53 protein-coding genes (1 of these 53 cut by a window edge) are annotated in these 56,018 nt (G+C 67.2%); 26 read left to right on the top strand and 27 right to left on the bottom strand.

Annotation, left to right across the window (positions count from 1 at the left end; all coding sequences use genetic code 11):
* The 11 genes from hisA to HT136_RS21145 form a co-directional block, all read left to right on the top strand.
* Window positions 1-497: the 3' portion of a 1-(5-phosphoribosyl)-5-[(5-phosphoribosylamino)methylideneamino]imidazole-4-carboxamide isomerase gene (hisA, locus tag HT136_RS21195; RefSeq protein WP_214201841.1), read on the top strand. It extends 232 nt beyond the left edge of the window; 497 of the gene's 729 nt are visible here — the last part of the coding sequence; its start codon lies off the left edge, out of view; it ends in the stop codon at window positions 495-497.
* 5 nt (window positions 498-502) lie between these two features.
* Window positions 503-1,294 (top strand): imidazole glycerol phosphate synthase subunit HisF, encoded by a 792-nt coding sequence (hisF, locus tag HT136_RS21190; protein WP_214201840.1) that lies wholly within the window; start codon window positions 503-505, stop codon window positions 1,292-1,294.
* A gap of 52 nt (window positions 1,295-1,346) precedes the next feature.
* The gene (locus HT136_RS21185; protein ID WP_214201839.1) at window positions 1,347-1,673 is read left to right on the top strand and encodes a phosphoribosyl-ATP diphosphatase; all 327 of its coding nucleotides are present in this window, start codon (window positions 1,347-1,349) and stop codon (window positions 1,671-1,673) included.
* A 42-nt stretch (window positions 1,674-1,715) separates the two neighbouring features.
* Window positions 1,716-2,093, top strand: a complete 378-nt coding sequence (locus tag HT136_RS21180) for a histidine triad nucleotide-binding protein (RefSeq protein WP_214201838.1) — start codon at window positions 1,716-1,718, stop codon at window positions 2,091-2,093.
* A 138-nt stretch (window positions 2,094-2,231) separates the two neighbouring features.
* Window positions 2,232-2,759, top strand: coding sequence for a YbgC/FadM family acyl-CoA thioesterase (locus HT136_RS21175; RefSeq protein ID WP_214201837.1), 528 nt, complete (start codon window positions 2,232-2,234; stop codon window positions 2,757-2,759).
* On the top strand, window positions 2,756-3,466 hold the full coding sequence (tolQ, locus tag HT136_RS21170; RefSeq protein ID WP_214201836.1) for a protein TolQ: 711 nt from the start codon (window positions 2,756-2,758) through the stop codon (window positions 3,464-3,466). Before HT136_RS21175 ends, tolQ begins: the two co-directional genes overlap by 4 nt.
* A 1-nt stretch (window position 3,467) precedes the next feature.
* Entirely contained in the window at window positions 3,468-3,923 is a 456-nt protein-coding gene (locus tag HT136_RS21165; protein WP_214201835.1) for an ExbD/TolR family protein, read from the top strand.
* 16 nt (window positions 3,924-3,939) lie between these two features.
* The gene (locus tag HT136_RS26550; protein WP_214201834.1) at window positions 3,940-4,902 is read left to right on the top strand and encodes a TonB C-terminal domain-containing protein; all 963 of its coding nucleotides are present in this window, start codon (window positions 3,940-3,942) and stop codon (window positions 4,900-4,902) included.
* A gap of 2 nt (window positions 4,903-4,904) precedes the next feature.
* A complete protein-coding gene (gene tolB / locus HT136_RS21155; protein ID WP_214201833.1) occupies window positions 4,905-6,281 on the top strand; it encodes a Tol-Pal system beta propeller repeat protein TolB in 1,377 nt (458 codons plus the stop codon).
* A 138-nt stretch (window positions 6,282-6,419) separates the two neighbouring features.
* A complete protein-coding gene (pal, locus tag HT136_RS21150; protein WP_214201832.1) occupies window positions 6,420-6,962 on the top strand; it encodes a peptidoglycan-associated lipoprotein Pal in 543 nt (180 codons plus the stop codon).
* A gap of 145 nt (window positions 6,963-7,107) precedes the next feature.
* A complete protein-coding gene (locus HT136_RS21145; RefSeq protein ID WP_214201831.1) occupies window positions 7,108-7,641 on the top strand; it encodes a J domain-containing protein in 534 nt (177 codons plus the stop codon).
* 25 nt (window positions 7,642-7,666) lie between these two features.
* Here HT136_RS21145 and HT136_RS21140 read toward each other — a convergent pair whose 3' ends face one another.
* The 3 genes from HT136_RS21140 to HT136_RS21130 form a co-directional block, all read right to left on the bottom strand.
* A complete protein-coding gene (locus HT136_RS21140; RefSeq protein WP_343222272.1) occupies window positions 7,667-8,371 on the bottom strand; it encodes an HAD family hydrolase in 705 nt (234 codons plus the stop codon).
* Window positions 8,372-8,459: 88 nt separating this feature from the next.
* Window positions 8,460-9,854 (bottom strand): class II fumarate hydratase, encoded by a 1,395-nt coding sequence (gene fumC / locus HT136_RS21135; RefSeq protein ID WP_214201830.1) that lies wholly within the window; start codon window positions 9,852-9,854, stop codon window positions 8,460-8,462.
* A gap of 398 nt (window positions 9,855-10,252) precedes the next feature.
* Window positions 10,253-11,113 (bottom strand): isocitrate lyase/PEP mutase family protein, encoded by an 861-nt coding sequence (locus tag HT136_RS21130; RefSeq protein WP_214201829.1) that lies wholly within the window; start codon window positions 11,111-11,113, stop codon window positions 10,253-10,255.
* Window positions 11,114-11,382: 269 nt separating this feature from the next.
* Between HT136_RS21130 and leuC the strand changes: the two genes are divergently transcribed.
* The 3 genes from leuC to HT136_RS21115 all read left to right on the top strand — a co-directional run bounded on the left by leuC (window position 11,383) and on the right by HT136_RS21115 (window position 18,605).
* The gene (leuC, locus tag HT136_RS21125) at window positions 11,383-12,834 is read left to right on the top strand and encodes a 3-isopropylmalate dehydratase large subunit (RefSeq protein ID WP_214201828.1); all 1,452 of its coding nucleotides are present in this window, start codon (window positions 11,383-11,385) and stop codon (window positions 12,832-12,834) included.
* Window positions 12,831-13,442, top strand: a complete 612-nt coding sequence (gene leuD / locus HT136_RS21120; RefSeq protein ID WP_214201827.1) for a 3-isopropylmalate dehydratase small subunit — start codon at window positions 12,831-12,833, stop codon at window positions 13,440-13,442. The genes leuC and leuD overlap by 4 nt, the downstream gene beginning before the upstream one ends.
* Before the next feature lie 384 nt (window positions 13,443-13,826).
* A complete protein-coding gene (locus HT136_RS21115) occupies window positions 13,827-18,605 on the top strand; it encodes an NAD-glutamate dehydrogenase domain-containing protein (RefSeq protein ID WP_214201871.1) in 4,779 nt (1,592 codons plus the stop codon).
* 36 nt (window positions 18,606-18,641) lie between these two features.
* Here HT136_RS21115 and HT136_RS21110 read toward each other — a convergent pair whose 3' ends face one another.
* Together HT136_RS21110 and HT136_RS21105 are read right to left on the bottom strand one after the other, a co-directional pair.
* On the bottom strand, window positions 18,642-19,727 hold the full coding sequence (locus tag HT136_RS21110) for an AbrB family transcriptional regulator (RefSeq protein WP_214201826.1): 1,086 nt from the start codon (window positions 19,725-19,727) through the stop codon (window positions 18,642-18,644).
* Between the two features lie 125 nt (window positions 19,728-19,852).
* On the bottom strand, window positions 19,853-20,314 hold the full coding sequence (locus HT136_RS21105) for an Lrp/AsnC family transcriptional regulator (protein ID WP_214201825.1): 462 nt from the start codon (window positions 20,312-20,314) through the stop codon (window positions 19,853-19,855).
* Between the two features lie 106 nt (window positions 20,315-20,420).
* Here HT136_RS21105 and phhA point away from each other — a divergent pair, with 106 nt between their 5' ends.
* The 3 genes from phhA to HT136_RS21090 all read left to right on the top strand — a co-directional run bounded on the left by phhA (window position 20,421) and on the right by HT136_RS21090 (window position 23,110).
* The gene (phhA, locus tag HT136_RS21100; RefSeq protein ID WP_214201824.1) at window positions 20,421-21,284 is read left to right on the top strand and encodes a phenylalanine 4-monooxygenase; all 864 of its coding nucleotides are present in this window, start codon (window positions 20,421-20,423) and stop codon (window positions 21,282-21,284) included.
* A complete protein-coding gene (hppD, locus tag HT136_RS21095) occupies window positions 21,281-22,393 on the top strand; it encodes a 4-hydroxyphenylpyruvate dioxygenase (RefSeq protein WP_214201823.1) in 1,113 nt (370 codons plus the stop codon). Before phhA ends, hppD begins: the two co-directional genes overlap by 4 nt.
* A gap of 165 nt (window positions 22,394-22,558) precedes the next feature.
* Window positions 22,559-23,110: a VOC family protein gene (locus HT136_RS21090; RefSeq protein ID WP_214201822.1), complete on the top strand. Its 552-nt coding sequence runs from the start codon at window positions 22,559-22,561 to the stop codon at window positions 23,108-23,110.
* 99 nt (window positions 23,111-23,209) lie between these two features.
* On the opposite strand, the gene HT136_RS21085 is transcribed toward HT136_RS21090, so the two are convergent.
* From HT136_RS21085 to hflK, 3 genes are all read right to left on the bottom strand, one after another.
* Window positions 23,210-24,745 (bottom strand): Do family serine endopeptidase, encoded by a 1,536-nt coding sequence (locus tag HT136_RS21085; RefSeq protein ID WP_214201870.1) that lies wholly within the window; start codon window positions 24,743-24,745, stop codon window positions 23,210-23,212.
* Window positions 24,746-24,889: 144 nt separating this feature from the next.
* The gene (hflC, locus tag HT136_RS21080) at window positions 24,890-25,735 is read right to left on the bottom strand and encodes a protease modulator HflC (RefSeq protein WP_214201821.1); all 846 of its coding nucleotides are present in this window, start codon (window positions 25,733-25,735) and stop codon (window positions 24,890-24,892) included.
* Complete coding sequence (gene hflK, locus HT136_RS21075) at window positions 25,735-26,877, bottom strand: protease modulator HflK (protein WP_214201820.1); 1,143 nt, start codon at window positions 26,875-26,877, stop codon at window positions 25,735-25,737. The genes hflC and hflK overlap by 1 nt, the downstream gene beginning before the upstream one ends.
* Window positions 26,878-27,054: 177 nt before the next feature.
* On the opposite strand from hflK, the gene HT136_RS21070 reads away from it, so the two are divergent.
* From HT136_RS21070 to HT136_RS21055, 4 genes are all read left to right on the top strand, one after another.
* The gene (locus HT136_RS21070) at window positions 27,055-28,074 is read left to right on the top strand and encodes an Mrp/NBP35 family ATP-binding protein (RefSeq protein ID WP_214201819.1); all 1,020 of its coding nucleotides are present in this window, start codon (window positions 27,055-27,057) and stop codon (window positions 28,072-28,074) included.
* Window positions 28,074-30,344 (top strand): molybdopterin cofactor-binding domain-containing protein, encoded by a 2,271-nt coding sequence (locus HT136_RS21065; protein WP_214201818.1) that lies wholly within the window; start codon window positions 28,074-28,076, stop codon window positions 30,342-30,344. The genes HT136_RS21070 and HT136_RS21065 overlap by 1 nt, the downstream gene beginning before the upstream one ends.
* Window positions 30,344-31,354 carry a ferrochelatase gene (gene hemH / locus HT136_RS21060; RefSeq protein ID WP_214201817.1) on the top strand — a complete coding sequence of 337 codons (1,011 nt, stop codon included), beginning with the start codon at window positions 30,344-30,346 and terminating at the stop codon, window positions 31,352-31,354. The genes HT136_RS21065 and hemH overlap by 1 nt, the downstream gene beginning before the upstream one ends.
* Before the next feature lie 82 nt (window positions 31,355-31,436).
* A complete protein-coding gene (locus HT136_RS21055) occupies window positions 31,437-32,411 on the top strand; it encodes a MarR family transcriptional regulator (RefSeq protein WP_214201816.1) in 975 nt (324 codons plus the stop codon).
* Window positions 32,412-32,462: 51 nt separating this feature from the next.
* Here HT136_RS21055 and HT136_RS21050 read toward each other — a convergent pair whose 3' ends face one another.
* The 8 genes from HT136_RS21050 to cyoA form a co-directional block, all read right to left on the bottom strand.
* On the bottom strand, window positions 32,463-32,912 hold the full coding sequence (locus HT136_RS21050; RefSeq protein ID WP_214201815.1) for a PilZ domain-containing protein: 450 nt from the start codon (window positions 32,910-32,912) through the stop codon (window positions 32,463-32,465).
* 118 nt (window positions 32,913-33,030) lie between these two features.
* Window positions 33,031-33,621 (bottom strand): response regulator transcription factor, encoded by a 591-nt coding sequence (locus HT136_RS21045; protein ID WP_214201869.1) that lies wholly within the window; start codon window positions 33,619-33,621, stop codon window positions 33,031-33,033.
* Between the two features lie 5 nt (window positions 33,622-33,626).
* Window positions 33,627-34,913 (bottom strand): ATP-binding protein, encoded by a 1,287-nt coding sequence (locus HT136_RS21040; protein ID WP_425516908.1) that lies wholly within the window; start codon window positions 34,911-34,913, stop codon window positions 33,627-33,629.
* A gap of 8 nt (window positions 34,914-34,921) precedes the next feature.
* Window positions 34,922-35,746, bottom strand: coding sequence for an SURF1 family protein (locus HT136_RS21035; RefSeq protein ID WP_343222269.1), 825 nt, complete (start codon window positions 35,744-35,746; stop codon window positions 34,922-34,924).
* A complete protein-coding gene (gene cyoD, locus HT136_RS21030; protein ID WP_214201814.1) occupies window positions 35,680-36,066 on the bottom strand; it encodes a cytochrome o ubiquinol oxidase subunit IV in 387 nt (128 codons plus the stop codon). The genes HT136_RS21035 and cyoD overlap by 67 nt, the downstream gene beginning before the upstream one ends.
* Window positions 36,066-36,701 (bottom strand): cytochrome o ubiquinol oxidase subunit III, encoded by a 636-nt coding sequence (cyoC, locus tag HT136_RS21025; RefSeq protein ID WP_246544051.1) that lies wholly within the window; start codon window positions 36,699-36,701, stop codon window positions 36,066-36,068. The genes cyoD and cyoC overlap by 1 nt, the downstream gene beginning before the upstream one ends.
* 27 nt (window positions 36,702-36,728) lie before the next feature.
* Window positions 36,729-38,738, bottom strand: a complete 2,010-nt coding sequence (gene cyoB, locus HT136_RS21020) for a cytochrome o ubiquinol oxidase subunit I (RefSeq protein WP_214201812.1) — start codon at window positions 38,736-38,738, stop codon at window positions 36,729-36,731.
* A 4-nt stretch (window positions 38,739-38,742) separates the two neighbouring features.
* Entirely contained in the window at window positions 38,743-40,008 is a 1,266-nt protein-coding gene (cyoA, locus tag HT136_RS21015) for a ubiquinol oxidase subunit II (RefSeq protein WP_214201811.1), read from the bottom strand.
* Between the two features lie 192 nt (window positions 40,009-40,200).
* Here cyoA and HT136_RS21010 point away from each other — a divergent pair, with 192 nt between their 5' ends.
* A complete protein-coding gene (locus HT136_RS21010; protein ID WP_214201810.1) occupies window positions 40,201-41,514 on the top strand; it encodes an MFS transporter in 1,314 nt (437 codons plus the stop codon).
* A gap of 108 nt (window positions 41,515-41,622) precedes the next feature.
* On the opposite strand, the gene HT136_RS21005 is transcribed toward HT136_RS21010, so the two are convergent.
* The 6 genes from HT136_RS21005 to HT136_RS20980 form a co-directional block, all read right to left on the bottom strand.
* Complete coding sequence (locus tag HT136_RS21005) at window positions 41,623-42,468, bottom strand: class III extradiol dioxygenase subunit beta (RefSeq protein ID WP_214201809.1); 846 nt, start codon at window positions 42,466-42,468, stop codon at window positions 41,623-41,625.
* A gap of 21 nt (window positions 42,469-42,489) precedes the next feature.
* A complete protein-coding gene (gene ligA / locus HT136_RS21000; RefSeq protein ID WP_214201808.1) occupies window positions 42,490-42,900 on the bottom strand; it encodes a protocatechuate 4,5-dioxygenase subunit alpha in 411 nt (136 codons plus the stop codon).
* On the bottom strand, window positions 42,897-43,322 hold the full coding sequence (locus HT136_RS20995; protein ID WP_214201807.1) for a dihydroneopterin aldolase: 426 nt from the start codon (window positions 43,320-43,322) through the stop codon (window positions 42,897-42,899). The genes ligA and HT136_RS20995 overlap by 4 nt, the downstream gene beginning before the upstream one ends.
* Window positions 43,319-44,188 carry a bifunctional 5,10-methylenetetrahydrofolate dehydrogenase/5,10-methenyltetrahydrofolate cyclohydrolase gene (locus HT136_RS20990; protein ID WP_214201806.1) on the bottom strand — a complete coding sequence of 290 codons (870 nt, stop codon included), beginning with the start codon at window positions 44,186-44,188 and terminating at the stop codon, window positions 43,319-43,321. The genes HT136_RS20995 and HT136_RS20990 overlap by 4 nt, the downstream gene beginning before the upstream one ends.
* Window positions 44,189-44,193: 5 nt before the next feature.
* Window positions 44,194-45,051, bottom strand: coding sequence for a formyltetrahydrofolate deformylase (purU, locus tag HT136_RS20985; protein WP_214201805.1), 858 nt, complete (start codon window positions 45,049-45,051; stop codon window positions 44,194-44,196).
* 61 nt (window positions 45,052-45,112) lie between these two features.
* A complete protein-coding gene (locus tag HT136_RS20980) occupies window positions 45,113-45,982 on the bottom strand; it encodes a methylenetetrahydrofolate reductase (RefSeq protein WP_214201804.1) in 870 nt (289 codons plus the stop codon).
* A gap of 72 nt (window positions 45,983-46,054) precedes the next feature.
* On the opposite strand from HT136_RS20980, the gene HT136_RS20975 reads away from it, so the two are divergent.
* Both HT136_RS20975 and desA read left to right on the top strand, forming a co-directional pair.
* Complete coding sequence (locus tag HT136_RS20975) at window positions 46,055-46,813, top strand: alpha/beta fold hydrolase (protein WP_214201803.1); 759 nt, start codon at window positions 46,055-46,057, stop codon at window positions 46,811-46,813.
* A 47-nt stretch (window positions 46,814-46,860) separates the two neighbouring features.
* Window positions 46,861-48,270 carry a syringate O-demethylase gene (gene desA, locus HT136_RS20970; protein ID WP_214201802.1) on the top strand — a complete coding sequence of 470 codons (1,410 nt, stop codon included), beginning with the start codon at window positions 46,861-46,863 and terminating at the stop codon, window positions 48,268-48,270.
* Window positions 48,271-48,335: 65 nt separating this feature from the next.
* Here the strand turns inward: desA and HT136_RS20965 are convergent, their stop codons facing one another.
* The 4 genes from HT136_RS20965 to HT136_RS20950 form a co-directional block, all read right to left on the bottom strand.
* On the bottom strand, window positions 48,336-50,171 hold the full coding sequence (locus tag HT136_RS20965) for an FUSC family protein (RefSeq protein WP_214201801.1): 1,836 nt from the start codon (window positions 50,169-50,171) through the stop codon (window positions 48,336-48,338).
* 102 nt (window positions 50,172-50,273) lie between these two features.
* Window positions 50,274-51,029, bottom strand: coding sequence for an IclR family transcriptional regulator (locus HT136_RS20960; protein WP_246544038.1), 756 nt, complete (start codon window positions 51,027-51,029; stop codon window positions 50,274-50,276).
* A gap of 25 nt (window positions 51,030-51,054) precedes the next feature.
* On the bottom strand, window positions 51,055-51,456 hold the full coding sequence (locus tag HT136_RS20955) for a nuclear transport factor 2 family protein (RefSeq protein WP_214201800.1): 402 nt from the start codon (window positions 51,454-51,456) through the stop codon (window positions 51,055-51,057).
* On the bottom strand, window positions 51,453-52,595 hold the full coding sequence (locus HT136_RS20950; protein WP_214201799.1) for a cobalamin-independent methionine synthase II family protein: 1,143 nt from the start codon (window positions 52,593-52,595) through the stop codon (window positions 51,453-51,455). The genes HT136_RS20955 and HT136_RS20950 overlap by 4 nt, the downstream gene beginning before the upstream one ends.
* Before the next feature lie 138 nt (window positions 52,596-52,733).
* Here HT136_RS20950 and HT136_RS20945 point away from each other — a divergent pair, with 138 nt between their 5' ends.
* Window positions 52,734-53,855, top strand: a complete 1,122-nt coding sequence (locus HT136_RS20945) for an NAD(P)-dependent alcohol dehydrogenase (RefSeq protein ID WP_214201798.1) — start codon at window positions 52,734-52,736, stop codon at window positions 53,853-53,855.
* Between the two features lie 75 nt (window positions 53,856-53,930).
* On the opposite strand, the gene HT136_RS20940 is transcribed toward HT136_RS20945, so the two are convergent.
* Window positions 53,931-55,355: an aldehyde dehydrogenase family protein gene (locus HT136_RS20940; RefSeq protein WP_214201797.1), complete on the bottom strand. Its 1,425-nt coding sequence runs from the start codon at window positions 55,353-55,355 to the stop codon at window positions 53,931-53,933.
* 154 nt (window positions 55,356-55,509) lie between these two features.
* Here HT136_RS20940 and HT136_RS26380 point away from each other — a divergent pair, with 154 nt between their 5' ends.
* Entirely contained in the window at window positions 55,510-55,932 is a 423-nt protein-coding gene (locus HT136_RS26380; protein WP_343222268.1) for a MarR family winged helix-turn-helix transcriptional regulator, read from the top strand.
* Window positions 55,933-56,018: the final 86 nt, after the last annotated feature.

Below are 56,018 nucleotides of genomic sequence, written 5' to 3'. Positions count from 1 at the left end.
AGCTCGGTGGCGGCATTCGCACCCCCGAAGCGGTCGAGGGCTGGTTCAAGCTCGGCGTCAGCCGCGTCGTGATGGGCACCGCCGCGCTCAAGGACCCGCAGTTCGTCAAGGACATGGCGAAGGAATGGGAGAACGGCATCGTCGTCGCGGTCGACGCGCGCGACGGCATGGTCGCGACCGAGGGCTGGGCCGAAGTCTCGAACGTCTCGGTGGTCGACCTTGCGCGCCGTTTCGAGGACGCGGGCGTCGCCTCGCTGCTGTTCACCGACATCGGGCGCGACGGCATGCTCAAGGGGTGCAACGTGCAGGCGACCGTCGACCTTGCGCGCCAGACCGACATGCCGGTCATCGCGAGCGGGGGCGTCAAGGGCCTCGACGACATCCGCATGCTCAAGCTGCACGAAAAGGACGGCATCGAGGGCGTGATCACCGGCCGCGCGCTCTACGACGGGCGCCTCGACCTCGCCACCGCAATCCAGATGGCCGAGAAGGACTGAGCGCCATGACCGTGCGCATCCGTGTCATTCCCTGCCTCGATGTTGCCGATGGCCGCGTGGTCAAGGGCGTCAATTTCGTCGACTTGAAGGACGCGGGCGACCCGGTCGAACAGGCGCGGGCCTACGACGCGGCGGGCGCGGACGAGCTGTGCTTCCTCGACATTTCGGCCAGCCACGAAGGGCGCGGCACCTTGCTCGACATCGTGCGCCGCACCGCCGAGGTCTGCTTCATGCCGCTGACCGTGGGCGGGGGCGTGCGCACCGCCGAGGACGCGCGCGCGCTGCTGCTGGCGGGGGCGGACAAGGTCGCGGTCAATTCAGCCGCCGTCGCGCGCCCCGAAGTGGTCTCCGACATTGCCGCGCGCTTTGGAGCCCAGTGCATCGTCGCTTCGGTCGACGCGCGCCGGGTCGACGATGGCACCGGTCCCAAGCGCTGGGAGATCTTCACTCACGGCGGGCGTCGTCCGACCGGGATCGACGCGCTCGAGCACGCCGCGAAGCTGGCGCAACTGGGCGCGGGCGAGCTGTTGGTGACCTCGATGGACGGCGATGGCACCAAGCAGGGCTACGACCTCGACCTTACCCGCACGATCGCCGATGCGGTTTCGGTGCCGGTGATCGCGAGCGGGGGTGTCGGCAACCTCGAGCATCTCGTCGACGGGGTGACGCGGGGCCATGCGAGTGCGGTCTTGGCCGCTTCGATCTTCCACTTCGGCACCCATTCGATTGCCGAGGCGCATGGCGCCCTGCGCGCGGCGGGACTGCCCGCGCGCGGCCAGTCGACCCACCGGCTGTGACGCGGCTTGCAGGCTTGACCCGCAGCCACGTCCGCCGCATGGCAAACGCGACATGAGCGCACCCGATACCCTTGCCCGCCTCGAGGCCACCATCGCCCAGCGTCGCGGCGCCGACCCCGCGTCGAGCTACGTCGCCAAGCTTCACGCCAAGGGGCTGCGCAAGATCGCCCAGAAAGTGGGCGAGGAGGGCACCGAGACGGTAATCGCCGCGCTGGTCGAGGACGAAGCCGCGCTCGTCGGCGAGGCCGCCGACCTGATCTTCCACCTCATGGTCCTGCTCGGCGCCAAGGGCGTACCCTTTGCCGATGTCCTGGCCGAGCTCGACCGCCGCGAAGGGGTTTCGGGCATCGCCGAGAAGGCCGCCCGCCCCCAGGACTGAGTGCCTCCCTTCGATCTTGCGAATTCAACGCCGGAGACGCCGATGCCCATCGATCCCAAGCTGCCCTACGACGACACCAACGTCTTCGCCAAGATCCTGCGCGGCGAGCTGCCCTGCGACAAGATCTACGAGGACGACGTGGCGCTGGCCTTCAACGACATTCGCCCGCAGGCGCCCGTGCACGTGCTGGTCATTCCCAAGGCGCCTTACGTTTCGTGGGACGATTTCACCGCGAAAGCCGACGATGCGCAGATCGCCGCGTTCATGCGCGCCGTGGGCAATGTCACGCGCCAGCTCGAGCTCGACACGCCGGGCTACCGCCTGATGGTCAACATGGGCCATGCCGGGCACCAGGAAGTGCCGCATTTGCACGTCCACATCTTCGGCGGTCGCCAGTTCTTTCAGATGATTGCGGACTGAGGCGCCACGCGTGGCCGTGCCTCGTGCCCGGCCGACCGCGCGAAGGGGCCCTTTCAACGGGAAAATCGACCGAACCGGCCTTGCAGGCGCCCCAATGCCTTTGCAGGCACGGGCCCGCTCGCTATTGCTCCGCGCATCATGAGCAGCGCACCTCCCTCTTTCGCGATTACGCCGCAGAACGGCACGATCGTTCCCGCCGGGCACGCGGACGAGAGCGCGCGCCATTGCTATCCCTTGCGCGTGTTCTACGAGGACACAGACGCCGGCGGGGTGGTCTACCATGCCAATTACGTGCGCTGGTTCGAACGCGCGCGCTCCGACCTTCTCGAGGTGCTCGGCATCGACCAGCGCGCCGCACTCGACGATGGCTCGGGCCTCTACACCGTGGCCGAGATCAACTTGCGCTACCTTTCTCCTGCGCGGCTGGGGGACAGCGTCGTCGTCGTCACCACGGCCGAGGCCGTGGGCAAGGTGCGCTGCACGCTGCGCCAGGTGGCCTGGCGGGGCGAGACGCGTCTCGCCGAAGGCGTGGTAAAGGTCGGGTTCATCGGCCCTGATGGACGACCGCGCCGACAGCCCGAGGCCTGGCAACGGGCCTTCGCCACCTTTTCGCCCGTTCATCCCACATCGCCTACGCCCCCCGCCCCGCCGGAAGGACACGAATGATACTCGACCTGCTCGCCCCCACCCTCGATTTCGCCGGCGACAGCGACCGGCTCAATCCGGTGACGCTGTTTCTCAACGCCGATATCGTCGTGCAGGCGATCATGGTCGGCCTGCTGCTCGCAAGCGTCTGGGTCTGGACCGTCATCGTCACTTTCACCTTCCGCATCGGCCGGGTGAACCGGGGCTGCGACGACTACGAGGACAGCTTCTGGCAGGCGCCCAACTTCGAGGCGTTCCAGAAGGAGCGCCGCCGCGCCGACGTGCCGATGGGCAAGGTGGCGGGTGCCGGGCTCGCCGAATGGCGCCGCAACGCGCAGCTCAAGACCTTCGATGCCGAGGGCGCGCGCCAGCGCATCTCGCTCGCGCTGACCTCGCAAGTGGGTGAAGAGGCCGAACTGCTCTCCAACCGGCTGAACTTCCTGGCAACGGTCGGCTCGGTCGGACCCTTCGTGGGCCTGTTCGGCACCGTCTGGGGCATCATGAACAGCTTCTTCCAGATCGGCCAGCAGCAGAATTCCTCGCTCGCGGTCGTCGCGCCGGGCATCTCGGAAGCGCTCTTCGCCACCGCGATCGGTCTCTTTGCGGCCATCCCGGCGGTAATCGCCTACAACCGCTTCTCGCACCGCGTGAACATGGTCGAATCGCGCCTCCAGCGCTTCGCCGACAAGCTCCACGCCGCGCTGACCCGCCAGCTGGAGTCGCGCTGACATGGCGATGGGCATGAACGGCGGGGGAGGGCGTCGCGGCCGGGGCGGGCGCAGCCGTGCCCCGATGGCCGAGATCAACGTCACCCCGCTCGTCGACGTCATGCTGGTGCTGCTGATCATCTTCATGGTCGCCGCCCCGCTGCTCAAGGCCGCGGTGCCGATCGAGCTGCCCCAGAGCCACGCCAAGGCGATGGCCGAGGAAGCCGAGCAGATCACCATCACGCTGCGCCGCGACGGCGCGACCTTCTGGGAAGACCAGCAACTTGCCCCCGGAGAACTGAACGAGCGGTTGGCCTCGGTCGAGCCCGACGCGCAGGGCAAGATGCCGCTCGTCTCGCTGCGCGCCGACAAGTCGCTCGACTACGGACGGGTGATGGGCGTGATGGGTGAACTCAACCGCGCCGGGTTCACCTCGATTTCGCTGGTGACCGACGTCAGCGGCGGTTCAGGAAGCTGACGTAGGCTGGCGGGGAATGGCTTTGTTCGGATTGCGAAAGGATGAGAAGCTCGGTCTCGTCGTGGCGCTGGTGCTCCACGCGGGGCTGCTGGCCGTCCTGATCCTGCGCCCGGCCGAGCACGAGATCGTGCCCAAGCCGCAGCGCATCGAGGTTTCCATCAGCGACGAGGTCGCCGACACTTCCATGTCGCCCGATCCCAACAGCCAGGCCGCGCCCGACTTCGCCCCGACGATCGGCGAGGCGGCCCCCGAGGCGCAGGAGCAGCCCGAACCGGCCCCCGCCTCCGAGCCCGCGGCGCGGGAACCTGCTCCGGCGCCCCGGCCCGAACCGCGCCCGGAGCCGAAGCCGGAACCCAAGCCTGCACCAAAGCTGGCTCCCAAGGCGCCGACCAGATCCAAGCCCGCTCCGGCCAAGAGTGAGCCCAAGCCCAAGCCGGCCGCCAAGCCCGCGCCCATGTCTGAAACCAAGTCTTCCAGCAGCCGCCGCTCGAGCGCGATCGATGACATCGTGGCCAAGCCGAGTTCGAAGAGCGCTTCTTCGGCGGCGAGCAGCAAGGCCTCCTCGACGCCCAAGAAGGAAGGTGGCAGCAAGATCGGCGCCAACTTCCTCGACGGTGTCTCGGGTGCGAACGCCGACAAGGGCAGTGGTTCGCCCGCCGCGACGATCGGCCCGCGCGAGGTTTCCGCGCTTGGCGCCGCGATCCGCCGCCAGCTCAAGCCGCACTGGCAGGCCCCGCAGGGCGCCGATGCGGAACTGCTTGTCACCAAGGTGCGTTTCCGGCTCAACCGGGACGGGACACTCAATGGCGAACCGCAGATCCTGGGCACGAGCGGGCAGACCGCCTCCAACGCCGCGCAAGTTTCGCGTCACCAGGAACAGGCCATTCGCGCGGTGAAGCTGGCGGCGCCTTTCAATCTGCCCGACGACCTGTACGAAGGCTGGAAGGTCGTCACGACCACGTTTGACAGAAGGCTATAGCAATGAAGACCCTTTCCGCTCTGGCCCTTGGCCTCCTCCTGTGCGCTTCGGGCCCGGCGCTGGCCCAGACCGTGCCCGATCCCGCAGCGCCCGCGCCGCAGGCCTCGGACGGCCTTGAAGTGACCGTGTCGGACGACAGCGAGTGGCAGGATCTGGGGATCGCGATCACCACGTTCGCCACCGATGCCGACGTGCCGACGCAGACGACCGCGGGTTCGACCGGCCAGCTTGGCCAGGCGATCGCGCAAGTGGTGGCGGGCGATCTCAAGAACAACGGGTTGTTCAAGCCTTCGGGCCCGGCGGGTCTTCCGCGTCCGACTTTCCCCGAAGTGCAGGCGCCCAACTTTCCGCTCTGGTCGACGGGCGGCACCGACATGCTGGTGCAGGGCTACGTCCACGCCAATGGCGACGGCACGCTGACGGTGGGCTGCTACCTCTACGACGTCGCGCTCAAGCAGCAGCTGACCAAGGGCGGCTGGAAGGTGGGCCCGGCCGACTGGCGCCGCGCGGGCCACAAGTGCGCCGACCTCGTCTACGCGCGCCTTTCGGGTGAGAGCCCGTTCTTCGATTCCAAGATCGCCTACATCGCCGAGACCGGTCCCAAGGACCACCGCATGAAGCGCCTGGCGATCATGGATTCGGACGGGGCAAACCACCGCTACCTGACCAGCGGCCAGGCCATGGCGCTGACCCCGCGGTACTCGCCCGACTATTCGAAGATTCTCTACCTGTCCTACCTGAACGGGCAGCCGAGCGTCTATGCTTATGATCTGGCCAGCAATTCGCAGAAGCTGATCTTCCGCACCACCAACCCGACGATGGCCCCGCGCTGGTCGCCCGACGGCAAGTGGGTGCTGTTCTCGATGTCGCAAGGCGGACGTACCGACATCTACCGCGTGTCCTCGGCGGGGGGCGGCACCCCGCAGCGCCTCACCAATGGCCCTGGCATCAACATCGGCGGCAGCTATTCGCCCGATGGCAGCAAGATCGTCTTCGAAAGCGACCGTTCGGGCTCGCAGCAGATCTACGTGATGAACGCCGATGGCTCCAACCAGCAGCGTATCAGCTTCTTCGGCGGCCGCTCGGCGACGCCCGAATGGAGCCCGCGCGGCGACCTCATCGCCTTCACCCACATCGCGGGCAACTTGCGCGTCGCGGTGATGAGCCCCTCGGGCCAGAACATGCGCTACCTCACCAATTCCTGGCAGGACGAAGCGCCGACCTGGTCGCCCAACGGGCGCATCGTGCAGTTCTTCCGCACCGAGAAGGGATCGGGCGTGGCCTCGATCTGGCAGGTCGACCTGACCGGTCGTAACGAGCGCAAGCTGCCCACGCCGGTCGGCGCCTCGGATCCGGCCTGGGGCCCGATCCGGCCCTGATGCGGGGCTGACGCGAAGCTCTTTTAACACACCAGAAATATCCGTTGGCGGCCATTCAGGTTGACACTGTTAACAACTGCACGGAACACCATACCAAGCCGCCCGTTAGTCCGGGCGAGCACCACAGGAGATTGATCAATGCCTTCTGCCCTTTCGATGCCGCGACACACGAAGAGCGGTTCGATGATCCTGCTTGTCGCGGGTGCGCTGGCGATGTCCGCGTGCGCGTCGAAGGCGCCCAAGGAACTGCCGCCCGAACCCGGTCCGGCGCGCACCACGACGACCCCCGATTCGGGTCAGGGCTTGGGCGCGCGTCCGGGCAGCCAGGCCGACTTCGCCGCGCAGATGATGGGCGATGACACCATCTACTTCGACACCGACAAGTACGACGTCGATGCGGTCGACCAGCAGGCCCTCGCCAAGCAGGCGCAGTGGCTGTTGACCTACCCCAACAAGATGGCGACGATCGAGGGCCATGCCGACGAACGCGGCACCCGCGAATACAACCTTGCGCTGGGTGAGCGCCGCGCCAATTCGGCCAAGAACTACCTGATCAGCCTGGGCGTCGCGGCCAACCGCCTGACCACGATCAGCTACGGCAAGGAACGCCCGGTGGCGCTCGGCTCGAACGAGCAGGCCTGGGCGCAGAACCGCCGCGCCGTGACCGTCACAATCGACTGATCCAGAGGCACGCACGCCATGCATAGGAGGCCCGTCCGAACCGCGCTTTGCGCCCGGTTCGGGCGGGCCTTTTCGTGGCCGCGACCCGTCTGGATGGTCGCAAGAGGGTTGCATCGGCCCGCCGCAAGGGCGTAACGGCTGGGACATGAGCCGCGCACCACGATCCGACAACTGGGGATTCCCCCGCTGGGGAGGCTATGGCAGCTCGCGCGAGGCGACGCAGGTGCGCCTCTGCGATCGGCACGGTTGCAACGAGCGCGGCGATTGTCCCGCGCCCAAGAGCCCCAACAGCCCCGATCGCTGGTACTTCTGCCAGAAGCACGCGGCCGAATACAACGCGGGCTGGGACTATTTCGCCGGGCTCGACAAGGAAGAGGCCGAGCGGCGCGAGTCCGAGGAATGGACCGAGAGCGCGGGCTACAAGGAATCGGCACACTATGGCTGGGGCGGCTCGGGCGACGGTACGCGCAGCCGCGACGAATTGCGCGCGCTCGAGGCATTGGGGCTCGATCCCGACGCCGATTTCCAGGCGGTGCGCAAGGCCTGGCGTACCAAGGCCAAGGAAGTGCACCCCGACGTCAAGCCGGGCGATGCCGAAGCGGCCAAGGCCTTCCAGATCTACCAGCTTGCCTATGAGGTCCTGCGCGCCGCCGAAGAGCGGCGCGAGTGGCAGGGGTGAGCTTAGGGGCGCTTCCCGGCCCGGCCTAGTCGGCCAGCGCGTCGACGATCCACTGCGCCACCGCGTGCAGGTCGGGCAGCACCGCATGCGCCAGCGCCCGGGTTTCCGCGGTGGGCTCGACGAGGTCCGGGACCAGCAGTACGCGCATACCCGCTGCGGCGCCCGAACGCAGGCCATTGGGCGAATCCTCCACCACCACGCAGCGCTCGGGCGCGACGCCGAGCTTGCCCGCGCTGATGAGGTAGGGCTGGGGGTGCGGCTTGGGCTCTTCCACGTCGTTGAGTGTCACGATTGACGTGAACAGGTCGATGAAGCCGGCGATGCGCAGCTTTTCCTGCGCCTTGGGACTGCGGGTCGAGGTGCACAGGCCGAGCGGAAGCCCGGTCTTGCCGAGCATCTCGAGCAGCTGCGCCGCACCCGGGCGCAGCGGAATGCCTTTGCGCCACAAGCTGTCGAACAGCGCTTCGGCCTCGCGGTTGAAGCCCTCGATGTCGGCATGCTCGCCCCACAGGCGGCGCAAGTGCAGGTCGTTCACCTCGCGATGGACGCCCACGAACTGGCGGTGCAGGTCTTCGGGCAGATCGTGGCCCATCGCGCGCGCGGTCGCGCTCTGCGCCTGGCGGTAGAGCGCCTCGGTGTCGAGCAGCGTCCCGTCCATGTCGAAGATGATCGCTTCGGGTCGATCGGGCAGCGCGGGCGCGTGGGCGAGGGTCTGGGAGGAGGCGGTCACGTGGCAGTCCTGTCGGATAGGAACGTCGGGGGAGGGCGCGCCGACTTAGGGAAGGCGTGCGCAGCGTGTCAACGCCGTGAGGGGCGCTTCAGACCATCGTCTCGGGGCGCACCAGGCGCGCGAAGGTCGCCTCGTCGACGAAGCCCAGCTCAAGCGCGGACTCGCGCAGCGTCAGGCCCTTCTCGTGGGCGTGCTTGGCGATCTTGGCGGCCTTGTCGTAGCCGATTTCGGGGGCAAGCGCGGTGACCAGCATCAGCGAATTGTCGACCAGTTCGGCAATGCGGGCGCGGTTGGGTTCGATCCCCTCCACGCAGCGGGTGGCAAAGCTCTCCATGCCGACGCTCAGGAGGTGGATCGAGCGCATCACGGCGGCGGCGATCATCGGCTTGAACACGTTGAGCTCGAAGGCGCCTTGCATCCCGCCCACGCTAATCGCCTGGTGGTTGCCGATGACTTGCGCGGCGACCATCGTCAGCATCTCGCACTGGGTGGGATTGACCTTGCCCGGCATGATCGAGCTGCCCGGCTCGTTGGCGGGAAGCTCGATCTCGCCCAGCCCCGAGCGCGGGCCCGAGCCGAGCCAGCGGATGTCGTTGGCGATCTTGGTAAGCGCGACGGCGAGCGTGTTGAGCCGGCCCGAGAAGTCGACCAGCGTGTCGTGCGTGGCGAGCGCTTCGAACTTGTTGGGGGCCGAGATGAACGGCAGGCCGGTGAGCGCGGCGAGTTCGGCCGCCACGTCGTCGCCGAAGCCCTCCGGCGCGTTGAGCCCGGTGCCGACCGCGGTACCGCCGATGGCGAGACGGCACAGGCCATGCTCGATCAGCGGGACGGTGCGTGTACGGGCCAGACGCAGCTGCGCATAGTAGCCCGAGAATTCCTGGCCCAGCGTGACCGGGGTCGCGTCCTGGAGGTGAGTGCGCCCGATCTTGACCAGGTCCATCCAGCATTCCGCCTTCGCGAGCAGCGCGGCCTCGAGCCGTTCGATCGCGGGTACCAGCGTCGCCGTCGCGGCGCGGGCGGCGGCGACGTGCATGGCGGTGGGGAAGCTGTCGTTCGAGGACTGGCCCTTGTTGACGTGGTCGTTGGGGTGGACCGGGCTCTTGCCCCCGCGCACGCCGCTGAGAATCTCGTTGGCGCGCCCGGCGATCACCTCGTTGACGTTCATGTTGGTCTGGGTGCCGCTGCCGGTCTGCCAGATGACGAGCGGGAACTGGTCGTCGAGCGCGCCCTCGGCGACTTCACGTGCAGCCTGCTCGATCGCGTCGGCCAGGGCGCCGTCGAGACCGTGGCGGCGGTTGACCCGTGCGGCGGCCTGCTTGACCAGCGCCATGGCGTGGACGATCGCGATCGGCATGCGCTCGGTCTCGCCGAAGGGGAAGTTGGCGATGCTGCGCTGGGTCTGTGCCCCCCAGTAGGCGTGGGCCGGAACCGCGACTTCGCCGAGGCTGTCGGTTTCGATACGGGTGTTCGGGCGAGTTTCCATGCGCTTGCCTACCTTTCGCGGAGTCCGGGGGATCTATCCGGATAAGTAGGAACGCCAGACAAAATTGCACCGGTGCCATTTTTCCGGTGCGGGTGGGATAGGCCCGAAAAAAATCCCCTACCGCGTGCGAGCGGCAGGGGAACTAGGTCGTCAGAGTCTGAGGGAATTTCAGAAACTGGCGACGGGGTAAGCGGCGATGTGACCGCTAACCAGCTTTTCGAATCAAAAAATCCGCACAGCGAATAAACTGCGTGCAAGATGCAGCCCGTTATCGCGACTTTCGGTCGAGCGTGACGTGGGGGTGGGGCGGAACGGCGGTCAAGCGTCGTAAAAAAAAAGGGGCGCCTCGTGGCACCCCTTCCTTGGTTCGCTTTCCTGGAAGGACGTGGCCGATGGGCTCAGTCCTTGGCCCACTTGCGTTCGAACTCCCAGACCTTGTCGAACCCGATCAGCTCGCAGAATTCCTTGAAGTTGAACAGTTCGGGGCCTTCGAGGCTGGTCCCGGTCTCCTTCAGGCGGGTGAGCGCCACTTCGACCGCGCGCGCAGCGACCAGCGAGGTCATCGCCGGGAAGATCGCCATCTTGAAGCCCAGTTCCTCCAGTTCGCTGACCGGGCGGATCGGGGTCAGGCCGCCATCAGCCATGTTGGCCAGCATCGGCTTGTCGATGGTCTGGCAGATCGTGCGCATGTCGTCGGTGTTGGTGAGCGCCTCGGGGAAGAGGATGTCCGCGCCCGCTTCGGCAAAGGCGCCCATGCGGTCTTCCACGGCGTTGTAGCCGCCGCTCTGCATCACGTCGGTGCGCGCGATGATGAGGAACTTCTCGTCGCTGCGCGCATCGCAGGCGACCTTGATCTTCTCGACCATGTCGGCCACCGGGATCACGCGCTTGAAGGGGGTGTGGCCGCACTTCTTGGGGAATTCCTGGTCCTCGATCTGCATCGCGGCGACACCGGCCTTCTCGTAAGCCTTGACCGTGTGGTGCACGTTGAGCAGGCCGCCAAAGCCCGTATCGGCATCGGCGATGACCGGGGTCTGGGCGCTCTCGACCAGCTTCTCCATGCGATCGACCATCTGCGTCACCGAAGCGATGCCCGCGTCGGGCAGGCCCAGGCCACTCGCGGTGAGCCAGTAGCCGCTGCCGTAGACCGCATCGAAGCCGACCTTGCGGGCGATCACCGCGGTGATCATGTCCTGGATACCGGGGGCGGTGACGAACTTGCCGGCCTTGACCATGTCGTAGAGGCGCGTGTCCTGCATCGTTTCTTCCTTCGTTCTGACGCCCTGGCACGCGCGGGGCGTGCGGCTCAGGGGGATTGCCGGGTATGGTGCGGCGCTGACGGTTGCCGGGGCGGCGGGCAAGCGGACCCGGGCAGTCTATCCGAAATGCGGATGGATTCGTTTGCGTGCCCTGCAAGGGCCCCGCAGCGTATAGGGGAAGCTTCGGCCTGGGTGTACGACCTTGCCGGAAGGATTTCCCGGACTTTTGCACCGGGGGCGACGCATTATCGAAATTCGGAGAGACGAGCGTGACCACCGCAAGTGCCCCGCGCACCTTGTACCGCAAGCTCTGGGACAGCCACGTGATCGAGCTGGTGCCCGGTTCGGAAGGCGAAGGCGAGGAGGTCCGCGCCGCGCTGATCCACGTCGACCGCCATCTGCTGCACGAATGCAGCACCCACCAGTCGTTCGAGGCGCTGCGTGACAATGGCCGCAAGGTCCACCGCCGCGAGACGCACCTGGCCGTGCCCGACCATGCGGTCTCGACCGCGCGCGACCGGCTGAACGTTGCGCAGGAGGACGATTCGGCCGCTGCGCAGGTCGCCCGTCTCGCGGCGAACGTGGCCGAGTTCGACATTCCTTACGTGCCGCTGGACGATGCGCGCCAAGGTATCGTCCACGTCATGGGGCCGGAACTGGGCTTTACGCTGCCGGGTATCACGCTTGCCTGCGGGGACAGCCATACCTCGACGCACGGCGCTTTCGGGGCGCTCGCCTTCGGCATCGGCGCGAGCGACTGCGAGACCGTGCTGGCGACCAACGCCATCGTCCAGAGCCGCGCGAAGACGGTGAAGGTGGAGCTGACCGGGACGCTTCGGCCCCATGTCACCTCCAAGGACGTCGCTCTGGCGCTGATCGGGCGCTACGGGGCGGGCTTCGCGACCGGCTGCGCGGTGGAGTTCACCGGCGAGGCGGTGCGCGCGATGGCGATGGCCGCGCGCATGACCTTGTGCAACATGGCGATCGAGGCGGGGGCGCGCATCGGCCTCGTCGCGCCCGACGAGGTGACGATCGACTATCTGCGCGGCCGTCCGCTGGCGCCGGGCGCGGAACTGTTCGAGCAGGCCGCGGCCTATTGGCGCACGCTGCCGAGCGATGCCGGGGCCGAATACGACCGCGTGGTATCGCTCGACCTGGATGCGCTTGCGCCACAGATCACCTGGGGCACGAACCCGCAGGATGCAGCCCCCGTCGACGGTACCGTGCCCCCCGCTCCGCAGGACGCCGAGGCCGCGCGCCAGCACGCCAAGGCGCTCGCCTACATGGGGTTGGAAGCCGGGCAGCCGGTCACCGACATTGCGGTCGACGTCGTCTTCATCGGCTCGTGCACCAATGGCCGGATCGAGGACTTGCGCGCGGCGGCGGCCGTGGCGAAGGGCCGCAAGGTGGCCTCGGGCGTGCGCGCGCTGGTCGTGCCCGGATCCATGGCCGTGCGCGAGCAGGCCGAGGCCGAAGGGCTCGACGCGATCTTCATGACGGCCGGGTTCGACTGGCGCATGGCCGGCTGCTCGATGTGCGTTGCCATGAACGAGGACCGCCTCAAGGAAGGCGAGCGCTGCGCCTCGACTTCCAACCGCAATTTCGAAGGGCGCCAGGGGCGCGGCGGGCGCACCCACCTGATGAGCCCGGCGATGGCCGCCGCTGCGGCCGTCACGGGCCATATCGCCGACGTCCGCACGCTTGAGGAGCTTGGCGCATGAAGCCGTTCGAACGCCTGACCAGCCCGGTCCTGCACTTGCCCGAAAACCGTATCGACACCGATATCATCTACCCCGCGCGCTTCCTCCTGATCATGCAGCGCGAAGGGCTGGGCGACTACTTTTGCCGCGATCGCCGCGTCGATCCCGAGGGCAATGCGATCCCCAATCCGATCGACGAGGCCAAGGCGCGCGGCGCGGGAATCCTCATCGCGGGGCGCGAATTCGGCTGCGGTTCGAGCCGCGAACAGGCGGTCTGGACGATCGCCGATTTCGGCATCACCTGCGTGATCGCCGAAAGCTTCGGCGAGATCTTCCAGGCGAACTGCCTGCGCAACGGCGTGCTGCCGATCGTGCTCGATCCCGAAACGATCGCGAACCTGCTCGACTTCGCGCAGAGCGGCCAGATCAGTGTCGATCTCGTCGCGCGTACGATCACGGCGGGCAACACCGTGATCGATTTTGCGATTTCCGACAACGCGCGCGAGCGCCTGCTCAACGGCTGGGACGAGACCGGCATGATCCAGAGCCGCTGGGGCAGTTCGATCGCCGACTTCGAAAAGGGCCAGCGGGCGCAACAGCCCTGGCTCTACGAGCCGCTAGCCTTGTGAGGCGCGGGCCCCGACGGGGCCTTGGACATCGTGACGCGGCCGGGGTCGGAGACGGGAGTCTTCCGGCCCCGGCCTTTTTTATGCCTGCAAAGGCCTCACGATTGATTGCTTGAATGGGCATTAAAATTATAAAGAAATCTTCGTAAGTTTCCCTTAGAAGCGAGACTCGTTGGTGCGTAAGTCCTTGGAGCCTTCACGGCCCGGGTCTACCACGAGCGTATACGCAGGCCGATGGAGCCCGAAGGTAAATGCCCGAAGGTCACGGAAGCCGACTGGAAATAAACCCTTTGCGAAAAGGGAACCCGAAACGCGCGCAAGCCTTGCCCTCCTAGAATGGGAAAGCGACTGGCCGGCACGAGACGCGGCAATTGGGCGGAGACGATGATGAGTGCAAGCAAGACCAAATCGCAAGCCGGAGCATCGGGCAAGGAATCGGGAGGCAAGGCCGCGGCGTCCAAGGCCGTTGGGCCGGCCAAGCTGACCCGCGCGCTCGCCGACTCGATCCGGGGCGGGCTGTTGCCGGGCGATGGCGCTCCCGACCAGGCCTGGATCGAGGATGCCGCGCGCTTTCTCCTCGCAGCGGCGCAGACGCGCCCGCCGGGCGAAGCGGTGGTCGAGATTGCCTCGGCCAGTGAGGAACGCCGGTTGGTGCGTGTTGCGCTCATCAACGAGGACATGCCCTTCCTGGTCGATTCGACGGCGGCCACGCTGGCTTCGCTCGGTCTCGTGATCGACCGCCTTGCCCACCCGATCGTCGGTGTGGAGCGCGACGCGGAGGGGCGGATCCTTGCCATCGTTCCCGACGGCCCCGACGTGAAGGGGCGTGAGTCGATGATTTACATCGAGATGCCGCGCATCGATGCGCGCCAGCGCAGCGAACTGCAGCATACGCTCGAGTCCATGCTGGCCGACGTGCGCAGCGCGGTGACCGACTGGCCGCGCATGGTCGAGGCGCTGTCCCAGGATGCCGACCGGGTCGAAGATCGCGAGGGTGCCGCACTCCTCGAATGGTTCGCATCGGGCATGTTGACGATCCTCGGCCATGTCACGCGCGGACGCGACGGTGGGCATTCGCAGCGCCTGGGCATCTGCCGGCGCGGGGTGAAGAGTCTGCTGTCCGAGGCGAGCTACGCGCGCGCCTTCGCCATCTTCGACGAACAACTGGCGCAAGGCACGCTTTCGGTGCCGATGGTGATCAAGGCCAACCGTGTCGCCAGCGTCCACCGCCGCGTGCCGCTCGACCTGTTTCTGGTGCCTTTGATCGAGGACGGCGCCGTCGTTGCGATCTCGGTCCATGCGGGCCTGTGGACGAGCGAGGCGCTGGCCTTCACGCCCGACCGTATCCCGCGCCTGCGCGGCATGCTCGCGCGGCTGGCGACCAAGCTCGGCTGCGATCCGCGCAGCCACACCGGCAAGGCGCTCGCCCATGCGTTGACCAGCCTTCCGCACGATCTCGTGATGGGGCTGGGCGAAGCCGACGTGGAGCGTCTCGCGGGCACGATGACTGCGCTCGTCGATCGTCCGCGCCCACGCCTGCTGCTGGCCACCGCACCGCTCATGCGCCACCTCTTCGCCTTCATCTGGCTGCCGCGCGACATGGTCTCGACCCAGATGCGCCAGCGCATCCAGGCGCTCGTCGAGGAGGCGACCAACGCCCCCGCGCTCGACTGGAGCCTCCAGGTCGAATCGGGCAACCTCGCCATGCTGCGTTACACCTTCGACATTCGCGAAGGTGCGGTCGAGCCCGACGAGGCCGATCTCGACCACCGGTTGCAGGTCCTCCTGCGCGGATGGAGCGAGGCGGTCGAGGCGGCGTTGGCCCAGCAGCTCGAACCGGCACGCGCGGCGGCCGTGGCCGGGCGCTACGCCGATGCCTTCCCGCTCGGTTACCGCAGCGAATACGGGCCTGCCGAAGCCGCCATCGACATCGCGCACATGCGCAAGGTGGTCGTGGGCGAGGCGGGCGAAGGCGGCCGCCACGTCGGCCAGCGCGACGCGCGGCTCTATGCGCTCGATCAGGATGGCGCAGGGAGCCTGCGTCTCAAGGTCTACCAGGCGGCGGGGCAGTTGCCGCTTTCCGACGCGGTCCCCGCGCTCGAGAACTTCGGCTTTCGCGTTCTTGCCGAAGTGCCCACTGCGCTCGAGCAGGGCCGGATCGGCACGATCCACGACTTCACGCTCGAGCTGCCCCTCGGCCTCGATGCCGGCAAGGCGCTCGGCCTTGCACCGATGATCGAGGACGCGCTGTGCGGCGTGCTCAACGGCGAGGGCGAGAACGATCCCTTCAATCGCCTCGTGCCCGGCCTGGGTCTCTCCAAGCGCGAGACCAACTGGCTGCGCGCGTTCTACCGCTACTTGCGCCAGGGCGGCATGCACTTCGGCATCGCCACCGTGGTCGAGGCCTTGCTGGGCGCGCCGCAGGTGACCCTGGGTATCGTCGATCTCTTCCGCGCACTGCACGAGCCCGAGTTCGAGGGCAACCGCGCGGCGGCGCAGCAAGTCGCAGAGACGGCGATCCGCGAGGGCCTCGCCGGGGTCGGGGCGATCAACGACGACCGGCTTCTGCGCGCCTATCGCGATCTCGTGCTGGCGATGTTGCGCACCAACGCCTTTGCCTCGCATGCGCACGTGGCGCTTGCCTTCAAGTTCGATTCCGCGCTGGTGCCGGGTCTTCCCAAGCCGCTGCCCTGGCGCGAGATCTTCGTCTATTCGCGCCGGGTGGAGGGCATTCACTTGCGCGCCGGGCCCGTTGCGCGTGGCGGCCTGCGCTGGTCCGACCGGCGCGACGACTTCCGCACCGAGATCCTGGGCCTCATGAAGGCGCAGCGGGTCAAGAACGCGGTGATCGTGCCGACCGGCGCCAAGGGCGGTTTCTATCCCAAGCAGCTTCCCGACCCTGCGCGCGATCGCGCCGGCTGGGCGGCCGAGGGGCAGGCGAGCTATGAGATCTTCATCGCGACGCTGCTCTCGATTACCGACAACATCGTCGAGGGCGCGGTGGTCCATCCGCCCGAGGTGGTGATCCGCGACGGCGAGGACCCCTATTTCGTGGTTGCCGCCGACAAGGGGACGGCCAAGTTCTCCGACGTCGCCAACGGTATCGCCGAATCGAAGGACTTCTGGCTCGACGACGCCTTCGCCAGCGGTGGCTCGAACGGCTACGACCACAAGGCCATGGGCATTACCGCGCGCGGTGCCTGGCTTTCGGTTCAGCGCCATTTCCTCGAAATGGGCATCGACGTCCAGGCCGACCCGGTGCGCGTGGTGGGTTGCGGCGACATGTCGGGCGACGTGTTCGGCAACGGCATGCTGCTGTCCAAGGCGCTCAAGCTTGTCGCCGCCTTCGACCATCGCCACATCTTCCTTGATCCGGACCCCGATCCGGCCCGCTCGTGGACCGAACGCAAGCGACTTTACGACCTGCCGCATTCGAGCTGGGACGATTACGACAAGGCGCTCATCTCGAAGGGCGGCGGGGTCTTCCCGCGGTCGCTGAAATCGATCCGCCTCAGCCCCGAGATTCGCGCGGCACTGGGCGTCCAGGTCGAGGAGATCGACCCGGATTCGCTGATTTCGGCGATCTTGTGGGCCAAGGTCGACCTGCTCTGGTTCGGCGGCATCGGAACGTACGTGAAGGCGTCGAGCGAGAACAACGCGACCGTGGGCGATCCGGCCAACGATGCCTTGCGTGTCAGCGCCAACGAGGTCGGCGCGCGGGTGATCGGCGAAGGCGCGAACCTGGGCGTCACGCAGGCCGGGCGCATCGAGTTTGCGTTGCGCGGTGACGGCGGGCGCGGCGGGCGCATCAACACCGACTTCATCGACAATTCGGCCGGGGTCGACTGTTCGGACAACGAGGTCAATATCAAGATCGCGCTTGCCGCCGCCAAGCGCGCGGGCAAGCTGTCGGAGAAGAAGCGCGTCGAGCTTCTGCGCGCGATGACCGACGAGGTCGCCGACCTGGTGCTCGAGGACAACCGCCTCCAGGCGCTCGCGCTCTCGATCGCGGGGCGCGGCGGCGCGGACAGCGTTCATTCGCACGTGCGCTTGATCGAGATGCTCGAGGAAGGCGGCAATCTCGACCGGGTGACCGAGGGACTTGCCGAGAACGAGAGCCTCGTGCGCCGTGGGCAGGACGGGCGTGGACTGGTCCGGCCCGAACTGGCGGTGCTGCTCTCGAGCAGCAAGCTGGTGCTCCAGGACGCCATCGAGAAGAGCGCACTCCCCGACGACGTCAGCCTCCAGCCGATGCTGATCGGGGCCTTCCCCGAGCCGATGCAGGCCAAGTTCAAGCGTTTCCTCACCGAGCACCGCCTCGCGCGTGAGATCATCGCGACCAAGCTTGCCAACCGCATCGTCAACCGCCTCGGCCTCGTCCATCCCTTCGAGGTGGCCGAGGAAGAAGGGGCGACCCTGGGTCAGGTGGCCGCCGCCTTCGTGCTGGCGCAGCGCATGTTCGACTTGCCCGAGCTGTGGCAGCGTCTCGAGCGGGCCGAAATGCCCGAAGATGCGCGGCTCGCGCTGTTCGACCGGGCCGCGGCGGCGGTGCGTTCGCACATGGCCGACCTTCTGCGCGCGGGCGCGGGACGTACGGCGCCGCACGAGCTGGAAGCGCAGCTGAAGCCGGGTCTCCAGGTCCTCAAGAGCGAAGTCTACGACATGCTGGGCGATCGGGCGCGAATGCAGTCGGAGCGGATCCTGGCCAGCCTCAGGGAACTGGGGGCGCCCGAGGACGAGGCGCGCATGGTCACGCGCCTCTTCGATCTCGACGGGGCGGTCGGCATTTCGGACCTTGCTGCCGAGACGAAGATCGAGGCGCGAAAGCTGGTCAACGCCTTCGTCGCGCTGGGCGCGGTACTCGGCCTCGACTGGGCCCAGGCGAGCGCCACGATCATGACCCCGAGCGACCCCTGGGAGCGTCTGCTGGTCGCCGGACTTGCCCGCGATTTCCAGCAGATGCGGCTCGATTTCCTGAAATCGCTGGTCCGCACGAAGATCGGTCGCAGCGATCTGGAAAAGGCGACCGACCAGTGGAGCCGCGAGAACGCCACGGCGATCTCGGCGTTTCGCGCGGTGGTGCGCCGGGCCGAGCAGAGCGGGGTACTCAGCCCCGCGATGATGGCACAGATCGCGGTCCAGGCACGCAACCTGCTGACGCGCTGACCGGCTGCGGGGCGCCGCCGCGAAGGCGGCGCACCGTCAGTCCCGGGCGGTTTCGGGCACCTGCACGAAGCGGCGCGCGATGGTGCGCGCGAGCCAGGGCCCCAGCAGCAGGATCGCGGCCATGCGCGTGGTCTGCAAGGTCATCACGAAGCCGACGTCGACGGGGGAGGAGGCGGCGACGATGGCAATGGAATCCATGCCGCCCGGGCTCGTGGCGAGATACGCCGTGGCCACGCTGACATGCGCGATGCGCGAGAGCGCGAGGCCGAGCAGGAAGCAGCTTGTCATCATGGCCGCGATCGCGACGAGCACGGCGGGGAACACCGTGCGTGCGCGCGCGATCGTCTCGGTGGTGAAGCGCGAGCCGATGCCCCAGCCCACGATCATGTAGGCCAGCGCCAGCAGCGCGCGCGGGACCGCGAAAGCCTCGACCACGCCGCTGGCGTGGAGCACCGTGCCCAGCACCAGCGGCCCCAGGATGTTGGGTGCGGGCAAGCGGACAAGGCGGCCGAGGAAGAGCCCGCAGGCAGCCGTGGCGATCGTCGCGAGGAGCGGAAGCGGCGCCACCGGCCAGAACCAGGGCTGCGAGGCCGAGGTCATCGCGTGAGAGGTGCCGTCCTCCCCCAGAACCATCGCCAGCGCCGAGGCGCCGAGCGTGACCATGACCACGCGCACGTAGGTCATGAAGGCGACCATGCGGAAGTCCTCGCCGCTGTCGCGCGCCATCAGCACCATCGCCGTGGCAAGTCCTGGCGCCGAGCCCCAGATCGCGACCGCGCCGGGCAGGATGCGCAAGGCCGCAAGCAGGACCCCGGTGCCGAAGGCCACGCACAGGGTTGCGAGCGCTCCACCCACGAATATCGGCCAGTCGACCGCGAAGCGCGCGACCACTTCGGGCCCCATCGAGGAGGCGATCAGGCAGCCCACGATCGACTGCGCGGCGGCGAAGAGCCCGGGGTGGGCCTTCATCTCGCGGTCACGCAGTGCGAAGAGGATCGCTGCGAACATCGGGCCCAGCATGAGCCCGGCCGGAATGCCGAGCGCATCGCCGCCGGTGCCGAGCGCGACCGAAAGGACGATCAGGGCGAGCCAGCGCTGCGGATGCGAAGGAAATAAGGTCACGGGGGTTCCGGCTCTATGGGGCGGGGAAGGTCAGGGCGTTACTCTGCGCAGGCGCGGCTCGCAACGCAATCCTTCGCATGTGCAGCAATCCGGCAGGCGGAACTCCTTCGCGCGCCGCAACCCGATCAGCCGAGCGGCAGGTGCAGCGGGGGCTTGACCGTCTCGAGCACGATGATCGACTTCACGTCGCGAACGCCCGGGATGCGCAGCAGCGATTTGAGTGTGATCTGCGAGAGGTGCTCGACGTCGCGGGCGATGACGTGGACGAGGTAGTCCATGTCGCCGGTCACCGCGTGGCAGGCGATGACGTAGGCATTTTCGAGGATGGCCGCTTCGAAGCGCGAGATGTTGTCGTCGCTGTGCGCCTCGAGGTTGATGAGCACGTAGGCGTCGAGCTCGAGCCCGAGCTTGCGCGGGTCGAGCACGGGCTGGTAGCCGCGGATGACGCCGTCCTCCTCGAGCTTGCGGATGCGGCGGCTGACCGGGGTCGCCGAGAGCGCGGTGCGCTCGGCCACTTGCGCGACGGGCATGCGCGCATCCTCCTGGAGGGCGCCGAGAATCTTGCGGTCGAATTCGTCGATGGGCACGGATCACCTAAATTGGATGGGTTTTCTGGTGGAATACACCAAGGCTTGACGAAATTGGAGCCTATTGCGCACGGAAGACGCGAGAGCGGTGTGGTATGCTTCCTTCATGAAGACGCCCGAGACCGAAACAACGGCGAGTGGCCTTCGCGGAGAGTATGCCGGGGCCGATGCCCTTTATTGCGTCGAGCAGAACTGGCAGGATTATACACCCGCGATGCACGCGCGCTGGCGCCGCCTTTACGCAGCGCAATCTGCGCTGGCCGAGCGCCATGCCTGCCGTGCCTTTCGCGAGGGGCTGGCCGCGCTCGATTGCGCGCAGGGCATCCCGTGTTTCGCCGAGGCCAATGCGCTGCTTGAGGCGCGCAGCGGCTGGCGGCTGGTCGCGGTCCCCGGCTTCATCCCCGACGCGGCCTTCTTCGACCATCTCGCCCATCGGCGCTTTCCGGTGACGCGCTGGCTGCGCGAGGAGCACGAGCTCGACTACCTTGTCGAGCCCGACGTGTTCCACGACTTCTTCGGTCACGTGCCGATGCTGCTCGATCCGCGCGTGGCCGATTTCCTGCAGGCCTATGGCGAAGCGGGTGCGCGTGCACTGGCGATGGACGCGCTGCCCATGCTGGCGCGGATCTACTGGTACACGATCGAGTTCGGCCTCCTGCGCGAGGAGGGCACGCTCAAGGTCTTCGGCGCGGGGATCGTGTCCTCGGCGGGTGAAACGCGCTTCTCGGTCGAGGATACCGGCGTGCTGCGGCTGCCCTTCGATCCCGAGCGGATCATGCGCACCGCCTATCGCATCGACGCCTTCCAGCAGACGTATTTCGTGCTCGAGAGCCTCGATGACCTCATCGACGGGCTGGTCGGCCTCGACTTCGGCCCGATCTACGAACGCTGGCGCGCGGCCGAGCCGATCGCGCCCGGCGCGCGCCTGCCCGGCGAACACGACATTGCATTCTTGGGAGAGATAGATTGACCGACCACTTTGACAACCCGATCGGCCTCGACGGCTTTGAATTCGTAGAATTTTCCGCGCCCGAAAAGGGACAGCTCGAAGCGGTGTTCACCACGATGGGCTTCACCCGCGTGGCGCGCCACCGTTCGAAGGACGTCGAGCTCTGGCGCCAGGGTGGCATCAATTTCATCACCAATTACGAGCCCCACAGCCCGGCCTGGTTCTTCGCGCGCGAACACGGCCCTTCGGCCTGCGGCATGGGGTTTCGCGTGAAGGACGCGCGCGCGGCCTACACCGAACTTCTGCGCCGCTCGGCCGAGCCGGTCCACGTCGAGACCGGACCGATGGAACTGCGCCTGCCGGGCATTCGCGGCATCGGCAATTCGATCATCTATCTCGTCGATCGCTACGAGAGCGCGGCCGATCCCGGCGCGCTCTCGATCTACGACATCGATTTCGAATACCTCCCCGGTGTGGAGCGCCATCCGGCGGGCGCGGGTTTCAACATGATCGATCACCTCACCCACAACGTCTACGGCGGGCGCATGGGCTATTGGGCGGACTACTACGAAAAGCTCTTCAATTTCCGCGAGATCCGCTACTTCGACATCAAGGGCGAATACACCGGATTGACCTCGAAGGCGCTGACCGCCCCCGACGGGCGCATCCGCATACCGCTCAATGAGGAGGGCGAAGGCGGAAAAGGGCAGATCGACGAATTCCTGCGCGCCTTCAATGGTGAGGGCATTCAGCACATTGCGCTCATCACCGACGACCTCGTCGCGGCCTGGGACCGGCTGAAGGCGCTGGGTGTGCCGTTCATGAGCGCGCCGCCGGCGACCTATTACGAGATGCTCGACGAGCGCCTGCCCGGGCACGGCGTGCCGGTCGACGAAATTCGGGCGCGGGGCATCCTCCTCGACGGGACGAGCGAGGGCGGTTCGCCGCGCCTGCTGCTCCAGATTTTCGCCGAGGCGCAAGTGGGGCCGGTGTTCTTCGAATTCATCGAGAGGCGCGGCGACGATGGATTTGGGGAAGGCAATTTCAAGGCGCTGTTCGAATCGATCGAGCGCGACCAGGTGCGCCGGGGTGTCCTGGCGACCGACCACCCGGCCGACGGCGCCGCGTGATGCGCGCCGGGCGGTGAGGCCCGGCGCGGCGCAATGGCCATGCGAGGAGCGGTGCATCGGGTTCCGCAAGACCGCACCGCCTCTGGCAGGCGTGCCGGATCGGCCTTTCCCCGGGCCTCGATCCGGCGCGCCACTGGAAGCAATTCGGGAGTAAGGATGATGACCATGACACAGGCACCCAGGCTGGGAGGCATCCATCACGTGGCGTACCGCTGCCGCGATGCGAAAGAGACGGTGACCTTCTACCGTGAGATGCTGGGGATGGGATTCCAACTCGCCATCGCCGAGGACAAGGTTCCCTCGACCGGCGCGCCCGATCCTTACATGCACGTTTTCCTTGACTGCGGCGGGGGCAACGTGCTGGCCTTCTTCGAACTGCCCCACTCGCCCACGATGGGCCGCGATGCGGCCACGCCCGAATGGGTGCAGCACATCGCCTTCAAGGTCGAGAGTGAGGCCGATCTGCTGGCGGCCAAGGCGCGGCTGGAGATGCACGGTATCGCGGTGACGGGGCCCGTACACCACGGCGTGTTCAAGTCGATCTACTTCTTCGATCCCAACGGCCACCGCCTCGAACTGGCCTGGCAATTCGGCACTTCGGACCAGATGGCGCGGTTGAACGCGGTGGCCGAGGACATGCTCGAGGAATGGAGCCGGACCCGGCGCGCGCCGCGTCACGCCGCCTGGTTGCACGAGGCCGCCGACGCCGGACGCTGACCAGCTTCGCGCGCCACTTCGAGAGTGCAAGCGGCATGAAAAAACGCCCGGTGGAGATTAGTCCACCGGGCGTTTTTCGATTGGAGTTGAAGCGCGCGATCAGCGCAGGCGGATCGGGATGAACAGCGCCTGCCCGCCGCGCGGTTGGACACGCAGCAGCATCGCCGAGCGGCCCGCCGACTTGGCGGCTTCGACCGCCTTGGCGAGGTCGGCCTTGGAATTGACTTCCTTGCCGTCCGCCATGAGCACGATCATGCCGCGGTTGAGGCCCTTCTGGCCCGCGTCCGCCGATGCGTCGACACCCACGATGACGACGCCCTTGCTGGGATCGCTTACGCCCAGCTGGCGTGCGACCTGCGGGGTCATGTCGATCACCGAGATGCCCAGCTTGTCCTCGATGACGCCCTGCTTCTGTTCGTCGCCCTGGTTGGCGAAGGGGTTGTCGTCGTTGGAATCGGCGTCGGGGTCGAACGACTGGCTCAGTTCGTCCTCGCTCGGGCGCTTGGCGACGGTGGCGTTGAGCGTGAGCTTGCGGCCATCGCGCAGCACCTCGACCGGAATGCGGCTGCCCGGGGGCGTGTTGGCGACAAGGTAGGACAGCGACTGGTCGCGGGTCACTTCCTTGCCGTTGACCATGGTCACCACGTCGCCGGCCTTGATCCCGGCCTTGGCGGCCGCGCCATCGGGCTCGACGGCCTGGATGAACTCGCCCTTGTTCTTCTCGACGCCGAGCGCCTCGGCGAGGTCGTCATTGAGCGGCTGGATGCGCACGCCAAGGTACCCGCGCTCGATCGCCTCGCCCTTGATCAGCTTCTGGACGATGGGGGAGGCGGTTTCGGCGGGGATCGCGAAGCCGATGCCCACGCTGCCGCCGGTCGGCGAGAAGATCGCGTTGTTGATGCCGATGACGTTGCCGTTCATGTCGAACATCGGGCCACCCGAGTTGCCGCGGTTGATCGCGGCGTCGGTCTGCAGGTAGCGGTCGTAGGCACCGCCACCGCCGGTGTTGCGGTAGACTGCCGAGATGATGCCCTGGGTCACCGTGCCGCTGAGGCCGAACGGGTTGCCGATGGCGATGATCCAGTCACCCACGCGCGACTTCGAGCTGTCGCCGAACTTGACGAAGGGGAAAGGCTTGGGGCCGACGATCTTGAGCACCGCGAGATCCGAGGCGGCGTCCTTGCCGACCAGCTTGGCCGGGTATTCGGTGCCGTCGGTGGTGGTGACCGTGATCGATTCGACCTCGCCCTTGCCATCGGCGGTGATCACGTGATTGTTGGTCACCACGTAGCCGTCGGCCGAAACGAAGAAGCCCGAGCCGAGCGACTGGGCTTCGCGGGTCTGCGGCGAGTTGCCGCCGCGATTCCCGAACAGTCCCTCGAACGGCGTTCCGGCGAAGGGGTTGTTCTGCTGGGCAACCTGGATGCGCTGGCGGGTCGAGATGTTGACCACGGCCGGCGCAAGCTGGGCGGTGAGATCGGCAAAGCTGGCCGGAGCACCGGTGCGCGGCACCACATGCGTCATCTGGCTGGCTTCGTTCTGGGCAACCTGGGCTCCGGCGGGATAGCCGGTCGCCAGCGAGAGGGTCGCACCACCCAAAAGGAGTGCGGTGGTCAATCCATAAGCGTATCGCACGGGCTTCACGTCCTTTGATTCCTCCGTTGCAACGGTGTCACGGCACCGTTCATTCCGACCCCTCTCCCCGATGAAGTGGCGCAACTTAACCGGGTTTGAATAGCGAGGGCTCGGTTACTCGATATGTCTAAAAATCGGGGCGGCTCACGGTTCCCGGAAGTGCTTGAGATAAGCGTTGTCGGGCGAAAGCAGCAAGGTCTTGGAGCCGGCGTCACCGTCCTTGGCGAACGAGATGTCGTAGCTCTGCATGGCGCGGTAGAAATCGTAGAAGCCCGGGTCCTTGCCGTAACTCTTGGCGTAGATGCCCGCAGCTTCGGCTTCGGCCGAGGCGCGGATGATCTGCGCGTCGCGCTGCCCTTGCGCCTTGATCGTCTCGGCCTCTTCCTCGCGGCTGGCGACCATGCGGTTAAACGCGCTCGCCTGGGCGCCGTCGGGAAGGTCGGCGCGCTTGATGCGCACGTCGACGATGCGCGCGCCGTACTGCTTGGCCTGGTTGTCGAGCAGGTCACGGATGTTGGCCATCGCCTGCCCGCGCTCCGCAGTGAGCATCGAGGTGAAAGTGCGCTTGCCCAGTTCCTGGCGAACCACCGAGGAGAGGATCGGCATGAGCTGCTGGGTCACGTTTTCGCTGGTGCGCGCGGTCTCGATCATCTTGATCGGATCTGTGATGCGATAGCGCGCGAAAGCGTCGACGTTGACGCGCTGCTGGTCGGTGGAGAGCACCTGTTCCTGGCTCATGTCGACCGAGAGCAGGCGCTTGTCGATGCGCCGCACGCTTTCCCACAGCGGCACGTGGAAGTGCACGCCCGCGCCGGTCGCGCCGTAAGGGGCACCGGCAACGTATTCGTTGTAGACCCGGTTCGGCTTGCCGCCGCGCACGATGACGACCTGCTGGTCCTCGGGCACGACGATCATGCTGGCCCACAGACCGACGATGACCACGGCTGCGACGACGAGCGCGCCTGTGTATTTCTGCCAGATGTCGTTCATCACTGGCCTCCCTTTGCGGCGGCATCGCTGTCGGCGGGAGCCTTTTTCGTCACTTCGGGAAGCGGAATGTAGGGGGTCACGCCCTTGGCCTCGGCGACGACGGTGTCGTTGTTGCGCAGCACCCGCTCCATGGTTTCGTAGTACATGCGCCGCTTGGTGACTTCGGGCGCCAGCTTGTATTCCTCGTAGACCTTGTCGAACTGCGCGGCGTTGCCCTGGGCTTCGGCCAGCTTCTGCTGCGCCCAGGCGCGGGCTTCGGAACGGTCGCGCTCGGCGTTCTGCTGGGCGACGGTGACCTGCTCGAAGGCCGACTTGGTCTTGGCCGGCGGGTCGGACTTCTTGATCTCGACGCCCTGGATGGCGACGCCCGAGCGGTAGTAGTCGAGCAGTTCCTGCATGCGCTTGCGCACGTCCTGCTCGACCCGCGCGCGCCCGGCGCCCGAGATCGCATCGTTGAGCGAAATCTGCGCGATCGAGGCGCGCATCGCGGTCTCGGCGACCTCGCGCACGGTCTGCTTGGGATCGGCGAGGCGGAAGGTGTAGTTCTTGAGGTCCTTGATGTTCCAGCGAACCAGGTAGGTCAGGTCGACCAGGTTCTTGTCGCTGGTGAGCATCAGCTTTTCTTCGCTGCCCTCGGGGATGGTGTCCACGTTGAACGAGCGCACGTCCTCGACCGCCACGCTTTCGAGCGGCCAGGGCAGGGTGAAGTTGATGCCCGAATCGATAACCCGTGAAAATCCGCCGAAGCGCGTGACGATGCCCTGTTCGCCCGGATCGAGCTGATGAAAGCTGGAAATACCGAGGCCGGCAACGACGAGCGCGCCGACGATGAAAGGCAGCCAGGAGGAGCCGTCCGAGCGGCGCGGCATCTGCGGGAAGCCGCCGCCCGGCCCGCGCGGTCCGCCGCCGCCGGAACGGCGCGGGTCGCGCGAACGGAAGATGTCCTCGATGCTCGCGGACCGGCGCGGCGGGGTGGAGCCGCTGGGCAGCCAGGGGTTGCGCGGGCCGGGCGTGTCGGAAGGCTTTTCCGCGCCGGCATCGCCCTCGCGATCGCCTTCGGAAGGCTCCGAGCCCGGCTCGCCACCGTCCTCGCCTCCCGATGATCCTCCGCCCGATCCCCAGGGGCTGTTGTGTCCAGCCATCTTCAGGCCTGCTCGCGTAATTGCATCGCCAATCGCTCTCATGGCGTTATCTATAGGTAGGCTTCGTTCAAAATACACCCTTGGACCAAAAAACAGGGCCTCTCTTGCCCTTTTTCTTTGTCTGGGCCACCTGAGCGCCATGACCGCCTTACACTCGCGCAAGCTGGAATTCGCCGCATGAGTACCGAACCCGACGCGGCGCTGCGCGCGCTGCTGCCCGCCGAGGCCGCCTCGCGCCTGCAATCGCTGCGCTGTGCGCAGGGTATCGCCACGCTCGTGCTCGACGCCTCGGGCCTGTCCCCGCGCGATCGCGCGGCACTGGAGATCGCGGTGCGCAAGGTGCTGGAGCGTGAGGGTGACATTGCCGAAGTGCGCGTCGCCTTCATGGCCGACAAGCCGGACACGCCGGCAAGGCCCCCACGCATTCTCGCGGTCGGCTCGGGCAAGGGGGGCGTGGGCAAGTCGACGCTTTCGACCAATCTCGCGGTCGCGCTTTCGCGCCGGGGGTTCAAGGTCGGCCTCGTCGATGCCGATATCTACGGACCTTCGCAGGCGCGCTTGCTGGGCACCGAAGGGCTCAAGCCCGTCGCCCACGAAAAGCGCCTGGTGCCCGTCGCAAGCGCGGTCGGCGTGCCGGTGCTCTCGATGGGGCACCTCTCCGAACCGGGGCAGGCGATGGCCTGGCGCGGGCCGATGGCGGCGGGCGCGCTGACCCAGCTGCTCGAGGCGCACTGGGACGATGCCGAAGTGCTGGTGGTCGACTTGCCGCCCGGCACCGGCGACGTCCAGCTGACGATGCTGCAGAAGTTCAAGCCGGCCGGCGCGGTGATCGTCTCCACCCCGCAGGACCTGGCGCTCATCGACGCGACCCGCGCGATCGAGCTGTTTTCCAAGGGTGGCGTCCCGATCGTCGGGCTGGTCGAGAACATGGCGGGCTATATCTGTCCGCATTGCGGGGAGGAGAGCGATCCCTTCGGCTGCGGCGGGGCCGAAGCCTCGGCGCGCGAATTGGGGGTGCCCTTCCTGGGCCGCATCCCGCTCGACATCGCGATCCGCCGTGCGAGCGACGCCGGCACCCCGCCGGCCGCCGGAGAAGGCAAGCAGGCGGAGGCCTTCGCGGTGCTTGCCGGGCACGTGGCCGCCTGGCTCGACGCCCCGGCGACGTCCGCCAATCCGGCCGCAACGGCGCGCGACTGATGCGCGTCACGCGCCGCGGTGTCCTGATCGGCGCGCTGGCCGGAGGCGGCCTTGCGGTCGGCTGGTTCCTGCGTCCCCGCAATTTCCCCCTCCCGCTCCAGCCCGCCGAGAACGAAGAGGCGTTCGGAGCCTGGATCAAGATCTCGGGCGGGGGCGTGGTCACCGTGGCGGTGCCGCAAGTCGAGATGGGGCAGGGCATTTCCACCCTGCTTCCGCAGATCGTGGCGATGGAACTGGGCTGCGACTGGCGCCAGGTCGCGGTCGAGCCCGCGCCGGTCAGTGCGCTTTACGCCAACACCGTGCTCGCCGCGCGCTGGGCCGAGATGTGGCTGCCGCTCGCGCCGCGCCTCGTCGAGGAACCCGACGACCTCGTCACCCGCCGCTGGGCCCAGGACACCCGCTTCAACGCCACCGCCGACGGCACTTCGCTCGCGGCCTACGAGGCACCTGCGCGCGCGGCGGCGGCAACCACCCGCGCGCTCCTGGTGCAGGCGGCGGCGGCGCGCTGGGGCGTCGCCTGGGAAGAGTGCACGCTCGAGAACGGCGTCGTGCGCCACGGTGAACGCGCGCTGCCGTTCGGTGCGCTGGCAGCCGAAGCGAGTGCACTCGATCCCCCGCAGGTGCCGCCGCTGCAACCCGAGCCTCCGGCGGAAGACCCCTCGGACTATCCGCCCGGCTCGGATCTTGCCTACCCGCGTCTCGACCTGCCCGCGAAAGTCGATGGCTCGTGGACCTTCGCAGGCGATGTGCGGCTGCCCGGCATGGTCCATGCGGCGATCCGCCAGGGCCCGATCGCGCAGCGCTCGGCGCTCGATTCGATCGACGAGGCCAAAGGGCGTACGGTCAAGGGTTTCGAGCGGATCGTGCGCGGCGAGACGCAAGGGCGGGCCTGGGTCGCGGCCATCGCCGGCAACGGCTGGGCGGCGGAAACGGCGCTCGAGCGCATGCAGCCCTTGTTTCGCTTCGCGGGCGGGGTCGAGAGCGTCAAGGTCGAGAACGATCTCGACGACGCGCTGCGCAAGAGCCACGCCCACCGAGTCTTCGGGCGCGGGGACATGAGCCTGACCGAAGGGGCGCTGCCGCTCCAGGTGCGCTATGAGGTGAGCCCCGCGCTCCACGCCACGATCGAGACGGCGAGCGCGACCGCGCGGCTCGAGGACGGCGTGCTCGAGCTCTGGATCGGCACCCAGGCGCCCGAGGCGGCGCGCCGGGCCGCGGCCGAGGCGGCCGGCCTCGCGCCGCGCCAGGTGGTGCTTTACCCGATGGCGATCGGGGGCAGTTTCGACCGCCGGCTCGAAGTCGCCATCGCCGGGCAGGTCGCCGCACTCGCGCGCGAGCTGGGCAAGCCGGTGCAACTGACCTGGTCGCGCGCCGAGGAGCACCGCGCCGGATTTCCGCGCACGCCGGTGGTCGCGGTCATGGCCGCGCGTCCGGATACCAATGGCGGGATCGGAGCCTGGCGGGGCCGGGTGGCGGTGCCCGCCTGCGCGCGTGCCTTTGGGCGGCGGATGTTCGGCGGGGACAGCCCATCCGAGGCGATCGCGGCCAGCGCGGGCAAGGACGATCCGCTCGCGCTCGAGGGGATCGTACCGGTTTACGACATTCCCCATGTCGAGATCGACCACGTTTCGGCGCGGATCGACCTTCCCACTTCACGCCTCCGCGGCAACGCGCATGGCTACACCGCCTTCTTCAACGAATGTTTCGTGGATGAGATGGCCGCGCTCAACCAGCGCGAGCCGCTCGCGCTGCGCATGGCGATGCTGGGCGAAACGCCGCGCCTTGCCGAGTGCCTCCAGCGCGTCGCCTCGCTCGCGCAGTGGGACGGTGGCGGGGACAATAGCGGCCAGGGGCTTGCCTGCCATGCGCTGGGCGGCGGCTACATTGCCGCGATCGCCAGCGTGCGGCGCGACGCGGGTGGGGTGAAGGTCGAGAAGCTCACTGCGGTCGCCGACATCGGGCGGATCGTCAACGTGGACATCGCGCGCCAGCAGATCGAGGGCGGGTTGCTGTTCGGGCTTGGGCTGGCCTTCGGTTGCACGACCCGTTTCGAGGCAGGTCGGCCCGAAACCGAGACGCTGGGCGCGCTTGGCCTGCCGGCCTTGCGCGACGCGCCCGAGATCGAAGTCGGTTTCGTGACCAGCCAGGCCGATCCGGTCGATCCGGGCGAACTGGGCGTCGCGGTTGCTGCGCCTGCGGTGGCCAACGCGCTCCATTCCGCAACCGGCTTGCGGTTTCGGCGTTTGCCCCTTTTCGAGGAGGAAGTGTGATGCAGCGACCCGAGGACCACCCCGCGGCTCCGGTCGGCCGGACCGGGGTCCTGCTCGTCAACCTGGGCACGCCCGACGCGCCGACCCCCGGTGACGTGCGACGCTATCTGGCGGAATTCCTGTCCGACCCGCGCGTCGTCGAGATCCCGCCGATCGCCTGGAAGCCGATCCTTCACGGGATCATCCTGCGCACGCGCCCGGCCAAATCGGCGCACGCCTATGCGCAAGTCTGGACCGACAAGGGCTCGCCGCTCGCCGCGATCACCGCCGCGCAGGCCGAGGCCCTGCAGGCGCGGATGGGCGAGGCGGTGCGCGTCGACTGGGCGATGCGCTATGGTAACCCCTCGATCCCCGCGCGCCTTCAGGCCATGAAGGACGAGGGTTGCGACCGGATTCTCGTCGCGCCGCTCTACCCGCAATATTCGGGCGCGACGACGGCCTCGGTTATGGACAAGCTGGGCGAGGGCCTGAAGGCGATGCGCTGGCAGCCCGCCATCCGCACGCTTCCACCCTATTACGATCATCCTGCGCATATCGATGCGCTCGAGGCCGATCTCGCCGCCCAGATCGAGGCGCTGGAATTCACGCCCGAAGTGCTCTTGCTCTCGTTCCACGGCATGCCCGAGCGCACCTTGCACCTTGGCGATCCTTACCATTGCCAGTGCCACAAGACCGCGCGCCTGCTGCGCGAGCGGTTGGCCGTGCGCCTTGCGGGCCTGCGCGTGGAGACCAGTTTCCAGTCGCGCTTCGGGCGCGCCAAGTGGCTCGAGCCGGCGACCGACGCCGTGCTCGTCGAACTGGCGAAGGCGGGCATCCGGCGGATCGCGGTCGCCGCACCCGGATTCTCGGCCGATTGCGTCGAGACGCTCGAGGAACTGGCGCTGCGCGGGCGCGAGGATTTCTTCGCGGCCGGCGGCGAAGCCTTCGCGACACTGGCCTGCCTGAACGCCCGTCCTGTCGGCGTTGACATGCTTGAAACGCTTGTCCGTCAGGAACTTGGTGGATGGTGACAGCAATTTAACCGAGGGTCTTCTTGACCTGAACTTGTTCTGTTCTACTCCTGTTCCTGAGTGAACCTACGGAGTCCAACAGATGCGCGACACGGTCTCTTCCCAAGGTGATTTTGCTTACGGTTCCTCACGGAGCAGCCTATCCATCTATGGCGACAGGGCGCATCTGCGCGCCACTTTGCGCGAGGACGCGGTGGCGGTCGGGCTCGACGTGCTGGCCACCGGTTCGGTCGACGATCTGGGGTACGAGGACGTGCGCCCTCTGGGGGATATCGTCCTGGTCGATTGTCCGCAGGTCGATGCCGCGCGCACCGCGATCCTCAGCCGGCTGGATGATCGGGCGCGGCGCACCGGCGCGCGCCTGATCGTGTCGACGACGGTCGACGCGCTCGACAGCGTGTTCGCGTGCATGGACCAGTCGGATCCGGTCCTGCTGGTCGAGCCGAGCCGGGCCGAGCGTGTGCTGGCGCTGGGGCAGGTTCTTGCAAACTTCGGCAAGACCAGGGTGCGCGAACTGTCCGAGGACGACCGTCTCATGTTGCTGCGCCTGAGCGAGCAGGTTGGCCAGATCGCCGGGCAGATCGAGCGGCTAGGGCCCGGCTCGGGGGAGGCTGGCGACAAGCCGTCGCCGGTGTTCCGTTTCGGGCACCGGGTGGAGAGCGCCGCCGGAACACCCGGAGCGCCCCTGCCGGCTGGTGCGAAACCGCCCCTGCCGTCAGCCACGCTCGTGCGGCGGATCATTCGCCAGCGCCAGGCCCGCTCGCGCTTCTTCGAGGGTGACCTGTTCGCCGATCCGGCCTGGGACATGTTGCTCGACCTGACGGCCGCGCGCATGGAAGGGCAACGCGTCTCGGTGACCTCCTTGTGCATCGCCTCGGGCGTGCCGCCGACAACGGCGTTGCGCTGGATCGGGCAGATGGTCGAGGCGGGCCTGTTCGTGCGGATATGCGACGACAGCGACCGGCGCCGGGCCTTCATCGCGCCCGCCGACGACACGATGGACGCGATGGCGCGCTACTTTGCGCAGATCGAACTCACCGCGCCGGCTCCGGTCTGAGGCCGGTCGATCCGAATTCGGACTGCCGGAAAGGTGCTACCCTGCTCGTGGTCAGAGGCGCCGGATGCCCTGAACCCACTGCGAGGCTATCTGGCGGATCAGGGTGCGTTCGTCGGGTAGGCGGGCGGCGTCGTTGATCGCGCGGGTGGTGAGCAGATCCTGGGCGGTGATCGGCTCGACGAAGCTGATGCCGCACTGCTGCTGCGAACACCACACGACTTCGCCGAAGGCCTCGAAGGTGGACCAGGCGAGCACGACCTCGGTGCCCCTCGCCAAGGTCGCGTCGGTCAACACGCGTGCGCCCCATAGCGCGATGTCGCTCAGGATCACCTGGTGGTCGCTGCAGCGGCTCTCCATCCGGGCGGGGAGCCGCACGCGCAGCCGGCTGTGGCGCCGCCGTCCGCCGGGGACCGCCGGGCCGTTCGCCGCATCCGCCGGACGGATCGGGCGGCGGCGGCCCCGGTCGTGCGAAAGGTCGTGCGAGAGGTCGCGGTCTGGCATAAGCTTCACCTCGCACGCGGGCGGCTAGCGTCCGGTTAGCGTGCTCCTCCCGGAATAACCGGTCAGGACAATCCCAATGGGGCTGGGCGCAGCGCGGGTGTTCGCCGGTGCGCTGGGCTTACAGCCTGCGTTTCTCGAGCTTGCGGGCGAGCGTGCGGCGATGCAGCCCGAGCCGGCGCGCGGCCTCGGAAATGTTGAATTCGCATTCGACGAGGGTCTGGTGGATATATTCCCACTCGAGCGTCTTGATCGAGGTCTTGCGCCCTTCGACGGGGATACTTGCATCGCCCTGTTTGCTCGAGAAGGCGGCCTCGATGTCGTCCGAATTGGAGGGCTTGGCGAGGTAGTGCGAGGCACCAAGCTTGATCGCCTCGACGGCGGTGGCGATGCTGGCGAAGCCGGTCAGGACGACAATGTGCGTCTCGGGGCTGCGCTCGTGCAGCGCCTGGACGACGGCGAGGCCGGAATCGGTACCCAGCTTGAGATCGACGACGGCGTAGTCGAACTGGCCCGACTGGCTCAGCACGTCGGCCTCGTGCGCGCTCGCCGCGCACGAAACGCTGTAGCCGCGCCGTTCGAACGAGCGCGCGAGCGTACGCGAGAACGCCGGATCGTCCTCGACGATCAGCAGCGTGGCGGGGAGGGGGGCTGGCGTCGGACCCTCGTCCGGCGCATCGGCGGGTTCATCGCCGGGCCCATCGGCGGGCATTGTCGTCATGCGAAGTCGTCCTTGGTATAGGCGAGTGCGGCCAGGGGGAGGGAGAGGCGGACCCGGGCACCGCCGCCGTCCGCGTTGGCGACCTCGACCCGTCCACCCAGCTTGCGGACCACGTTTACGACAAGAAACAGGCCAAGGCCACCGCCCGGCCGTCCCTTGGTCGAGGAATAGGGTGTGCCCAGGCGCTCGATCATGCCGGGCGCGAAGCCGGGGCCACGGTCGGTCACGGTAATGATGATCTCCTCGCCTTCGCGCTCGACCTCGAGGACGACGAGCGAGGGGGAGACTTCCTGCGCGTTGTCGATGACGTTGCCGATCACCTGGCGCAGCCCCGGATCGGCGACGATCGCCACGTCCTCGCCGATGCGGTCGATGAAGCGCAGCTCGCCTTCCATGCGCGTGTCCCATTCGCCCAGCAGTTCCTCGAAGAAGTCGCGCACGGTGGTGACGGCGGGGTTCACGCCGCGCATCTCGCCCGCCGACATGAGGATGCCGCTGACGATGGTCTTGCAGCGCGCAAGCTCGGTGCGCATCGCGGCAAGGTCCTCCAGCAGCTCGGGGTCCTCGGCGATGCGCGGCAGGCGGGCCCAGTCGCCCAGCACGACCGAGAGCAGCGAGAGCGGGGTGCCCAGTTCGTGCGCAGCGCCCGAGGCGAGCAGGCCCATGCGGATGATGTGGTCCTCCTCGGTCGCCTGCTGGCGCAGCACGGCGAGTTCGGTGTCGCTCTGGCGCCGGTTGTGGTCGAGCCGGATGACGAAGAAGACGAGCAGGCCCGCGGTGATCACGAAGCAGAACAGGCTGCCCACGAGGTAGAGCCCGAAGGGATTGCCCAGGTGCTTGGCGGGCAGCTGCAGCGGGATATAGGCGAAGGTCAGCGTGAAGACCGCGAGGCTGGCGACACCCGCGACCGCCCAGGCCCAGCGCTTCTCGAGGATCATCGCTCCGATCACGATCTGGAGCAGGAACAGGAAGGTGAAGGGGTTGGTCGCTCCGCCCGAATGGTAGAGCTGCCAGGTGAGCACCCCGACGTCGATGAGGAGCGCGGAGAACAGCTCGGGCTGCGGGAAATCCTGGCGGCGATGGAGCACGCCCGCGACCGTGAAGTTGAGTACGATCAGGAACAGCGGCGCCAGCAACAGAGGCCCCAGCGGCAGGCGCACCGCGAAGAACTGCGCCGCCGCGACGATCGTGAGCAGCTGCCCGATCACCGCGATCCAGCGCAACTGCATGAGCAGGTAGACGTTGCGCCAGCTCTCGGAGCGGGTCGGGGACGGGGGGGCCATGAAGCGCATCAGGCCAAAGAGCGGCCCGCGCGCCTCCATGCAAGGAAAATCCCGAAGAGGCTGAGCGCGCAGAGCGTGAACCAGGTCAGCGCGTAGACGAGGTGGTTGTCCGGAAAATAGATCACGGTGAGCCCCGGGACGGGTTGCTTCGTGCCGGCAGGGGGCTTGGACTGCTCCTGCTGCGCATCGACGAAGACGGGCGCGTAGGCGGCGACATGGCGCGTGCGCGCGATCGCAGCGAGATCGCGTGAATACCAGCGCTCCTGCGCAGGTTCGTTGGCCTGGAGGAGGCTGCCGCCCGGCTCGCTCACGCGCACGAGGCCGACCACCTGCACGGGGCCTGTCGGCGTCGCCGCGCGGGCGTTTGCCAGGCTTGTTCCGGAGGGCAGGTAGCCCCGGTTGACCCAGACCTGTCGGCCGTCGTCGGCCTGAAGCAGGGTCAGTGTCCAGTACCCGGTGCCGAGCTCGGTCGCCGCGCGCACCAGCGCGGTCGCCTGTGGCTGGTAAGTGCCGGCAAGGGCAACGCGCAAGTATTCGATCTGGTCTTTGGGCGCTTGGGCAAGCGAGGCCGTGGCGGGCAGGGGCTGCGGGGCGGCGTGGACGCGGGCATCGACGCGGGCGATGAGGGCGTGCTTCCAGTGCAGGCGCTGGACCTGCCAGACGCCCAGCGCCAGAAACCCGCAGGCCGCAACAAGGAGAAACGCGGCAAGCCCCCAGGGCCGCCGCGTCTCCGTGTTCGTCGATTGCGCCAGGGTGTCCGACCGGGTCAGGGCAGCTGTCCCATGTCGTGCACCATCGGCATCATGTTGGTGTTGAGGTGGTGCATGACCCACAGCGAGCCCGAGAGCGCAATGACCACGATGATGATCGTGAAGATCAGCGCCATGACGGTCCAGCCACCTTCGGACTTCGTGTTCATGTGCAGGAAGTAGATCATGTGGACCACGATCTGCACGATCGCGAAGGCCATGATCACGATCGCGGTGGTGCCCTTGTCGGCGATGGCATGCGTCATCACCAGCCAGAACGGGATCGCGGTGAGGATGACCGAAAGCAGGAAGCCGATGACGTAGTCGCGCATCGAGCCGTGGCTGCCGCCGTGCTCGTCGTGATGGTCCTTGGCGTGCGGGTTGGGGTGGGCGTGGTCGCTCATCAGATCATTCCCATCAGGTAGACGAAGGTGAAGACGCCGATCCAGATCACGTCGAGGAAGTGCCAGAACAGCGACAGGCACTGCAGGCGGCGCTTGTTGGCCTGGGTGAGGCCCTTCTGCGAAAGCTGGATGACCAGCGTGAACAGCCAGACGAGGCCGAAGGTGACGTGCAGGCCGTGGGTGCCCACCAGCGAGAAGAACGCCGTGAGGAAGCCCGAACGCCAGGGACCCGCGCCCTCATGGATGAGGTGGCTGAACTCGTAGAGTTCGATCGCGAGGAAGCAGGCGCCGAACACGGCGGTGACCAGCAGCCAGGCCTGCGTCGCGCGCACGTTGCCCTTTTCCATCACCAGCATGGCGAAGCCGTAGGTGATCGAGGAGAACAGCAGCATCGCGGTGTTGAGCGCGATGAGCGGCAGCTCGAACAGGTCCTTCGGGCCCGGGCCGGCGGCAAAGTTGCCGCCCAGAACGCCGTAGGCCGCGAAGAGCATCGCGAAGATGAGGCAGTCGCTCATCAGGTAGATCCAGAAGCCCAGCATGGTGCTGGCGCCTTCGGGATGGTGATGCGGTTCCAGCTCGTAGAAGGCGGCGGTGCGCTGTTCCGGGCTGGCCACGTGGGCGGTTGCGTTGGTCATGGTGTCCATTGTCGAGGCGGTCATCGATCAGGCTCCTGCGGGCAGGGGCTGGCCGTGGGCCGCCGCTTCGATCTCGGCGACTTCCCCGGCGGGGACGTAGTAGTCGCGGTCGTAGTTGAAGGTGTGCACGATGGCGGTGCCGATCATCCCCACGAAGGTCAGGATCGCGAGCCACCAGATGTGCCAGATCATCGCGAAGCCGAAGACCGTGGCGATGCCGCCCAGGATGATCCCGGTGCCGGTGCTCTTGGGCATGTGGATGTCCAGGAAGCCGGCCTTGGGAGCCTTGACGTCGCAGCGCTTCATGTCGGTCCAGGCATCGATATCGTGGATGACCGGAGTGAACGCGAAGTTGTAGTACGGCGGGGGCGAAGTGGTCGACCACTCGAGCGTGCGGCCGTTCCAGGGATCGCCGTCGCAGGCGAGCTCCTTGCGCTTCCAGATCGAGAAGGCGACCTGGAGGACGAAGGCGCCGATACCGGCCGCGATCACGGCTGCACCGATGGCGGCGATGATGAACCAGATGTGCAGGCTCGGATCATCGAACACGCGCATGCGGCGGGTGACGCCCATCAGGCCGAGCACGTAGAGCGGCATGAAGGCGAGGTAGAAACCGACCACCCAGCACCAGAAGCTCACCTTGCCGAGACCTTCGTGCAGCTTGAAGCCGAAGGCCTTGGGCCACCAGAAGTTGATGCCGGCAAAGACCGCGAAGACGACGCCGCCGATGATCACGTTGTGGAAGTGGGCGATCAGGAACAGCGAGTTGTGGAGCACGAAGTCGGCCGGGGGAACGGCGAGAAGCACGCCGGTCATGCCGCCGATGGTGAAGGTGACCATGAAGGCGACCGTCCACATCATGGGCAGCTCGTAGCGGATGCGGCCGCGGTACATCGTGAACAGCCAGTTGAACAGCTTGGCACCGGTCGGGATCGAGATCACCATCGTGGTGATGCCGAAGAACGAGTTGACGCTCGCGCCCGAACCCATCGTGAAGAAGTGGTGCAGCCACACGATGTACGACAGGATGGTGATGACCATCGTTGCGTAGACCATCGAGGTGTAGCCGAAGAGGCGCTTGCCGCAGAAGGTCGAGACGATTTCCGAGTAGATGCCGAAGCAGGGCAGGATGAGGATGTAGACCTCGGGGTGGCCCCAGATCCAGATCAGGTTCACGTACATCATGGCGCTGCCGCCGAAGTCGTTCGTGAAGAAGTTGAAGTCGAGGTAGCGGTCCATCGAGAGCATCGTCAGCACGGCGGTAAGGACCGGGAAGGCGGCGACGATGAGGATGTTGGTGCACAGCGCGGTCCAGGTGAAGATGGGCATCTTCATCATGTTCATGCCGGGCGCGCGCATCTTGACGATGGTACAGATCAGGTTGACGCCCGAGAGCAGCGTGCCGACGCCCGCGATCTGGAGCGACCAGATCCAGTAGTCGACGCCCACGTAGGGGCTATAGGCGATGCCCGAGAGCGGCGGATAGGCCAGCCAGCCGGTCTGGCCGAATTCGCCGATGAACAGCGAGGCCATGATCAGCACCGCGCCCGAGGTCGTCATCCAGAAGCTGAAGTTGTTCAGGAACGGGAAGCTGACGTCGCGAGCGCCGATCTGCAGCGGGACGATGTAGTTCATGAACCCGGTCACGAACGGCATCGCCGCGAAGAAGATCATGATCACGCCGTGAGCGGTGAAGACCTGGTCGAAGTGGTGGGCGGGCAGATACCCTTCCGAGCCGTTGAAGGCGAGCGCCTGCTGGAGGCGCATCATGATCGCGTCGGCGAAGCCGCGGATGAACATGATGAGACCCAGGATCATGTACATGATCCCGATCTTCTTGTGGTCCACGCTGGTGAACCATTCCTTCCAGAGATAGCCCCAGACCTTGAAGTAGGTGAGGGCTGCGACGAGGGCGATACCGCCCAGCATCACGCCGGCGAAAGTGACCCACACGATCGGGTCGGGTGGGATCGCGTCCCACCACAGGCGGCCCAGCAAGGGGCTCCAGTGCGAATGATCTACGGCTTCGATTGCCATGGTCTTAGTTCCGGGAAATCTTGGAGGGGCGAGCCGGCGTGCTCTGGATGTCCGCGTCGCCGCCAAGCGAGATGGACTGCGGGGCCGAGAGGCCGAAACCGGTCAGCGAGTTCTTGTCGGCGGGCGCCTTGACGGTGTTGTCGATGACGGCGCCGGCTTCCTGCTTGCACAGGGCGCGCACCCAGGCCAGCTCGCGGGTGAGCGCGGCATCGGGGTTGGCGGTGGCATCGACCGCGGCCTCGCGGCCGTTCTTGTCGTAAGTCAGCATCGCGACGTTGCGGATGCCGGCCTTGCCCAGGCCCCCGCGCGCGTCGATCATGGCCATCTCGCTCATGCACATCTTGCCCGGCTCGACGCACATGTCGACGATGCGGCCGTAGAGCTTGGGGTCGACATTGGCGTAGTGCAGGACGGGCACGTTCTCGCTCGGCTTCTCGAGGTCGAGGTACTGCTTGGCCTCGAGCGAGCCGGCCGCGTTCGCGCCGCCCTGCTTGACGTCGGCAATCCAGCTGGCAAAGCCCGCGTCGTCGACCGAGCGCATCTTGAAGCGCATGCCCGAGAAACCCGCGCCCGAGTAGTTGGCCGAGAAACCGACGAAATCGTCACCGGTCTTGTTCATGACCGCGTTGAGGCGGGTCTCCATGCCGGGCATGGCGTAGATCTGACCGGCCATCGCGGGCACGTAGAACGAGTTCATCACGCTCGAGGCGGTGATCTTGAAGTGCAGCGGGCGGTTGGCGGGGACGACCAGTTCGTTGACCGTGGCGATGCCCTGTTCGGGATAGATGAACAGCCACTTCCAGTCGAGCGCGACGACGTCCACCTCGAGCGGCTTGGCCTGGCTCGAGATCGGGGTCTGGGCATCGATGCGGCTGATGGTACGGTAGGGGTCGAGCAGGTGGGTGCTGACCCAGGTCAGGGCGCCGAGGCAGATGATGATGAGCAGCGGCGCGGCCCAGATGACCAGCTCGAGCTGGGTCGAGTGATCCCAGTCGGGATCGTAGTCGGCCTCGGTGTTCGAGGCGCGGAACTTCCACGCGAAGAACAGCGTCAGCGCGATGACCGGCACGATGATCAGCAACATGAGGTACGTCGACATGACGACGAGGTCCCCCTGCTGCTGGGCAACGTCGCCCGCCGGCTTGAGCACGACGGTGTTGCAGGCGGAAAGGGCACCCGTGAGCGCCAGTGCGGCGGCAATGCGGGCGACAGGGGCTCGGGGCGGCGCAGCAGGACGGCGCGGCATCTTGTGGGACTCAGAGGAGCGCATGGCGCTGCGCCTAGGACCATGCTGCGGACGCGAACATAGGACATTTTGTCCAATCCCCTTGACGCCGATCAATGACGATAGGGCCAGCATGTCGAACCGGGTGCCCGCGCGGTGCCCGATATATGATTCGTGTCCTCTTTCCCGGATTTCCGGCAATTTCGGGGCACGGCAGATGAAGGCCGCACACTTGCAATGAGCACAATCGTTCCGAACCGCGAAGCCCTGGGGCTCCCGATCTTCAAGGGGCATCACGAACCTTCGCCCGGCGAGATCGCGATCGGCGTGATCATCGGACGCACCTCGGAGTTCTTCGACTTCTTCGTTTACGGCATCGCTTCGGTGCTGGTGTTTCCCGCGCTGTTCTTTCCCTTCGTCGATGCCCTGACCGGCACGATCTACTCCTTCGCGATCTTCGCGCTGGCGTTCGTCGCGCGCCCGGTCGGTTCGCTCTTCTTCATGGCGATCGACCGCGCCTACGGCCGCGGTACGAAGCTCACCATCGCGTTGTTCCTGCTCGGCGGTTCGACCGCGGCGATCGCGTTCCTGCCCTCCTACGAGGATGCCGGTTCGGCGACGATCTGGGCGCTGGCGTTGCTGCGCCTGGGCCAGGGTTTCGCGCTCGGCGGCACCTGGGACGGCCTCGCCTCGCTGCTCATGCTCAACGCGCCCGAGAACAAGCGCGGTTTCTACGCGATGATCCCGCAGCTGGGTGCGCCCTTCGGCCTGATGGTCGCCAGCCTGCTGTTCGCCTACATGGTGACCTCGCTTCCGGCCGCCGACTTCCTGAGCTTCGGATGGCGCTTCCCGTTCTTCGTGGCTTTCGCGATCAACGTCGTGGCGCTCTTCGCGCGCCTGCGCATCGTGGTGACCACCGAGTTCGAGCACCTCTTCGACTCGCGTGACCTCCAGCCCACGCCGATCGGCGAGACGCTCGGCACCGTGGGCAAGACCATCCTGCTCGGCGCTCTCGCTCCGCTCGCCAGCTTCGCGCTGTTCCACATGGTCACCGTGTTCCCGCTCTCGTGGGTGTTCCTGTTCACCAACGATACGCCCGTCAGCTTCCTGCTGATCGAGGCGATGGCCGCGGCCTTCGGCGTGGTCGCTGTGCTCGCCTCGGGCTACCTCGCCGACAAGCTGGGCCGCCGCACGCTGCTCGGCTCGTGCGCCGCCGCGATCGCGATCTTCTCGGGCTTCGCGCCGCTGCTGCTCGATGGTGGCCCGATCGGCGAGATCGTGTTCATGGTGGTCGGCTTCATCATCCTGGGTCTTGCCTTCGGGCAGTCCTCGGGCGTGGTGTCCTCGGAATTCCCGACCGAATACCGCTACACCGGCTCGGCGCTGACCAGCGACCTTGCCTGGCTCTTCGGCGCCGGCTTCGCCCCGCTCGTCGCGCTGCTGCTTTCGGCCAACTTCGGCCTGATGGCCTCGGGCGCGTACTTGTTCTCGGGTGCCGTCGCGACGTTGCTGGCCCTGTGGTTCAACCGGAACCTCGCCGCGCGCAAGTGATCCGGATCACCCCGGCGTGTTCGGCGCCGGGGATGGCCCCCAAACGAAAAGCCCGGCCCTGCGATCCGCAGGGCCGGGCTTTTCGTTTGGGGTGGTCGAGACGATGGCTCAGCCGACAGGCTCGAGCACGATGTGGCCGAGCGCGGTGTTGCTGACGGGCACGTGGTAGTGGCGGTGGATCGCGCGGGTGCTCTTGCCCAGAGCCCCACGCATGATCAGCCACATCACCATCTCGATCCCTTCCGAGCCCGTCTCGCGCAAGTATTCGACGTGCTGGATCGTGCGCAGCGTGTCCGAATCGCCGGTCAGGCCGTCGAGGAAGCGGTTGTCCCACTCGGCGTTGATGAGACCCGCGCGCGGACCCTGGAGCTGGTGGCTCATTCCCCCGGTGCCCCAGACCTGGACGTTGAGGTCCTCGGGGAAGCTCGCCACGGCGCGGGCGATGGCCTCGCCCAGTGCCCAGCAACGGTTGCCCGAGGGCGGCGGGTAGGTGACCACGTTCACCGCGAGCGGGATCACCTTGACCGGCCACTTGTCGACCTCGCCGTACATCATGGTGAGCGGGACGGTGAGGCCGTGGTCGACATCCATCTCGTTGACGATGGTCATGTCGAATTCGTCGAGCACGAGGCTTTGCGCGATGTGCCAGGCGAGGTCCGGGCTGCCTTCGACCTCGGGCACCGGGCGCGGACCGAAGCCCTCGTCGCAGATGCCGAAGCGCTCGCCGCAGCCGATCGCGAAGGTCGGGATGACCTTCATGTCGAAGAAGCTGGCGTGGTCGTTGTAGACGAGGATGACGACGTCGGGTTTGGCGTCCTCCTTCATCCACTGGCGGGTCCAGTCGAAGCCGTCGAAGGCGGGCTTGAAGATCGGTTCCTGGGTCTTCTTGTGGTCGTGGGCGAAGCCCAGGACGGGGATGTGGCTGCAGCCGATGCCGGCGGTAATGCGGGCCATGCGGGTCTCTCCTGTGAAAGCTTAGTTCTTGTCGCGGATCGAGCGGGCGCCCTTGGCCGAGCGGCCCCCGGCGACCATCATCGCCTGGTAGTCCTCGACGCTCATGCCGGTCATCGTCGAGACCGCCTGGACGAACGAAAGCCCGTCGGTCGAGAAGACCTTGGCAAGGAAGTAGACGTTGCCGCCGAGGTCGAGCAGACGGTTGTAGTCGCGGTCGAGCAGGCCCTGCTTCTGCGCCTCGCTCATCGGCCATTCGTCGAGATAGGCCCGCTCGTCGGCCTTGAAGCGTTCGCGGTTCTCCGGCTTCATCAGGCTCATCGCGAACTGGTTGAGGTGGTAGCCGGCACGCGCGCGCTTGGCGGTGAACACGCGGGTGCCGGGGATGTCGTCGAACTCGGCGAGGTAGGCCGCGACGTCGGTGATGGCGGTCATGCTCGAATCTCCTCTGCGCCCGGTCCGGGGAAGCGGACGGGCTTGGTCATGATCACCTCGACCCCGGCCATGCCGCGGGTGAGGGCGAAGGGCTTGTCGATGCTGACGCGCGCCTGCTGGACCGCAGGCCAGGCGAGGCAACGCTCGGCAAGGCGCTGGCCGAAGGTCTCGATCAGAGGGATATGGACGAGCGCCAGTTCCTCGGCTTCGGCAACGATGCGGCGGTAGTCGACGGTCTCGTCGATCGCGGTGATGGTCGCGGCGGCCAGGTCGAGCTCGACGGTGAGGACGAGCGGCTGGCGGCGTCCGACCTCGTCGGGGTTGATGCCGATATCGGCGAGCAGTTCCAGGCCGCGCACGCGCACCGTGGTGGAGGCGCAGGTGCCCGCCGCAAGGAAGGCGTTGGGAGCGATGTCGTTCATGCCGGTTCGCTTTCGAGGCTGGCGCTGGCCGCGCTCACCGTGTTGGCAAGCAGGCAGGCGATGGTCATGGGCCCGACGCCGCCGGGCACCGGGGTGATGGCACGGGCGTGTTCGAGTTCGTGGGTGGCGCAGTCGCCGACGATCTGCGTGTGGCCGTCGTGGTCGGTGACCCGGGTTATGCCGACGTCGATCACCACCGCGCCTTCCTTGACCCAGTAGCCGCGCACGAGATGCGGGGCTCCGGTCGCGGCGACAAGGATGTCGGCCTTGCGGGCAATGTCGGGCAGCCCGCGGGTCTCGATGTGGGTGACGGTGACCGTCGCCTCGCGCTCGAGCAGCAGCATGGCGACCGGCTTGCCCACGATGTTGGACTTGCCGATCACCACCGCGTCGAGCCCGCGGTAGTCCTCGATCACCGAATCGAGCAGCTTCATGATGCCGAGCGGGGTGCAGGGCACGAGGCCTCCGGTGCCGGTCGAGAGACGCCCGACATTGACCGGGTGGAACCCGTCGACGTCCTTGGCGGGTGCGATCCGGTCGAGCACGCGTCCTGCATCGATGTGCGCGGGCAAGGGCAACTGGATGAGGATGCCGTGGACCGTGGCGTCCGCGTTCATCGTGTCGATCAGCGCGATGAGTGCGGCCTCGTCGGTGTCGGCGGGCAGGCGGTGCTCGATCGAGCGGATACCGGCCTTGGCGCATTCGCGCACCTTGCGCCCGACGTAGACCTCGCTCGCCGGGTCCTCGCCGACGAGCACCACGGCGAGCGCGGGGGTGATCCCGCGCGCCTCGAGCTGCGCGACGGCGTCGCGGGTTTCGGCAAGCAGGCTGCGCGCCATCGCCTTGCCGTCGATACGCTGGGCCATGGCCGTCAGTCCTTGAAGACGACGGTGCGGGCCCCGTTCATGAACACGCGGTCGTCAAGGTGCAGGCGGACCGCCTCGGCGAGCACGCGGCGCTCGATGTCGCGGCCCTTGCGTACCAGCTCCTCGGGCATGTCGGCGTGGGTCACGCGCTCGACGTCCTGGTGGATGATCGGTCCTTCGTCGAGGTCGGCGGTGACGTAGTGCGCGGTTGCGCCGATCATCTTCACGCCCCGGTCGAAAGCCTGGTGGTAGGGCTTGGCGCCCTTGAAACCGGGCAGGAACGAGTGGTGGATGTTGATGCAGCGGCCCGAGAGGAACGCGGCGAGATCGTCCGAGAGGATCTGCATGTAGCGCGCGAGCACGATCAGTTCGGCGCCGGTCGCGTTCACGACCTCCTTGATCTGCGCTTCCTGCTGCGGCTTGGTGTCCTTGGTGATCGGCAAGTGGTGGTAGGGCAGGCCGTTGATCAGCGAGGTGTGGAGCAGCTCCTTGGGGTGGTTGGAGACGATGCCGACCACGTCCATGCCCAGTTCGCCGATGCGGTTGCGGTAAAGCAGGTCACCCAGGCAATGGTCCCACTTGGAAACCATCAGGAGGACCTTGCGCGGCACCGCCTTGTCGCGCAGGCTCCATTCCATGTCGGGTGAGGCGACCTGGGTGGCGAAGCCTTCGGTCAGCCCTTCGGGTGTCTGACCCTCCCCCGGAGCAAACTCGATGCGCATGAAGAACCCGCCCGAGAGCTGGTCATGGAACTGCTGCGCGTCGACGATGTTGCAGCCGCGCTCGGCCAGGAAGACCGAGACGCGCGCGACGATGCCGGCCTTGTCCTGGCATCGCAGGCGCAACGAATATGTCGTGCTCACGGGGGGTATCTCCTCTCTGATATCTTATTGTCTGGTTCGTGCGCCGGATGCGCGCGGCGGCTCAGTGACCGGCCGCGTAGTCGTTGATCCAGCCGACGGTCTTGGTGAGGCCGCCGAACGGGTAGAAGTGCAGGCGCACCGGACCGTGCTCTTCGCCAAGGCCCTTTTCGAGGGCGTCGACGAGCTTGTCGGGCCCGGCCGAGCCGATCAGCTTGGTGATCGAGATGCCGTATTTGGTCATGACCGAGGCCGAGGCGCCAACGCCGCAGCGCGCGGCGAAGCGCATCAGCGTCTTGATCCCCGCCGGGCCCGGGATGCCGAGGCGAACCGGAGCATCGAGCCCGCGGCGGCGCAGTTCGGCGAGCCAGTCGAGCACCGCGCCCGCGTCGAAGGCGAACTGGGTGACGATGAGCGGCGCCATGCCCCTCTCGCGGATGGCGTCGCACTTGGTGTGGAGCACGGCCCAGCATTGGTCCTGGGTCATGTTGGGATGCCCCTCGGGGTGCCCGCCGATGCCGATTGCGGTGATCCCGGCCGCTTCGAAGGCGCCGGTCGCGATGAGGGCGGAGCTGTCCGCGAAGGGGCCTTCGGGCTCGGGCGGGTCGCCGGCGATGACGAAGCAGCGCTTGACCCCGGCTTCCTGCGTCACCGCGTCGAGGTACTCGCGAAACTCACCTTCCGAACCGATGCGCCGGGCGGAGAAGTGGGGCATCGGTTCGAAGCCCAGCTCGCGCACCAGCCGGGCGGCGGCGATACGCGCCTCGAACGGTTCTCCGGGAAGGAAGGTCACCGCGATCGGGGTCTCGGGCAGGATCGCGGGCGCGGCCTCGCGCAGCGAATCCGTGTCTTTGGCGGTCATTTCGAGCGAATAGCCTTCGACCATGTTGATCGCGGGGCGTGCCCAGTTCGGATGGATGATCGGAGTGGTCACCGATTCTCTCTCCCTCTTGTCTTGTTGCTTTTCCTCTAGCGAAGCGGAGCGCATTCGTATAGATGAAATTTCATGAATACGAAAAAATGGGAAGAGGAGGGCGTCGAAGCGCTCGTGATTCTGCCGGGTCTCCTGTGCGACTCAGGCATGTTCGGCGCGCAGCTCGACGCCTTTCCACATGCGATCGTGATCGACGGCTTCTATGGTGGGGCCGACCGGCTCGAGGCCATGGCGGACTACGTGCTCGACCGGATGCCGCCGCGTGTCTCGCTTCTCGGCCATTCGATGGGCGCGCGCGTCGCGCTCGAGGTGTGCCGGATGGCGCCGCGGCGCGTGGCGCGCCTGGCGCTGGCCGACACCGGCATCCATCCCGTGCGCGAGGGCGAGGCCGCCAAGCGCCACGCGCTGCGCGACATCGGCCGGACCCATGGCTTCGAGACGCTCGTCGACGCCTGGCTGCCGCCTATGATCGGGCCTGCCCGCCGCGACGACAAGGACCTCTACGCGGCGCTGCGCGCGATGTGCCTGCGCGCGGGCCAGTCGGTCTTCGAGGCGCAGATCGAGGCGCTCCTGCACCGTCCCGGCGTCGAGGACGTACTGGCGGCGCTCTCCTGCCCGGTCGCGCTCGTGGTGGGTGAGGACGATGCCTGGTCGCCGCCCTCGCAGCACCAGGAGATCGCCGAGACGATCGCACCGCACTGGGCCGATCCTTGCCCGCTGAGCGTGATCCCCCGAGCTGGCCACATGGCGCCGGCCGAGGCGCCGGATGCCTTCAACGAAGCCGTGCGCCGCTGGCTCACGACGTCGGTCGGAGCCGCGAACCCTGTCTGAATTTTCGACACTTGCCCAAAAATACCAACCTGAAAGGCCAAGCTGACATGACCGGAAAAACCCTCCAGCAGCTGCTCGACGAAAAGGGAGATATCGTCGATTTCCTGCGCAACCAGCAGACCGGACCCAACGTCTATCCGGGCGTTCCGGGCGAATATTCGAACTGGCGCAACGAACAGCGCGCCTGGGCCGAGACCGCGATCCTGTTCAACCAGAGCTTCCACATGGTGGATCTGCTGGTGACCGGTCCCGACGCTTTCGAGATGCTGTCCTACCTTGCTCCCAACAGCTTCAAGGGCTTCAAGCCCAACCGCGCCAAGCAGTTCGCGCCGGTCACTCCCGAAGGCTACGTCATCGGCGATGTGATCCTGTTCTACCTGGAGGAAGAGAAGTTCGAGCTCGTGGGCCGCGCGCCGACGATCGAATGGGTCGAATACTGGGCCTCCACCGGCAAGTGGAACGTCAAGGTGGAGCGCGACGAGCGCACCGCCGCGCGCCCGCTCGACCAGCAGGGCTATCGCCGCAACTATCGATTCCAGCTCCAGGGCCCCAACGCCATGAAGACGCTGGAAAAGGCCATGGGCATCACCCCGCCCGACCTCAAGTTCTTCCACATGGCCCCGATCACGATCGCGGGCGTCGAAGTGCGCGCGCTGCGCCACGGCATGGCCGGCCAGCCGGGCTATGAGCTGTTCGGTCCCTGGAAGGACTACGACACCGTTCGCAATGCCCTGCTCGAAGCGGGCCAGGAATTCGGCCTGCTGCCCTCGGGCGGCCGTACGTATTCGTCGAACACGCTCGAATCGGGCTGGATTCCCTCGCCGCTGCCCGCGCTCTACACCGGCGAAGGTTCCAAGGGCTTCCGCGAATGGGCGGGCGCGAAGAGCTACGAGGGCATGACTTCGATCGGCGGCTCGTTCGTCTCGGACAACATCGAGGACTACTACCTCACCCCCTGGGACCTGGGCTATGGCATCATGGTCAAGTTCGACCACGACTTCGTGGGCCGCGAGGCGCTCGAAAAGATGGACAAGCTGCCCAAGCGCCGCAAGGTGACGCTCGCGCTCGACAACGAGGACGTCATGCGCGTTCAGTCCTCGATGCTGACCAAGGGCGCTCCGCGCGCCAAGTACATGGACTATCCGAGCGCGGTCTACGCGATGCACCCCTATGACATGGTGCTCGACGCGGATGGCAAGATGGCGGGTCTTTCGACCTGGATCGGCTACACCCAGAACGAAGGCCGCTTCCTCGCGCTCGCCATGGTCGACGAAAGCGTCGCCGAGCCGGGCACGCAAGTGACGCTGGTCTGGGGCGAGCCCGATGGCGGCACGAGCAAGCCCACCGTCGAGCCCCATGTCCAGACCGAGATCAGGGCGACCGTCTCGCCCGTCCCCTATTCGGAAGTCGCGCGCGACAGCTACGCCGAAGGCTGGCGCAGCAAGGCCATGGCCTGACATTCAACCAGTCGCTGGAGAGCGAGAGGGGAGGGGCCGCCGGGAAACCGGCGGCCCCTTTCGCGTCAAAGCAAGGTCGAGGCCGCGCCAAGGCGCCGGTGCGAGGCGATCGCGGCCTCTCCGGCGATCGTGCGCAAGTCCTGCTGCGCGGCGGCGAGGTGGTCGGGCAGTCGGAACCGGCGCATGAGCGTGCCCAATTCGTGGCGCGCGAGTTCGGCCTCGACGCTGGCGAGACCGGCCGCGCGGCGGCGGGCCTCGATCTCGGCCTGGGCAAGGCCTGCGAGGACCGCGTCGAGATAGGCCCGGTTGGCCTCGATCCCTGCGCGCAGGCGATCCTCGAGCGAAGTGCCCAGGTCCGGCCACAGCGCCAGCACGGCGAGCAGCGCGGCCAGGCTGCCCACGACATTGTCGAGGATGCGCGCCCAGGCGATACCGGCGCCCGGCTGAAGCATTTCGGTGACGATGACGAAGAGCATCGTCAGGAACAGCACGAAGACGGTGTAGTTCACCGCGCGCAGCGCGATCGCGCTTGCGGCCAGCGCGATGGCGAGGAGCGAGAGCGCGATTTCGCCGCCCGGCACGAGGTGCACGGCCACCATTGCCGCACCGCCGCCCAGCGCGGTGCCCGCGACGCGCTCAAGCGAACGTGTCCAGGTGACGCGCGAGCCGCCCTGAAGCACGACGATCACCGCCAGCGCGGCCCAGTAGGGATAGCCCAGGTCAAAGGCGCGCGCGGTGAGGTAGACCACGACAAGCCCGGCCGCCTGGCGCAGCGCGCGGCGGATATGGGGTTCACCCGCACCGGCATTTTCCGTTGCGAGCGCGGGGGCGGTGGCCGGGGCGAGGTGGGGTGAGAGCGCGTTCTCGAAGGCGAGCAGGCAGCCGCGGTAGAGGTCCTCGCCGCAGCGGGCGCGGGCGCGGGATAGGCGCTCGCGCGCCCAGCGCAGGAGTAGGGCACCGTCGTCGGGTCGCTCGCGCGCCAGGGCCAGGTGCCAGGCGCGCAGCGCGGTGCGGCAGGCGCGTGCGGTGGCGAGGCGCTCTGCGGCCGGGCCAAGGCGGTCGATGAAGGCCTGATCGAGTGCGATGAGCGCGGCGAACAGGCGCTCGCTGGCTTCGAGGGCGCGGAGCTGGCGGGCGATGTCGTCACGCGCCTCGAAGCGGGTGAGCAAAGCGCGCAGCCGTTCGATGGCGAGGCGCACCGCGCGGCGGTGTTCGCCGTGTTCGCTGTGCCAGCGGGCGTCGCGGTGATCGGTTTCGCCCAGGGCTGCAAGCTCGCTCGCCATGTCGTGCAGGCGCAGCAGTACGGCAAGCCGCGCGCGTTCGAGCGGCCGGCGCGCGTCGCGTCGCCACAGCAGGTTGACGAGGAGCCAGGCCCAGCTCGCGCCCGCAAGAAAGGCGAGCGCCTGGACGAGCGCGAGCACGGGGCCGTGCGGGAAGCCGACGGCGACGACCGCGACGACCGCCAGCAATGTGGCGAAGAGGCCGTCGGGCACCACGCGCGGCGCGGCCAGCACGACGAGGAAGGCGAGCGCCGGCCCGGTCACGAAGGCGAGGCCGGGGAGCATGTTCGCCGCTAGCGTGCCCACGAAGGTCACCAGCGCGCCGCACAGCGCGAAGGCGCCGAGGTTGTGGCGGTGGAGGCGTTGGGGGCCGCTCGGGTCGCACAGGCAGGTCCAGAACGCGGCGAAGACCGCCCAGGACAGCACACGCTGTTCGAACGCGACCGCCAGCACGAGCGGAAGCGCCACGGCGAGCGCCGCACGATAGCCTTCGGCCGCGCTGAAATGTTCGGGAACGAGGCCGTAGGAGCGCAGTTCGAGCCGACGGGCGAGGTGCCTCAGTTCGCCGCCCGCCCGGATCGAACGGGCCTGCGCGGCGGGAGGGAGGCGATTTGCAATCATGCTTCGCGGGCACCGCTTGCGGGAGATGTCAGCGGCAATGCGAGCGAATGCAATCGATCCATGGCCTTCGAGGTAGCAACCCGAAGCGCGCTTGATAAGGACCTAGCCGGAAAAGCTTTCGGTGATCGCCTTGAGCGTCTCGCCGGCGCTGGCCTCGACCGCGGCGTCACAGCGCACAACGGGGATTGCGACGGCGAGCGAACCGAGCACCTCGCCGCCCGCTGTCAGCACGCGGCCGATGCCGCAGATGCCGGGCGTGTATTCGTTGCGGGTGACCGCGAAGCCCTGTTCGCGGGTCTGTGCGATTTCCTCGCGCAGCGCGGCCTCGTCGACGATGGTGTTGGCCGAGAACTGCGCGCGGCTGGACTCGGCGAAATAGCGGTCGAGCTCGTCGGCAGGCAGTGTCGCGAGGATCGCCTTGCCCGCCGCGAGGCAGTGCATGGGGGTAAGCGCGCCTACCGCGATCGAGTAGCGCAAGGTGTGCTCGGCGGTCTCGGTGATGACCGCCTCGATCTGCCAGTCGCGCCGCCGGAAGAACGAGGAGGTTTCGTTGAGGCGCAGGCGCAGTGTGCGCACGAGCGGGCGCACGCGCTCGACCAGCGGCAGGCCCTGGGGCGCGAGGCGCAGCCGGTCGAGCCCGCTGCCGGGCTGGTAGAGGCGCCCCTCGCGCACGAGGTATTCGCGGTCGACGAGCGTGCCGAGCAGGTAGGAGAGGCTGCTGACCGGGATCGAGAGCGCCTGCGCGATCTCCTGCGCGACGACGCCGGAAGGATGGGCCACCACGTATTCGATGATGTCGAGCGTGCGCATCGCGGACTTGACCGCGCCCCCGGTCGCCGCGCCCCCTGTACTGGCCATTATCGCACCCTTGCCCCTTATCCGCTCAAAACGTCATCAGCCCGCGCCTCTCGGCGAACTTCCATCCATCGTCGGTCCGCACGAAGCGGTCAAGGAACGAGCCGACCTTGGGCACAGCTTCCCCGGTGAAGAGCAGCATGGCGCTTTCCCCCGTGGCCGTGTCGGCGTCGAGCACGGTGATCTCGACGTTCGAGCAGACGTGACGGGTGGTGCGCGCCGGGCGTGCGGTGAAGGCGGCGAAGATCGCCTCGCGCCCGCAGATCCAGTCGTCGGGCGCCGAGGGACGGGCCATGCGGCCCTCGGGTGCATAGAGCGCGGTGACTGCGTCCCAGTCGGCGGCGTCGTTGCGGTTGGCGTAGCGCGCGACGAGCCGGGCGCAGTCGTGCTCGATCGCGCGCACCATTTCGGCTGTGAGCGCTTCGCTCATGCGGGCACCCCGGCGCGCGCGGCGGCGATGTCGGCGCCCTCGCGCAAGGCGCGCAGTTTCTTCCAGGTGACGTCGGGGTCGATCTTGCCATAGCCCGCGAAAGTGCCGAAGCCGCAGTCGGTGCTGGCGACGACGCGGTCCACCCCGACGATCGCGATGAAGCGCTCGAGGCGCTGCGCGATCAGTTCGGGATGTTCGACATAGTTCGAGCAGGTGTCGATGAGGCCGGGGGCAAGCACCTTGTGGTCGGGGAGCTTCGCGTCGCGCCAGACCGTCCATTCGTGCTCGTGGCGCGGGTTGGCGGCTTCGAACAGCACGGTGCCCGGGCGTGCGGCGATGACCGTATCGATGATCTTCGCGAGGTCGATGTCGCAGTCGTGCGGTCCCTCGTAGTTGCCCCAGCACACGTGCATGCGCAGCCGTTCGGGCGGAATGTTCGCGGTGGCCGCGTTGAGCGCCTCGACATTGGCCGCCGCGGTCTTGAGGAATTCGCTCTCTTCCTGGTCCTGGTACCCGGTGTGGCGCGACATCGCGAGGTCCGGGCAGTCGAGCTGGAGGTCGAAGCCGGCGGCGATGATCGCCTCGTACTCGGGCTTCATCGCGTCGACGAGATCGGCGAGGTAGGCCTCGTGGCTGGGGTAGTGGCGGTTGACCTGGAAGGCGGTGATGAGGCCCGGCGAGGCCGCGTTGAGGAAACCGCGTATACCCGGCTTGCCGTGCCGGTCGAGCGCGCGGCGGAAGCGGCGGATGTCCTCGTGGAGCGGGTCGAGCGTAATGAGGCGGACCGGACCGATGCACGAGGCGCGGGTGAATTCCTGGCTGCCCATGATCGCGGCGAGCTTCTTCGACAGGTCCGGATGCGCGGCGAGGTCGGCGGCGGGCTTGCGGTCGATATGGCCGCCGAAGCCGGACAGGCGCTCGATCATGTAGGTCGAATAGCCGACCTTGCCCAGTTCGCCGTCGCTGACGATGGTGACGCCGTTCTCGATCTGCTTCTTGACGCCTTCGTCGACGGCGGCCTGGACCACCCGGTCGAATTCGGCGGCGACGTAAGGTTCGCCCTTGTCGCGTGCGAGCAGCAGCGGGGTCAGTTCGGGCCCGCGCGGCAGGCTGCCGACATGGGTTGTCGCTATCGTCATCGGGGCTCTCCTCTTAGACACCTCTCGTCACGTTCGGCTCATGCCATTTTTTCACAAATGTGTATAGGTTCGCATCTGTGAAACATTTAAGGTCTCCCGCTGCGGGGCGAACGACCATAGAGAGAGGACCATCGAGGCATGACCCAATCGGCACGAGCCGCCATCTGCGCGGGCAAGGGCGCATCCTTCACGCTTGCGGACATCACGCTCGACGAACTGCGGCCCGACGAGCTGCGCGTGCGCATGGTCGCCTGCGGGATCTGCCATACCGACCTTGCCGTGCGCGACGGGCAGCTGCCGATTCCTCTGCCCATGGTGCTCGGCCACGAAGGCGCCGGGATCGTCGAGGAAGTGGGGGCCGAGGTTACCGTGGCACGGCCCGGCGACCGGGTGGTGATGAGCTTCAACTCCTGCGGCCACTGCCCCAGTTGCGACGTGGACGCGCCGACCTACTGCTACAACTTCTTCCCGCACAACTGGACCGGAACGCGCGCCGATGGATCGCCGACGCTGTTTTGCGAGGGAGAGCCGCTCAACGGCAATTTCTTCGGCCAGTCGAGCTTTGCCACCCACGCCATCGCGCATGAGCGCAACGTGGTGAGGGTGCCCGAGGACATGGCCAATGTCCCGCTCGACGTGCTGGCCCCGCTCGGCTGCGGGCTGATGACCGGGGCGGGCGCAGTGCTGCGCTCGATGAAAGTGCGCGCCGGCCTTCCGATCGCGGTGTGGGGTACGGGCACCGTGGGCATGGCCGCGATCATGGCTGCGAAGATTGCCGGGGCCGATCCGATCATCGCCATCGACATCCATGACGAGCGGCTCGCGATGGCGCGCGAGCTTGGCGCGACGCACACCCTCAACGGGCGCGAGGACGTCGCCGCCGCGATCAAGGCGCTGTGTCCGGCGGGGCTGGCCTACGCCTTCGACACCACCGGCGTGAACCGGCTCATCGAAGGGGCGTTCACGCTGCTTGCGCCCAAGGGCATTCTCGGCCTCGTCGGGGCCTCCGACATGCGCGACGAGCTGACCTTCAACGAGGCCGCGCTGATGGGCGGCGGGCGTACGGTCATGGGCATCCTGGGCGGTGACAGCGACATTGCAGGCTTCGTCCAGGAGCTGATGGCGTATTACCGGGCAGGGCGCTTCCCCTACGATCGGCTGATCGGCCACTTTGCCTTCGAGGACATCAACGCGGCCATTGCGGCGAGCGAGAGCGGCAAAGTGATCAAGCCGGTGCTGCGCATCGCGCCCGAGGCCTGATCGCCAGCCGCCGTGCCGACGAAAAAGGGCCGCCCCGCGAGGGACGGCCCTTTTGGCATGGCGGTGTCGATCCGGTCAGGCCGGCTCGGCCTCCAGGCTCACCGCGTTGATGATGTGCGCCTGGGTGTACTCCATCAGACCGGCCAGACCATGTTCGGAGCCCAGGCCCGACTGCTTGGAGCCGCGGAAGGGGATGTTGGGGTCGATCGCGAGGTGCTGGTTGACCCAGACCGTGCCCGAATTGATGCGGCGCGCCACGTCCATCGCGCGCAGCTGGTCCATGCCCCAGACGGTACCGCCAAGGCCGAAGGGCGAATCGTTGGCGCGCTGGATGACGTCCTCGATATCGTCGTAGGTCAGCACCGGGAGCACCGGCCCAAACTGTTCCTCCGCCACCAGCGGGGCATCGTCGGGCAAGCCGCCGATGACGGTGGGGGCGATGAAGTAGCCGGGCTTGTCGGGCTTCTCCGCCTCGGCGATCAGCGTGCCCTTTTCCTTGGCGTCGGCGATCATCGCCAGCACCTTGTCGTACTGCATCTTGTTCTGCACCGGACCGATCGTCGCGCCCTGCTTGGAGCCGTCGTCGACGACGGCAGCCTTGGTGAGCTTGGCGATTTCCGCGCAGAATTCGTCGTACATGGCGCTGGGCACGTAGGCGCGCTTGATCGCGACACAGATTTGGCCCGCGTTGGCCATCGCGCCGTTGTAGACCTTTTCGGCGGCCAGTTTGGCGGGCACGTCGTCGAGCACGATCGCCGCGTCGTTGCCGCCCAGTTCGAGCGTTACGCGCTTCACCGTCTCTGCGGCCGAGGCCATGACTTTCTTGCCGGTCGCGGTCGAGCCGGTGAACGAGACCTTGGCGATGTCCGGGTGGGTGGTCATCTTGGGGCCGAGTTCGTTCTGGTCGCAGACCACGTTGAACACGCCCTTGGGCAGGATTTCGGCGGCGAGTTCCGCCAGCAGCAGCGTGGTCAGTGGCGTCGTCGGCGCGGGCTTGGCGACCATCGTGTTGCCGGTGACGAGGCAGGGCGCCATCTTGCCCACGAGCAGGATGACCGGGAAGTTCCAGGGCGTGATCGCGGCACACACGCCCAGCGGCGTGCGGTGCTCGATGATGGTGTTGCCGCCCTCGTCGCGCATGGTCTGGTCGGGCAGGCGCATGCCGGCGATGGCGCGGATCGTGTAGATGCTGCCGCCGATCTCGTACATCGCCTGGTCGAGCGGCTTGCCCTGCTCGGCGGTGAGCAGGCGGCCGAAGTCCTCGATGCGCGCTTCCATCGCGTCGGCGAGCTTGCCCAGGTACGCGCCGCGCGCGTCGGCGCTGAGTGCGGCCCAGGCCGGCTGCGCGGCCTTGGCGGCGGCGACGGCGCGGTCGAGCATGGCCTCGTCGGCGCGGGGGCACTTGGCGAAAGGCTCTTCGGTGGCGGGATTGATGACGTCGAAGGTGGACACACCCTCGACCAGTTCACCGTCCACCAGCAGCTTGAAATCGGTTTTCACGATCGCTCTCCTTGTTTGGCGCCGAGGCTACAGGGAATCTTTCCCGCTGTCAGGTGCATCGGCGCGCGGCCCCTTCCTAACGGGCGCGGCTTTATGTACGCTTGGGATACAAAGATGGCAAGGTTCGGGGTGCAAGCGTGATGAAGGTGGCCAAGTGAAAGTGGGACGTGATCTGGCGGGGCAACTGGGATACCAGGTGCAACTGGTGCAGCCCCTGGCGCACGATGCGGCGCGCGCGGCGCTTTCGCATCTGGAAATCACCCCGGCACGGGCAACGGCCTTGCTGCTGATCCGCAGCAATCCCGGGTGTTCGCAGTCGGCGCTCGGCGGCGCGCTCAACGTCAACCGATCGAGCGCGATGAAGATCGTCGATTTGCTCGAGGGGCGCGGTCTGATCCGCCGCGCGCCCAGTGCCGATCCGCGTGCCCACGCGCTCGAATTGACCGAGGAAGGCGAAGCCTTCGCCGACGAGGTCGAGGCCGCACTGGGGCGCTACGAAAGCGCGTTCTTCGGCGTGCTGAGCGAGGCCGAGCGCGTCGCGCTGCTCGAGATGCTGCGCCGCCTTCACCAGCGCTGAAGCGGTCGATCGTTCCGGATCCCGCCACTCTATTCGGCTTGCACGTTATGTATCCCTAGGATACAAAGTGGTGTGCGTGCCGGAGA

Source organism: Novosphingobium profundi (genome assembly GCF_018491765.1).
Taxonomy (GTDB): Bacteria; Pseudomonadota; Alphaproteobacteria; order Sphingomonadales; family Sphingomonadaceae; genus Novosphingobium; species Novosphingobium profundi.
This window is presented reverse-complemented; position numbering and strand designations above follow the sequence as displayed.

Excerpts from the sequence above, each read along its gene's own strand:
- HT136_RS26550 (WP_214201834.1), top strand. The coding sequence starts at position 3,940 with ATGGCTTTGTTCGGATTGCGAAAGGATGAGAAGCTCGGTCTCGTCGTG.
- HT136_RS20975 (WP_214201803.1), top strand. The coding sequence starts at position 46,055 with ATGAATACGAAAAAATGGGAAGAGGAGGGCGTCGAAGCGCTCGTGATT.
- tolB (WP_214201833.1), top strand. The coding sequence starts at position 4,905 with ATGAAGACCCTTTCCGCTCTGGCCCTTGGCCTCCTCCTGTGCGCTTCG.
- hisF (WP_214201840.1), top strand. The coding sequence starts at position 503 with ATGACCGTGCGCATCCGTGTCATTCCCTGCCTCGATGTTGCCGATGGC.
- HT136_RS21070 (WP_214201819.1), top strand. The coding sequence starts at position 27,055 with ATGAGTACCGAACCCGACGCGGCGCTGCGCGCGCTGCTGCCCGCCGAG.
- cyoA (WP_214201811.1), bottom strand. The coding sequence starts at position 40,008 with ATGCGCTCCTCTGAGTCCCACAAGATGCCGCGCCGTCCTGCTGCGCCG.
- HT136_RS20950 (WP_214201799.1), bottom strand. The coding sequence starts at position 52,595 with ATGACGATAGCGACAACCCATGTCGGCAGCCTGCCGCGCGGGCCCGAA.
- HT136_RS21145 (WP_214201831.1), top strand. The coding sequence starts at position 7,108 with ATGAGCCGCGCACCACGATCCGACAACTGGGGATTCCCCCGCTGGGGA.
- cyoB (WP_214201812.1), bottom strand. The coding sequence starts at position 38,738 with ATGGCAATCGAAGCCGTAGATCATTCGCACTGGAGCCCCTTGCTGGGC.
- cyoC (WP_246544051.1), bottom strand. The coding sequence starts at position 36,701 with ATGACCAACGCAACCGCCCACGTGGCCAGCCCGGAACAGCGCACCGCC.
- HT136_RS20955 (WP_214201800.1), bottom strand. The coding sequence starts at position 51,456 with ATGAGCGAAGCGCTCACAGCCGAAATGGTGCGCGCGATCGAGCACGAC.
- HT136_RS20990 (WP_214201806.1), bottom strand. The coding sequence starts at position 44,188 with ATGGCCCAGCGTATCGACGGCAAGGCGATGGCGCGCAGCCTGCTTGCC.
- HT136_RS21065 (WP_214201818.1), top strand. The coding sequence starts at position 28,074 with ATGCGCGTCACGCGCCGCGGTGTCCTGATCGGCGCGCTGGCCGGAGGC.
- HT136_RS20960 (WP_246544038.1), bottom strand. The coding sequence starts at position 51,029 with ATGGCCAGTACAGGGGGCGCGGCGACCGGGGGCGCGGTCAAGTCCGCG.
- HT136_RS21005 (WP_214201809.1), bottom strand. The coding sequence starts at position 42,468 with ATGGCCCGCATTACCGCCGGCATCGGCTGCAGCCACATCCCCGTCCTG.
- ligA (WP_214201808.1), bottom strand. The coding sequence starts at position 42,900 with ATGACCGCCATCACCGACGTCGCGGCCTACCTCGCCGAGTTCGACGAC.
- HT136_RS21115 (WP_214201871.1), top strand. The coding sequence starts at position 13,827 with ATGAGTGCAAGCAAGACCAAATCGCAAGCCGGAGCATCGGGCAAGGAA.
- HT136_RS21055 (WP_214201816.1), top strand. The coding sequence starts at position 31,437 with ATGCGCGACACGGTCTCTTCCCAAGGTGATTTTGCTTACGGTTCCTCA.
- hemH (WP_214201817.1), top strand. The coding sequence starts at position 30,344 with ATGCAGCGACCCGAGGACCACCCCGCGGCTCCGGTCGGCCGGACCGGG.
- tolQ (WP_214201836.1), top strand. The coding sequence starts at position 2,756 with ATGATACTCGACCTGCTCGCCCCCACCCTCGATTTCGCCGGCGACAGC.
- phhA (WP_214201824.1), top strand. The coding sequence starts at position 20,421 with ATGAAGACGCCCGAGACCGAAACAACGGCGAGTGGCCTTCGCGGAGAG.
- cyoD (WP_214201814.1), bottom strand. The coding sequence starts at position 36,066 with ATGAGCGACCACGCCCACCCCAACCCGCACGCCAAGGACCATCACGAC.
- HT136_RS21090 (WP_214201822.1), top strand. The coding sequence starts at position 22,559 with ATGACACAGGCACCCAGGCTGGGAGGCATCCATCACGTGGCGTACCGC.
- HT136_RS21050 (WP_214201815.1), bottom strand. The coding sequence starts at position 32,912 with ATGCCAGACCGCGACCTCTCGCACGACCTTTCGCACGACCGGGGCCGC.
- HT136_RS20965 (WP_214201801.1), bottom strand. The coding sequence starts at position 50,171 with ATGATTGCAAATCGCCTCCCTCCCGCCGCGCAGGCCCGTTCGATCCGG.
- fumC (WP_214201830.1), bottom strand. The coding sequence starts at position 9,854 with ATGGAAACTCGCCCGAACACCCGTATCGAAACCGACAGCCTCGGCGAA.
- HT136_RS21180 (WP_214201838.1), top strand. The coding sequence starts at position 1,716 with ATGCCCATCGATCCCAAGCTGCCCTACGACGACACCAACGTCTTCGCC.
- leuD (WP_214201827.1), top strand. The coding sequence starts at position 12,831 with ATGAAGCCGTTCGAACGCCTGACCAGCCCGGTCCTGCACTTGCCCGAA.
- HT136_RS21130 (WP_214201829.1), bottom strand. The coding sequence starts at position 11,113 with ATGCAGGACACGCGCCTCTACGACATGGTCAAGGCCGGCAAGTTCGTC.
- desA (WP_214201802.1), top strand. The coding sequence starts at position 46,861 with ATGACCGGAAAAACCCTCCAGCAGCTGCTCGACGAAAAGGGAGATATC.
- HT136_RS20995 (WP_214201807.1), bottom strand. The coding sequence starts at position 43,322 with ATGAACGACATCGCTCCCAACGCCTTCCTTGCGGCGGGCACCTGCGCC.
- HT136_RS20945 (WP_214201798.1), top strand. The coding sequence starts at position 52,734 with ATGACCCAATCGGCACGAGCCGCCATCTGCGCGGGCAAGGGCGCATCC.
- pal (WP_214201832.1), top strand. The coding sequence starts at position 6,420 with ATGCCTTCTGCCCTTTCGATGCCGCGACACACGAAGAGCGGTTCGATG.
- hflC (WP_214201821.1), bottom strand. The coding sequence starts at position 25,735 with ATGAACGACATCTGGCAGAAATACACAGGCGCGCTCGTCGTCGCAGCC.
- HT136_RS21045 (WP_214201869.1), bottom strand. The coding sequence starts at position 33,621 with ATGCCCGCCGATGGGCCCGGCGATGAACCCGCCGATGCGCCGGACGAG.
- HT136_RS21040 (WP_425516908.1), bottom strand. The coding sequence starts at position 34,913 with ATGGCCCCCCCGTCCCCGACCCGCTCCGAGAGCTGGCGCAACGTCTAC.
- HT136_RS21185 (WP_214201839.1), top strand. The coding sequence starts at position 1,347 with ATGAGCGCACCCGATACCCTTGCCCGCCTCGAGGCCACCATCGCCCAG.
- HT136_RS21010 (WP_214201810.1), top strand. The coding sequence starts at position 40,201 with ATGAGCACAATCGTTCCGAACCGCGAAGCCCTGGGGCTCCCGATCTTC.
- HT136_RS21175 (WP_214201837.1), top strand. The coding sequence starts at position 2,232 with ATGAGCAGCGCACCTCCCTCTTTCGCGATTACGCCGCAGAACGGCACG.
- hflK (WP_214201820.1), bottom strand. The coding sequence starts at position 26,877 with ATGGCTGGACACAACAGCCCCTGGGGATCGGGCGGAGGATCATCGGGA.
- HT136_RS21165 (WP_214201835.1), top strand. The coding sequence starts at position 3,468 with ATGGCGATGGGCATGAACGGCGGGGGAGGGCGTCGCGGCCGGGGCGGG.